We start from the raw sequence: 53,441 nt of genomic DNA, 5'->3' as shown, positions 1-53,441 counted from the left end.
AATAAGTATAAGGTGCGCTGCCTCCGGCCACAGAAACATCAATGCTCCCATCAGAACCACCATAGCAGCTTACCTGAGAAAGCGTATAGCCCAAACTGAGGGCCATTGGTTGCTGAATGCTGAAGCTTTGAGTAACCGAACAACCACGAGCATCTGAGACGGTAACCGAATAACTGCCGGGAGTTAGATTGGAAAGGTCTTCTGCAGTTGCCCCATTGCTCCAGGCGAAGGAGTAGGGAGCTTGCCCTCCTCCCACAGTTATATCTATAGCCCCATTGGCTGCACCATTACAGTCAATATCGGTAACCACGCCCGATAAGCTGAGTACCGGTGGGTCGGTAATGGTAAATGTCTCGGTATAGGTACATCCTAAATTATCGGTAACTAATACCGTATAATTACCAGCAGGCAGACTGCTTAAATCTTCGGTGGTGGCTCCATTAGACCAGTTGAAACTATACGGTGCAGTACCTCCACTCACTGTCAGGTTAATGGCTCCATCGGCTGCTCCGTTGCAAGTTATTTGGCCTACAGTACTACCCACCGTCAGTGGGGCCGAAGGTTGAGTGATGGTAAAAGACCGAGACTCAGTGCACCCATTGGCATCGGTAATAACCACCGAATAACTGCCTGCTCCAATATTGGTGAGATCTTCAGTTAGTGTACCGTTGGACCAGGAAAAAGTATACGGGGTCGTTCCTCCGCTTATCGAAAGATCGATTGACCCCGTACTTTCACCAAAACAACTAACATTCAGCTGTGTTGCCGTTGAACTGAGCATTGCCGGTTCTGATATTGTAAAGGACTCTACCAGTGTACATCCGCTGGCATCGGTAATGGTGAGGGTATATAACCCCGGACCAAGTCCTGTTCTGTCTTTTGTTGTTATACTGCCATCATCGGCCCAAGCGTATGTGTAAGGACCTGTTCCTCCGGAAACATTCATAGCCACCGATCCATCGGAAGCTCCATGACACGAAATCTGATTTACCGTTTCGCTGGCTGCCAACGGGCTTGGCTCAGCAATGGTAAAGCCTATAGACTTAATACAGCCAACGGCATCCTGAACCGTCACTGAGTAATTTCCCGGAGCCAAATTGGTAATGTCTTCTGTTGTAGCTCCGGTATTCCAGCTGTAGGTATAGGGGGCCGATCCTCCGGTTATGGTTAGGTCAATGCTTCCATTATCAGACCCGGCACAGGTGGCGTCTGTGGTAGCACCTGACAGGGTCATAACGGTGGCCGGTTCGGTGAGTGTAACAGTTAAGCCCAAAGAGCAGTTAGAAGCATCTTTGATGGTGACAGTATATGTTCCTGCCACTACGTTGTTAAGGTCTTCGGTTGTGCTGCCATTAGACCAGAGATAAGTATATGGGGCTGTTCCGCCTGCCGGGGTAATGTCTATGGCTCCGGTGCTGGCTCCCTTACACAAAATATCTTGTTGTGTGTAGCTTACCGACATCACTGCCGGGTCTATGATGGTATAATTTTCGGTAAGCGCACAACCGTTGGCATCAGTAATCGTCACCGAGTAATTACCAGGGTTAAGGCCGGTTATATTGTTACCGGTTGCTCCGTTACTCCAGGCATAAGTATATGGCCCAGTTCCTCCGGTTACGGAAAGGAAGATACTACCATCGGCTGCTCCATTGCAAGACACATCATTTACGGTAGCATTGTCTGCCAGTGGGGCGGGTTCTCCCAAAGTAATGGTTTCCACTACTGTGCAACCGGCCCCACCATTATCAGTTACGGTTACGGTATATGTACCTGCTGTCAATCCGCTAATAGTTTGACCCGAAGCACCTGTATTCCAATTGTACACATATGGAGCGGTACCATTCGATGCCACCACTGTAATGGAACCATCGGCAGCACCATTGCACGATGGTAGGGTCAGGGAGGGAGATACGGCAATTGAAGGAGGGTCTGAAAGGGTAAACGTTTCGGTATAAATACACCCATTGGCATCGGTTACAGTTACGGTATGATTACCTGCTGTAAGGTTACTGACCGTGGATGACGTGCTGCCGTTAGACCAGGTGTAGGAGTAGGGCGCAGTGCCGCCCTGCATGGTAATACTTATTGAACCATCATTGCCTCCGGCACAAGAGGGATCTGTGAGGCTTTGGTTTTGCTTACTCAATGCAGCAGCAGGCTCTGTAACGGTAATATTATTTTGGGTCACAGAGCAGCCATTGGCATCGGTTACAGTTAAGTCATAAGTTCCGGCAGTCAAACCAGAAATATCAGCGGAGGTGGCCCCTGTAGACCAGACATAAGAATAGGGTGCCGTACCTCCACTGACGTTACTCTCTATCACACCCGTAGCGTCTCCAAAGCAGGCAACTTGGGTAACACTGGTATTAATGGCCAAACTGGCCGGTTCGCCAAGGGTGAAAGAACTACTGATTGCACAGCCTGCATTGTCCGTAATAGTAACGGTATAAGTTCCGGCCGCCAGGCCGGAAATATCCTGGGTGGTTGCTCCATTAGACCAGCTATAGTTATAGGGGGTCACTCCTCCGGAAACCGAAAGATCAATTGCCCCATTAGAAGACCCGTTGCAAAGGGCATCGGTAAGTGAAGCACTGGCCACAATCTCGGGCGGAGAACTGATGGTTTGTATGGGAGTAGAAATGGTACACCCTGTTCCGTTCCTATCGGTAATTACCAGTCGGTAGTCTCCCGGAGCCAGCCCTGTAACGGTGGCAGAATTACCCACTACAACACCATCAGACACCCTAAGCCATTGATATACATAATTGCCCCATCCGCCTGTACCCGTAGCCGAAAGTGTACCATCGGCTGAATTGTAGCAGGTGGCATCGGTCGATGCTCCCAGCGAGTAGCCTAAAAAATCGGCTGGTTCTGTAATGGTAAACGTAATATCTCCCGTACACCCGTTGGCATCGGTTACGGTAAGGGTGTAGTTTCCAATTCCCAAACCATTGAGGTTTATGACATTGGAAAAGGGCGCTGCCGAACCGGTTCGGATAGACGCCCCGCCTCCATTGAACAGCTCCCAATCATAAGTCGGGTTTCCATTCGACATGGTTACAACCACCTGAGCATCCGAATCGCCACGGCAGGTCACATCATTGACCGAAACGGAGCCCACCAGATTGGGCGGATTGGTTACGGTATATGTTGCCGTCACCACATCGCCATCATTATCCGTTACGGTTACGGTATAATCATCAGGGGCAAGGCCACTGGCAATGAAAGAATTTCCTACAGTGCCACCACCGCTGTCCACCCAGTTGTAAGTAAAGGGGCCATCGCCTGTTACACTAATAGTAATCACCCCTTCACAACTGTTAATGTTCACGTTGGTAATCACCGGGCACTGGTTGGTACACTGTGCCTGTAAACGGGGCATTGCCATCGCCATGAATATGACGAGCAGCAAAATAATCCTACTATGCAACTGTTTAGGTGATGTCATCGACAAAATAGCAGCTATAAAGTTTTATTCATTTATAGCTTATATTAGATGAATATCAGCCATTTATAAACACATAGCAACATCGATCCGGCAGACCATTAACTTAGAATAGTTCAATTTAATAAATATGCACAGTATGACTACCCGGGCCAGATTACGAGTATCGTAGAGTGCCCAACAGAAATTAAAATGTGAACGACAAAAGCCTTACCACTTGAGGCCTTGCATTAATTTTGGAAGTAGCAGAACGATTTTAATCTTTTGCCTGAAAATTTTTTTCAACTTTTTTACCTTGTTAATTCTTGTTAAATGCTTCTGAATCAGCCGCACTAACTTTCAATTTCCCACATATTTGCCCTGCTTTACCTCCTGCACACCAACATTTATCGCTCATATAAAGTATAGTGTAGGTGGTTCATTGTATTTCTTTATTTTAGCGCGCATTAAGTATTAATATCATGGAAGAGGTTGTATCGAACGATTTAAAAAAAGAGCATCAGGAAAAAATAAAACGTGTTGCCTCTGAAGTAGGCAAAATAGTGGTGGGCCAGGAGTACATGGTAAACCGTCTCATGGTTGGGCTTTTTACCAACGGACACGTTTTGCTAGAGGGTGTTCCCGGTATAGCCAAAACCCTTACAGTTAATACGCTAGCCGATGTTCTGCACCTGGACTTTCAGCGGATTCAGTTTACACCTGACTTGTTGCCGGCCGATCTGATTGGTACCATGATATACAACCAAAAAAAGGCTGAGTTTGAAGTAAAGAAAGGACCCATCTTTGCCAACGTAATTCTGGCCGATGAGGTAAACCGTGCTCCCGCCAAGGTACAGTCGGCACTGCTTGAGGCCATGCAGGAAAAAACGGTAACCATTGGCGAGAGTAGTTATAAGCTCGATCGCCCGTTCCTTGTATTGGCTACTCAGAACCCGGTAGACCAAGAGGGAACATACAGCTTACCGGAAGCACAGATTGACCGATTTATGCTGAAAGTGAAGGTTGACTACCCTTCTAAAGATGAAGAGTTGGAAGTAATGAGACGTATGTCTAACATGCGTTTTCAACCACAGCTGGAAACACTACTTACGAAAGAAGATATTTTCTCCATTCGAGACGAAGTTAACCAGGTCTCTATCTCCGAGTCGCTCGAACGTTATATTATAGAGTTGGTATTTGCTACCAGAAAGCCAAAAGACTACGGCCTGAATGATGAGGCCTACTACATGCAGTTTGGTGCATCGCCCAGAGCGAGTATAAACTTGAACCTTGCAGCCAAAGCCATTGCCTTCTTTGACCAACGCGACTATGTGTTGCCAGAAGATATTAAGGAAATAGCCAGCGATGTTCTGAACCACAGAATTATACTGAACTATGAGGCCGAAGCAGACGGAATAACCACGGAGCAAATCATCCAAAAACTGCTTACCAAGATTCCTATCAACCATTAATTCTTAGGTTAACATTCCGTTAATACAATTAACCTATTCATAAACGGAATGACAACTATTCTTAACAAAGGCGTAAACGCTTTGTAAAAGCGATAGAGTTTTTTTGTGTCAAAATTTTAAACCTAATCAAAGACATGAAAGACTCTGTTAAACTTTTAAACCTACTATTAGCCTTTGTGCTCGTTCTGGGTATCTCTTCTTGTGGAGACGATGAACCGGAAATTGATGGCCCTAGCGTAACACAGCCTGATGCTGTTAGCGTGACTGAAGGTGAAAGTACTACCATTACTTTCTCGGCTACAATTGCAGCTGGCTACGCCAGCAACTCAGTTACTGCCACAGGTGGAACTGCCGAAGTAACTGAAGCACCAGAAGCTGGTGCCACGACAGGAACTTTTACCATTAGCTTTCAGGCCACCACCGCAGGAGCAGGCTCTGTAACTCTTACTGTTGTAGATGCCAATGGCAAATCAGGCAATAACACCGCTGTTATTACTATTGAACAAGAGCCTACTACCATCACTGTTTCTGATAATATTTCGGGTACAGAAACCTGGGAAACAGGAAAAACTTACATTCTTGGTGGCAGAATTACTGTACTATCTGGCGCAACACTTAACATTCAGCCTGGAGTAGTTGTAAAAGGTCAGGCCGGAACGGGTGCCAACGCTACCGCTCTTTTGGTAGCGAGAGGTGGTAAACTGAACGCTGCAGGAACCGCTTCAATGCCAATCATTTTCACTTCTATTGCAGATGAAATTACTCCGGAAGACGTGGCTGCCGGAAACTTTGCCAGCCCTAACCTGACTGCCGATGTAAGCGGCCTTTGGGGTGGTGTTATCATTCTTGGAAAAGCCAAAATTTCGGCTTCTAATAAAACTTCAGGATCTGACGTGAGCGAAGTACAAATTGAAGGTATCCCAACCTCTGACTCTAACGGTCTTTATGGTGGTAATGATGACGATGATAACTCAGGAACCATCACTTACATCTCTATTCGCCATGGTGGATCTAACATCGGTAACGGTAACGAAATCAACGGATTAACCCTTGGTGGTGTTGGTAGAGGTACTACCATCAACCATGTAGAAGTTGTGGCCAACCAAGACGATGGTATCGAATTCTTTGGCGGTACTGTAAACGTAAACAATGCAGTGGTTTGGAACATCAACGATGACGGTATAGACACTGACCAGTCTTGGGCCGGCAAGTTGGAGAACTTTGTAGTAATTGCTCCTAATACCTCTGAGGCACACTGCTTTGAGCTAGATGGTCCTGAAGGTACTTATGAGGCCGGACATACCATTAAAAATGGTACAGTGGTAGCCAGTGCAGGCGACAGAAAAGCTACAGATTTGATCAACGTAGACGACAACTCTATTGTGGCTCTTGAAAACATCTTTATCACGGGCCTCAAAACAGGTCAGGATATCAACAGAACTACAGCCAGTGGTGTGACTTTCACAAAAATTGAATTGAACGTTCCTTCTGGTTCTACTTTACAAGACTTTGTAACTGGTACTATTCCATCGGGTGTTACTGCTGCTGCTACACCAAGTGCAGGAGTTGGTGCAGACCTGTCAGTATTTGCCTGGACTTGGGCTTCTACTGCCACTGAATGGCCTGGTAACTAATTCATACAAAATCAAAAAGGCTTGATCACTTTCAGGTGATCAAGCTTTTTTATTAAGCCAACAAGCCAAATAGCACCAAAAAGAATAAACCCACACACGAGCAAGAACATTACTAATTGATAAACTATATGAACAAGTTTTACTTAAAACTTCTACTTTTTCTAACCGCCTTTTCGAGTACGGCTTTTGCCCAGCAGGGTATTATTAGAGGAACTGTATACGATGAAGGTTCTGGAGAAACGCTCATTGGTGTAACGGTGTTGGCAAAAGGCACCAATTACGGAGCCATTACCGACTTTGATGGTAAGTTTGAAATCAAAGCTCCGGTTGGTACTTACGACATTCAGTTTTCATTTATTTCTTTCGAAACCATTGTAATTAGTGGAGTTGAAGTAACAGCCGACAAGCCTGTGATCTTCAACAACATTCGAATGAAAGAAGCCATCTCTGAGCTTGGCGAAGTGGTGGTTACTGCTGAAGCCGTAAGAAACTCAGAAGCTATAGTAGCCATTACTAAAAAGAAGGCCATTAACCTACTGGATGGTATGTCGGCTGCCAGCTTTAGTAAAATTGGAGACTCTGACGCCTCAGAGGCAGTAAAAAGAATTACCGGAGTTTCGGTAGAAGGAGGCAAGTACGTGTACGTTCGTGGCCTTGGCGACCGATACACCAAAACTACTCTGAACAATGTAGACATCCCCGGGCTGGATCCTGACAGAAACAGCTTGCAAATGGATATTTTCCCTACCAACCTCATCGACAACATGATGGTGTACAAAACGGCCATTGCAGAACTATCGGCCGACTTCACCGGAGGTGTGGTAAATATTGAGACCAAAGATCTTCCGGACGAAAAAATTCTGGATGTATCGCTAAGTGTAAGTTACAATCCTAACATGCACTTTAACAGAGACTTTATTATGGGCAATACAGGCTCTACCGACTTCCTTGGTTTTGACGATGGTACCCGAGCTCTGCCGGATCAGGCTCGCCAGGAGCGCATTCCAAGCCCTATTAACAGAAATAGCGGACAAGAGATATACAACTTCTTAAAGCAGTTTGACCCTACTTTGGGTGCTACTCAACAAACCAGCTTTATGGACTACAGCCTTTCGTTTACCTCTGCCAATCAATACGATATCTGGGGTTCTCATAAGCTAGGCTACATATTTTCAGCCAGCTACAAGAGCAACACCGTTTTCTACGATGATGTGATTTACGGAGAGTATCAGCGCTATGTAGACCCTAATAATACCAACCTGCGCTATGCCACCATTCAAAATGGTGTGAAAGCAGAACGAAACGTGCTTGGCGGAATTTTGGCCGGACTGGCCTATAAGACCGATATGTCTAAATTTAAATTCACCGCTCTTCACCTTCAGAACGGCATTAACACTGCTGGTCAGTTTTATATAGACAACGATGGTGAAGCCATTGGCCAATCGGGCTACAAAGCTTACTCTAACAACCTGGAGTACAATCAGCGAGGCCTTACCAACTTCTTGTTGAACGGTGAACACCACCTGGGTGACGGCAAATGGGATATTGACTGGAGAGTATCGCCTACGTTCTCAAACATTCAAGACCCCGATGTAAGAAAAACCGCCTTTACCTACAGCAATACAGATACTACTTTCTCGGCTGGTGCAGGAGGTAACCCAAGCCGAATTTGGAGAGAGCTGGAAGAAGTAAACTGGGTAGCCAAATTTGATATTACCCGAAACAGCCAGGCCTTTGGCAGAGATGCTAAATACAAGTTTGGCTCAAGCTACATTTACAAAGAAAGAGACTACGAAATTCTGAGCTACGATCTTCAGTTCTTTGGAGCTCAACCCGACTTCGGTATCGACCCTAATGCAGTGTGGCAAGACCAATATCTGTATCCTAACGGAACCATATACCTGAACTCAGGAAACAACACCCCTAACCCTAATGCCTACAACTCCAATAGCAAAAACTATGGGGTATATGTTTCTACAGAGTTGAACCCAACCGCTAAATTAAAGGCCGTTCTTGGCCTTAGAGGTGAGAAGTTTATTCAGAGACACACCGGGCGCGATGTAGAATATGCCAACTTGGGTAGTGGTAACAATCTGGAAAACGAAGTGGTGATTGATGACTTCGATCTTTTCCCTAGTGTAAACCTTGTGTATGCGGTTAATGACGATCAGAATGTAAGGCTTTCATACTCCAAAACTATTGCCAGACCGTCATTCAAAGAGTTGTCGTTTGCTCAGATCATTGACCCACTAACCAACCGTATTTTTAACGGAGGTTTATTCCAGTACAGCGACTGGGACGGTCAGCTGGGTGTAACCCGAATAAATAACTTTGACCTGAGATGGGAGATCTTCTTCCCCGGAACCGAAATACTTTCAGTAAGTGCTTTCTACAAAACTTTTGACGACCCAATAGAGTTGGTACGAATTCCTGAGCAACAAACCAGTACAGAGTATCAGCCAAGAAACGTAGGAGATGGCCGCGTATTAGGAGGCGAAGTAGAGTTTAAGAAAGACCTTTCGTTCCTTACTCCGGCACTTAGCAACTTCTACATTGGCACCAACGTAACCGTTGTGAACTCAGAAATTACCATGACCGACAGAGAATACAACGCTCGTTTGCAGTATGAGAAAAATGGTGAGAATGTGAAAAACACAAGAAACATGGCCGGACAAGCGCCATTCATCATCAATACAAGCATTGGCTACGAAAACTTTGACAATGGCCTAGATGCCGGTCTATTCTACAACGTAAAGGGCTCTACCCTGTACATTGTAGGTGGTGGTTTGTTCCCCGATGTATATACCGAGCCTTTCAACAGTCTGAACTTTAACCTGAACAAGACTTTTGGTAAAGAAAGAAACATGTCGTTCAACTTTAGTATATCCAACATTCTGAACGATCAGAGAGAAGAAGTTTACAGAGGGTACCAGGCCGATGATCAGCCGTTTACCTTCTTTAGCCCCGGCCGTTCATTTGGTCTTGGCCTAAAGTATTCTTTCTAAAAAGACAGTTTATTCAATTAGATAACCCTGGTTCCTGCTCACGGAATCGGGGTTTTTTTATGCCTTTTTCCTTTCCTCAGGCCTATTCGGCTGGTGCTACCATAAATTGTTTTATTTTTATTGCTAATCCATCTAAAGACACTCTAATGAAACGGCTCATTTTCTTCGTCTTATTTTTAGGGTTGGCCTCATATATTACGGTTCAATACCTCAAGGACCGCAGGTTCAACCCCCCTGCGGCTTACGACTATGAAATATCTGATGCCATTGACACTGAATTTTACGACTCAACCGTAATACAGCAATATTATAAGCTCGCTCTCGATGCAGGCAGCTATGCCCGTTCACTATGGAACAACGATGGCATAGACGTGCGGTACATGGATCGAGAAGATTTTGAGTCTACTCAAGCCACAGACTATTACAATACCTTATTGCAAACCGTCATTTGGCTGGAAAAGAAACTGGAAAGATCGAAACGGCTAAGAGACCAGGGCTACAGCACGGACGAAATAAGACTGATGATGGAATACAACTTAAGTCCTGAAGACATTGCGCTAAGCCGCAACCAGTCGTTGGTAGGGCTCAAAATTGGTGATACCGGAGCAGACGTGTGGGAACTGCAAAGGCTTATTAATAGCAAAGCCGATAGTATTCCACAAGATGGTATTTTTAGCACCATTACCCGAAACAGACTTCGCGAGTTTCAGAAAAACAACAACCTTTACCCCTCTGGCGAGGTAGATGAAAAGACCTTAAAAACTTTACTGAAATAATACTATGGCAAAGAAAGAAGAAGCCCCTAAAGCACCTGCCAACCCGGCAAGTGATCCGAAAATAGAAGCTGTAAAGCAGCTCATTTTTGGAGAGAACATGCAACAGTACGACAACGAGTTCAATGAGATTAAAAACCTCATTAAGAAAACCCGTACCGAAATAGAAAGCGAGCTCAACGAAACACGCGATGCGCTCAACAAACTCATTAATCAAACCAAAGACGCCCTTACCAACGAAATTCAGGACCTAAGAAGCGATATGAATAAGAAGGTAACGCAGCTCAGAGCCGACATGGACGAAACTGTGGCCGACCTGGAAGACCGCAAACTTAACCGTAAACTTCTGGGTACTCTGTTACAGGAAATGGGCAAACAGATTGCAGAATAACACCATTCTATGAGTCGGGGACCGGGCTTTGAGCAACTTCGAAAAATTCTCCTGGAGCAAGACTGGGAAGAACGGGAAGAGCTTGCCCATAAGCTGGAAGACCTCACCGACCAACTCAATAACCGGGAGCGGCTCGAAGAAAAAATTCAGCCCATACTTAAAGATGAAGCCGACCGGTTTTACCAACAGTTTCCGGTGGTTTATGGCCCGGAAATTACCAAATCCATTAAACAACAAATACAAGAGTCGCAAGATGAGGTGGTAGAGGCACTCTATCCCATCATTGGCCGAATGATTAAAAAGTACATTGCCAGTGAAATTCAGAAGCTCTCTGATAAAATAGATGCCCAAATGGAATTGGCCTTCTCTTGGGAAGGTTGGAAGATGCGCATTAAGGCGTGGTTTTCGGGCACCTCACAAAAAGACGTTATTCTATCTAAAGTGATTGAGCCGAAAATCGATGAAATACACGTTATCGAAAAAAATTCAGGCCTGTTGCTCGGTAGCTACTCAAAAAAGCCAAACCTAGATCGCGACATGGTTGCCGGAATGCTCACCGCCATTAAATCGTTTGTAGAAGACGCCTTCCAGTCTGACTCTCAGGAGCTTGAAAGTATAGATTATCAAAACCATAAGATCATAATCAAAAGCTTTAAATCGTTCTTTATTGCCGTAGTATGCACCGGCACCATTAGCAGTGCCTTTAAAGATAAGGTAGACGATGAGCTTCTGGGCTTCTCCGAAAAAGTGCTTAAAAAAGCCCGAAAAGGATCCGAAGAGCCCGTAAAACCGGAAATGATTGAGAAGGGACTGGAAGAACACTTCCAGGATTTTGAAGAACTGAATGAATAAGAAAGTAATACTTGTTGGCCATTTTGGAGTAGGGAAAACCTCCCTGGTCAGGCGCTTTGTACACAGTCAGTTTTCGGAAGAATACATTACCACTATTGGTGTAAAAATAGATAAGAAGACCGTCACTCTCAATGGCCGAATGGTAACGCTGCTTATCTGGGATATTGCCGGAGAAGATGCTCAGCATAAAGTACCACAAAGCTACAGACTGGGAGCTCACGGAGTGTTGTACGTGATAGATGTAAGCCGGCCCTCGTCTTATCAAGACCTAATTACCGAGCTTACAGCCATTCAGGAATTATTGCCCGGTGTTCCCGTAGAAATACTGGCCAACAAACGAGATCTGGTATCTGAAGAAGAGTGGCTGCATGTACAAGAGCAAATCCTCCCCTTTAAGGCTATTGCTACTAGCGCCAAAACGGGAGAGTACGTAGAAGAAGCATTTATTAGGCTTACTGAACGTATGGTGGTATGAGCGAGCGGCTAGACTCCATTAAGCTAGAGCAACTTGGGCCAAAGTGCCAGGTAGTGCTCTTCGATGAGCAGGGGCTGGTAAGCGAAAGCTGCAATACCCTACTCACCATAAACAAATCCGTTCCTCTGTTCGAACAGTTCGACTTCCTATTGAGCCTGCAAGACGTTTTAAAAAGTCTCCAATCCGAACCATTGGTATTCGATCTGGTAGAGTGGCACGAACAGAAAGAAGCCCTTTTCTCCATTACCTTTCAGAGAAAATCGGCTAAGCAATGGTTGTGGTTCATAGTAGACCGAAGCCACGAACGAGAACAAATTCTCACCGTTCAGCAATCGCGCAACAACGCGGCCATCAATGAAGAAGTGTTGGCCATACAACAGAAGTACCTGGAAGCAGAAAAGAAGCTACTAGCCTACCGAAACGATGAATTGCTGCGGATTCAAAAATTTAAGCAGCGATTCTTCGCTGAGGTTAGCCACGAAATGCGCACCCCACTACACAGCATTACCGGTTTGGTAAAGCTATTGGAAACCACCAAGAGTCAGGATGTGCCCAGCCTGCTTCATGCATTAAAGGCCACATCGCAACACCTCAACCATGTAATCAATGATGTACTCGATCTTTCTAAAATTGAAGAGGGCAAGCTACAGCTCGAAGAACTCGCTTTTGAACTAAAAGACATTCTCGACTCTATTGTAAGAGGCTTTACACTGAGTACTCAGGAAAAAGGAATAGTTCTTGAAACCACCATTGCCCCAGGAGTGCCGCAAATTATTGTTTCCGACCCCATCAGACTCTCCCAGGTACTGTACAATCTCATTGGCAATGCCATAAAGTTTACCCATTCGGGGAGCGTTACCCTTGCCGTAGAACCGGTGAGCCAAAAGGCCAAGTCGCTTCGCCTCAAATTTTCTGTACACGATACGGGTGTGGGTATGAGCGAGGAAAGTATTGCTAAAATTCTGGAACCCTTTACTCAGGTAGAAGGACAAAGCTTTTATGAATATGGTGGCACCGGGCTGGGTATGGGTATTGCCCAGGGAATTATTGAAACAATGGGGGGGCACCTGAAAATTAAGAGCCAATTGGGCAAAGGCACCTCCATGTGGTTCTCTATTGACTGTAAGCCGGGAGAGGTTACTCAGTATACCACCCGCGACTATCTGGAAGAACCCTCGGCTGCCTCTCTGCAAAACCTAAGGGTACTTTTTGCAGAAGATGACGCCATGAGCACCATGATGCTCAAGCAATATGCCGATAACTGGGGGCTATCGGCCCGCTTTGTAGAAACGCTGCCCGATCTGAAAGCCCTGCTTTGGTCTGAAAGCTACGACTTGCTTGTGTGCGACCTCCATCTTGGCGATGATCACTCGGCAGGCCTCATTGAAGAATTGCGGACAACGGCAGGGCCCAACCGCCAAGTCCCCATCATATTTTTATCGGGCGATGCTCAAAATAAGCACCCGGAACTTTCAAGCATATCGCAATGGGCCTATTTGGTGAAACCAGCCAACCCCAAAACCCTGGCTCTTAAAATAAGAGACATGGCCAAACCTAAACACAACACAATGAACGAATCGGTAGACTTAACACACTTAAAGAATTCGGCTCAGGGCAACTTGGCTTTCCTTATAGACCTGATTGAAACCATAATGGAAAACTTGCCCAAAGACTTACAGAAGCTCAAAGAAGCTCTGGACCAGCCCGATTATGAAACCTGCCGAAAAATGCTCCACAAAGTAAAACCGAGCATCGGCTATCTGGGAATACCCGATTTGCTGGAAGAACGCAACAGGCTTTATGACCTTGTTGCCGAACAACGGTTAAGCAAAGAGGAAGTTTTGCGCTTTGCAAACCGAATAGAGGCCGCACTCAGCGACCTGAAAAGACAGAAAGAAGAATTACAGTAGTCTTATTCCAAAACCTTAAGCTGCCCGGACTGCCTCACTCGGGCTTAGAATCACCGGCCATATTACAAACAAAACGGCTGCCCCACATCTGTCTAAAATGCTGAGGCAGCCGCCAAAGTTTTACGAATTATATCTTACTGGCCAACAAAGAACATGGCATTCACCATGAACAGCTTACCATTTTCCCAGAAAGCTCTGAAGAGTGGATTATCGGCCATATATACCACAGCACCACGGCCCACATTCTCCACACCAAATACCATGGACTTGGCCAGGGTCTTCTTGGCTTCTTCGCCAGCTACTCCGCTCACATACGCTGCCTCCGAATCAATGATGCCCACATTCCAGCCATTTGGCAGATAGGCATATCGGCTACCGTTATTTTTCAGTGTAAAGTAGTAATCAGGGTATCCGTAGCCCAATGGGTGGGTATTGTCTACCTTTAGCTTAAAGATAGCCCCGGGAAGCCTGAAGCTTTCAAACCTTGAACCTCTCTCAGCATAAGGGGTAAGAGCAATAGCCTCTTTCTCCTCATCCGATTGTCTGGAAGCTTCTTTTTGCTCAGCATCAGAAGCATAACGGCTCAGGTTAAAGCCTCCTTTACCCATAAAAGTATTCATAGCTCTTTCAATGGCTATTACACTGCCGCCTCCACGAATCCAGGCTGTAAACTCTTCCATTCGGCTCTCACTTAACATTCGACCATAAGAACCAGACGGCATTACTATTACATCGTAGTCATCCAGATTTACACGGCCAAAATCATCCGTATTCACCATGGTAATTGGGTAGTTCAACTCTTGTTCCATGAAATACCAGAACTCTCCAAAACCGAGCGAAGAAACCCCCTCGCCTCTAAGTGCCAAAATAGTAGGAGCCTTAATGAAAGGCACGTTGTTAGAGCCAAAGTCTTTTCCCGTATCTACAAAAGTGGTGGGTGTTGAGTAAAGCGATCGGCCAAACTTCTGCGCAGCTGCTTTTACCGCTTCATCGAAACGGCTACCCATGTGCGTGTTTCCTTTTCTGGTAATAATGAGTGTTCCTGCCGCATATTCTTTCCCGTTCACACTAAAGGGGCTTGTTGCCAAACGTAGCTTAATTCCGGCTTTCATAATTTCGGCCAAAAACTTAGCGTCTTCCAGTGTTTCCCACTTAGCCAAATAGGCAGCAGGAGTAGTTCCCAGCTGCATTTCCGGAGCCGCATACATTGGTTTGCCTTCAGAAACAGACAGCCTTTCGGTGGTGGCAAAAGCCTCCAGGTCCATCATATAAGGAACAGCCCATGCGGTAATGTCATAAGTATCTGTAATACTGGCGTAAGTATCTGGCTCAAAAAAGGCCTGCACCAACACGGCCTTGGGCTGGTAGGTAGAAATCACGATATCTCCATCCTGAACCGAAACGTTTTGGTTCTTTCCTGTTCTGTAAGCAAAGGCCGAAACCGGCTTTTTAGTACTGGAAACCCCATACCGAATCTGATGCCTGTTTAGGAAAGCCTCCAGGGCTTTGAGCTTATCGGGGTGATTGTTTCCCTTTATAATGTAGGTTTTATACTTGGCCTTAGGGTCGGTTGTGGCTTTCTCAAAGTAGGCCGCAAACTCATCTACCATACGTTCGTTGTACTGAGCAGCAATTTCTACGGTAGACATTCCGGTTGTAAAATGGTGGGCAATGGCATCGGAAAGCTTAAGGGTATCTCCCTCATCGGTAAGAATGGCCAGGTCGCTGCTGGCTTGCTCGTAAGTCATCCCTATGGCACCATTATACATTGGGTAAGAGTCGCCATAGCTTGGATAGAGTATATCAAAGTTTTCTTTGGTAAAGAACAACCAGCCGTTGGCATCGAAATATTTGGCGTGGTTTTTACCAATGATCTCCTGAAACTGACGCTGCCAGGGGGTTACTTGTTCGTGAACAGGCTCGGCAGCCGGAGCAAAATAGTAGGGGCTGTTACTTCCCTGCTCATGGAAATCTACATGTATGTGGGGTAAAATGGTGTTATAGAGCTTCATGCGCTGCTGAGACTCTATTTGCTTTTGCCAGGCCCAATCGCGGTTCAAATCAAAGAGGTAGTGGTTGGGTCTTCCTCCGGGCCATGGCTCGCTATGTTCAGCCGCCTCGGGACGAGGGTTAGGGGTGGTGCCTGCTACCTGGTTGATCCAGTTAGAGTAGCGGTCGCGGCCATCTGGGTTAATGCACGGATCCATGATAACCACCGTGTTTTTCAACCACTCTTTAGACTTGGCGTTGTCTGGTCGAGCCAGTTCATAGAGGGTTTTCATTGCGGTTTCGGTAGAGTTGGCCTCATTGCCGTGCACATTGTAGCTCAACCAAACAATACCCACTTTTTTACCGGAAGGCTCACCATCCATCAACTTGGCTCGCTTCAGGTTGTCTGTTCTTATCTGTTCCCAGTTGTCAATGTTTTCCTGAGCCGATAGGTATGCCACAATGAGTGGCCTCAACTCGTTGGTTTCTCCATACTTTTGGAGCTTTACGTTAGACAATTGAGAAGCCACGTGCTCATAGTAGTCTACGACCTTATAGTTGGGGGTAAAACGTGTACCTAGCTCGTAGCCTAAAAACTCACTAGGGCTCTTTATACCCTGCCCAAAAAGTGATGCGGAGAGTAAAAATAGTAGCGTGAAAATTGCAGATTTCTTCATTTCAGATTTGTTAAAGGCTTGGAATTTACTCTAAAAAGTAATGCTCACAAAACTGAAATGGGCAACTGGTCGGATTGATTATACCGAACGCTCCAAATCTTTAAGGAGAAGAGGGTTCAAAAACTATGGCTTTGGAGTAACGACCATTCTCACCAGAGGCGAAAAACACCTTGTTTTCTGAAAGTTCCACCAGCTCCATTACAAAAAAGTGTGAATAGAAAAAGCCTCCGTTTTGCTCTGCCCTTCCATGCTCAAGAAATACCCGCCCGCTTTGCTCGTCATACGTATAGTTTACAGTGGCCGATTCCGCAGTAGCGTCAGGCCAAAAGCATCGTACACTTCCAAGGCTCACTTCCACCGCAGTGGTATCGCTGCTAAACGTGTAGAGGTCGTCTTTGTAGCAATTATTAAAGCGGCTAAACTCGGTTTGGCTGTAGTTTTCATAAACCACCGATACCTTCCAGGTGCGGCCACTTTCTCCATGTAACGTTTGTAGTTGGTCTTTGGTAAATTTGAGCTCAGCCACAGGGGCATCGTCTGACTGGCAGGCTACGAGAAAAAGAAAAAATACAAGAGTGCCTGCAATACAAAAAGCCTTCAACATATAGGGAAATTTACCAAACGCCTGTAGTCAAATTACATGCCAACAATGGCCTTACATCTGGTATCAGGCAACTTCTTATGTACAATACGTTCTGAAATGTAATAAAACGTTCGGGTTTTATAACTTCGTTGTTGAAGAGTGAGCTTCAGCAAAAAACCATTAAGTCATTCCCGGAATTGAAAGCAGGCGAGTACCGATATTTTCTGGCCATAATACCTCCCCTAGAGTTATGCGATAAAATAGATAGCATTAAGCAAGAGTTTGCCGATGCTTACGGTTGCAAGGCTGCATTTCGCTCTCCTCCACATATTACATTGCACATGCCTTTTCAGTGGCGCGAAGCCAAAGAGGCCAGGTTGTTTGAAGCCCTCCGCTCGGCCGGTCAGTTTGAGCCTTTTACTATTAAGCTCAATGGTTTTGGGGCTTTTGAGCCTCGCACCATTTTTATCGAGCCGGAGCCTTGCCCTCCTTTAATGAAAATGAACGAGAGCTTACTGCAAGCCACAAAAAGAAAACTGCACCTGTTTCATGCAGTTCATGCCGGGGGTTTTCATCCACACATTACGGTGGCTTTTCGCGATCTCAAAAAAGCTCACTTTACAGAAGCCTGGCCCGTCTATGCATCGCGAGTCTTTAAGGATGAGTTTGATGTAAAAAGTTTTTGGCTGCTAAAACACAATGGCAGTCGATGGCTGCCCTATGAGGAGTTTAGTTTCTGAGTTTTATGGAAACTCTAACTTCATCGCCTAAAATCAGATGGTTGCGCCCCACCCCAAAGTCGCGCCTGTTCAGCACAAACGAAACCGAAAATTCTTTCTGTCCTCCATCTCCATGGCTTATCAACAAAGGGGTGGTTATTGGCCGTATGGTGTTTTTTATATTAAGCTCACCCTCCAGTACATAATCAGCGCCTTGCTTGTACACTTTGGTAGACTTAAAAGTCATTTTCGGGTAGTTCCCGGCATCAAAATACTTGGGCTTGAGCAAGTGCCTGTCGCGGGCTTTTATGCCGGTATCTATGGATGCAACATCTACCTCTGCTCTAAAAAAGGCGCTTTCAGGCTGCTGTCTATCAAACATATACTGAATGGATGAGCTGCGAAAAGTGCCCTCTACTGGAATACCGGCATTGTTTATGGCAAAGCGTACCTCAAGCTCCTGTGCCTGAAGAGAAGCGCAGGCCATATATAGCAGGAAAAGGCTAATTCTTATACCCATCAATTACACTGCCGTCTGCTATAAGGTCTACAAAATCTGTCAGTTTTAACTCCAGCTCGGTAGGTCCTACAGAATATGGGGCTATTTCGTAGGGATTGAAATAAAAAACGAGGCTCTTGTTAATGATCGCAAAGTTTTCATTGAGGCTAAACTGCCCCTCATCGAACCAAAATCCCCCTTCCTGAAGGCTCATTTCAGGAGGTATTTCGCGGGTCATGCGAAACTCAATTTCGGCTGCCGGATAGAGTTTGGCCTCGTAGTTTTCTACCAGTAGCTGATCGAGGGTAATGGGGTCTCCGGTGCGCAAATCGTAGCTTCTATACACCTGGCCAGAGTTGGGGTGAGCTCCTCCTGTGTAGGAATATACCGTGGTGGCTACACTAATGAACAGACTGTCTTGGTAAAGAATATCGCTATTCACCTCAAAAACCCAGGCGTTATTATAATCAGGGAAATCGCTGATCATGCTTGTATAGTCTGCATTGAGCTCTTCTTTGAGTTCTTTAAAGCTGCCCGGTTTGTTGCTAATAAATGACGAAGAGAGAATGTCTTTCTCTATATGGTAATTGAGCTTCTCCGCCACAGACTGAGGCACAAGACCGGTAATTACCGGAAACTCTACCTGAAAAATAAGGCATTGCCTTTGAGCACTGTCACTTTTGCAAGGGCCCATCATCTCTGTAAAGGATGAAATCTCGTAGTTCACAAACTTGCGAATAGCCTTCGGCTCAAGCGAGGTGTTTTCCGGGGCTTTCTTTTCGAAGGAACACGCAGCCACTAAGACCGCCAATACGAAAAAGCAGAATACTCTCTTCACTGATTAAATTTAAAGGTTTTGATGTTTCTGTTTTTATCGAGACGATAGCTGTAAACTTTGCCCCTCACTTTAAAATGAACAATGTTCTGCTGATCGTCAAACACATCCATTAGTGCAAGGTTAGACAGCTCCACTTCTTTCAGAGCTTCAACACCTTTTATCTCGTAATAGCACCAGCGGGCATCGCCCTCCAGTTCCGAGCCCACATAATGAATGCTCTTTTCTTTTCCATTCACCACAAAGAAAACCTTTTGTTTTAGGTAGCTGCCAATAAGGCTATCTAGCCGTGCCCCATCTTGCGGATCTACGGTATCAACCGACTCAAGTCCGTGAAAATCAGCCAGTGCGTCTTCCAGATCGTCTGAAAATATACGCTGGCTTACCTGTATAGATTTTGCCTGCGCATTGTACTCGACATCTACCACACTCACATGAAAAGGATGAAACCCACTGAATATCAACAAAAACACCAAATGTGTAAGCTTCAATTGCATGAACAATACTTTTTTATGCCCATTCAAAATTAAGCTTTATTATTGCATTCCTAGGAAGTTGTTGGACACATTGATATGAAAATATGAGCCAGTTTGGCACTTATCTCGAGGTAGGCTATAGACACATCATAGACCAGAACGCATATGACCATATTCTTTTTGTCATTGCATTGTGTGCTATTTACGTTGTTCAGGATTGGAAAAAAGTACTTATTCTGGTAACGGCCTTTACCATTGGCCACTCCATTACTCTAGCCCTGAGTACGCTCAACATTGTTAACTTCAGAACCGACATTATTGAGTTTCTTATTCCGGTAACCATTTTTATTACTGCCGTTTCCAACCTGTTTAAAAAACATGGTTCTGCCCCTTCTAAATTCAATAGCAACTATTTCTATGCGCTATTTTTTGGCCTCATTCATGGCTTAGGGTTCAGCAATTATCTCAAAAGCCTTTTGGGCAGGGAAGAAAACATATTTACACCGCTTTTGGCATTTAATGTAGGCCTCGAATTGGGGCAAATTTTAATAGTGGTGTTCTTTATAATCACCTCATTTGTTTTTGTGGGGTTGTTTAACGTGGCTAGACGCGACTGGAACATGATTGTATCATCGGCAGTGGCCGGGATAGCCATCATTTTAATGATCGAAACTAAATTTTGGTAAACTAAACTAACATGAAGAGAATCATCTATTCTTTGGTGGCTTTCTGTATACTGGGAGGCAGTGCTTTTGCCCAGATTGTAAACAGTAACCACGGAAAAAGATTTGAGCAGCTAGAACGAATGCTGCGGGACCCCAGCATGTACAGAAGTGCTTCCGGAGCTCCGGGGCCCAAGTACTGGCAACAAAGGGCCGACTACAAAATTGAAGCGACCCTGAATGATGAAAATCAACGACTGGATGGCTACGAAACCATTACTTACTTTAACAATTCGCCAGATCCGCTGACCTACCTGTGGTTGGCATTGGACGAAAACGTAAGACATCCGGACAACGATTCATACAAGTTTGACGAAAGCAGCATCAGACCCAGAATGACCTATGACCAAATTGACGCTCTTGATGGGCACGACAACGACTGGGGATTTCATATTACAGAGGTTACTGATGCCAAAGGCAGCCAGTTGCCTTACACCATCAACCAAACCATGATGCGAATAGACTTGCCTCAGGTACTTAAACCGGGCGAGAAAATATCGTTCAACATTCGCTGGTGGTACAACACCACCCCTAGAAACGAATCGGGAGCACGTGGTGGTCATGAGTATTTTCCGGAAGACGGCAACTATATTTATACCATTACGGGATGGTTTCCACGCATGGCGGTTTACTCCGACTTTCAGGGCTGGAACAACAAACAGTTTACCGGCCGTGGTGAGTTTGCCCTCACCTTTGGAAACTACGATGTGAAAATGACAGTACCGTCTGACCACATTGTTGGCTCAACCGGCTGGTTGCAAAACCCTAAAGAAGTGCTCAACGCAGAGCAACAGAAGCGATGGGCTCAGGCTCAAAAAACCTTCGATGAACCGGTGAAAATTGTAACTCTCGAAGAAGCCAAAGCCAATGAAAAGGAAAAAGCTTCAGGCACTAAAACCTGGCACTACAAGGCAGAAAATGTGAGGGACTTTGCTTGGACATCTTCCAGAAAGTTTGTTTGGGATGCCATGGCTGTAGACATTGAAGGCAGCGAAAAGCACCCAATGGCTATGTCTTACTACGCCAAAGAAGCCTATGGTATTTATGAGCGTTACTCTACCAAAGTAGTAGCTCACACGCTCAAAACTTATTCTAAATACACCATTCCTTATCCTTATCCTGTGGCAATTTCTGTAGAGGCTTCGAACGGAATGGAGTATCCAATGATTTGCTTTAACTATGGTAGAACTTTGCCTGACGGTACCTACTCAGAGTCTACCAAATGGGGTGCTATTGGTGTAATTATTCACGAGGTAGGGCATAACTTCTTCCCTATGATTGTGAATTCTGACGAACGCCAGTGGACCTGGATGGATGAGGGGCTTAACACTTTTGTTCAGTATTTGACAGAGCAGGAGTTTGACAACAACTACCCTCACCGAAGAGGACCTGCCTATAAAATTGCGCCTTACATGGCTCTGCCCAAAGACCAGTTGGAACCCATTATGACCAACTCAGAAAACATAATAGGTTTTGGCAACAATGCCTACGCCAAGGCAGCCACTGGTCTCAATATTCTGCGCGAAACCATTATGGGTCGCGAACTGTTCGACTTCGCCTTTAAGCAATATGCACAGCGTTGGGCCTTCAAGCACCCAACTCCTGACGACTTGTTCAGAACACTGGAAGACGCTTCTGCGGTAGATATCGATTGGTTCATAAGAGGTTGGTACTTCACCATAGACCATGTAGACATTGCCATTGAAAACGTGAGATGGTATAAGCTAGACACCAAAAACCCGGAAATAGAGTATCCCATTGCTGCTGCCGAAGACGCTTTGGAAAATACCGATATAGCCGATAGTCGAAACCGCGAGGAAGGAATGAAGTTCTTAGTGGAGGAAGACCCCAAGCTTCAGGACTTCTACCATACTTACGATGAGTTTGAAGTAACCGAAGAGGCGAAAAGAGCTTATCAGAGATTTACAGCCTCCCTTTCGGCAGAAGAGAGAGCACTGTTGGGCGATAATAAAAACTTCTACGAAATTGAGTTTACCAACAAAGGCGGACTGGTAATGCCGCTAATCATTGAGTGGACTTATGTGGATGGTACTAAGGAAGTGGAGCGAATTCCGGCCTATATATGGAGAAAGAACGAAGAGCACATTACCAAAGCCTTTATGAAAGATAAAGAGGTGGTGCAAATTAGACTGGATCCTTACAGAGAAACGGCCGATACGGATGAAGACAATAACTACTTCCCGAGAGTAAGCAAGCCTTCTCGATTTGAGCTGTTCCGCTGGGGCGGTGGTGGAGCCAGAGGACAGTCTACTGGTTCTAACCCTATGCAAAGAGCCAACGGAGGCAACTAAAAACACCTAAACCGATATTGAGCGGGGGTGTCTTAAAAACCTTCAAAGCTCGTCATTCTGAATTTATTTCAGAATCTATGAGTTGGATTATCAGCGATATAAAGACCCTGAAACCTGCCTTTGCCGCGGGCAGGCAAGTTCAGGGTGACGCTAAGTTGGTTTTTTAAGACACCCTCGTTTTTTTATTCTGTAACTCTCCCAATTCATTGAAATAACTCCAGGGAAGCCTCTGAAAACTATTGGGAGAAATTGAATGGAAACATAGGATAGTTTCCTCTCCTGTATAGCGCCATGCCTCTATACAACCGGAGCTCACCCGGTAATAGAAAAATTAAGCAATGAGCTTTCTTTTCAAAGAAGGTCTTCTACGGTAGGCATAGTAGGCCATTACGTACTCAATAGCTTTTCGAATGGCCTCATTGATTGGGTAGCGGTGTGTGCCTAAGTCTGGGTCTATGGAACGGATTCTAAAATAATAGTCGCTCATCATTGGCACTTCGTTGCCCTGAATGCTCAAGGCCTGCGCATGAGCCACCTTTTCCGGCTGGGACTCCTTAATAATCTTACACGTAACGTACTTAGGCTCTCCGTTTTTTCCTTTCATGGCCGAATAGCCAAAAAGCCTGCAAATTAGCCCCCTGTGTACATACTGGCTGCAACTGCCTTTGTCCAGGCTGAGCGGCTTAGGTGCAAACAGAAGACAATACGACTGCGCATTGGCCAACTGGGCATAGGCTTCATCAATGCGTCTGGTCAAAAATAAGTCGAAAGCCAAAGGAAGAAACTCCAGAGGGGTAGCCTCAATATCAGGCTTAAAGCAACATTTGCCGCAGCCTGCCAGGCAGTTGATTTGGGTAGTCTTCTGAAAGGACCTGATCTCGATATCGAGTGCAGCAAAAACCCGTTCTACTGCCCTCACCTTGCGAACAACCGACATAAAAAGCGCGCAAATATATTGGCTTTTTCAATAGACCAATTGAATACGCAAGAGAATTGTTTGAGGAACCTAAAGCTTAAAGGCTTTTTCTATTTCAACCGAAAATTCAGCCGCCTGGCTTTTGGGCGTGTAAAATCGTCTACCACCGGATAAAACAAGCCCACATAGCGCTTGCGCTTTTCCTGAAACAGGTAAATGATGCCTAACTCTACTTTACCATGGGCTTTATCTATTGCATACTCAACCACTTGCAGCGGCTCCAGAGTTGTTAAAAAAAGCTCTTGTCCCGGAGTGGCCGTGTTCACCGCGTAAACTGTATCTTTTTGAAACAACCACCGCTGTCCATCAAACACATGTTCATCGATCGAGAGCTCTAGTTGAGCTTTTGCAGGCAGAGTAGTTAGGCTCAAACCACTTTCTACTTTGAGAAAAGTGTATTCTGTAGGCACAGCGTCTATAGTAGAGCTAAGCACTATTTCATCTGTACTTAACCGACCATACAGGGTATCTCTCTGTCCAAACATCAGCAGACTATCCTGAATTATCCGCCATCGCCAGTTTTCGTTGCCGTCCCAGGAGTAGCTTTTAGCTGTTCGGGCATCTCCAAACTGCAGTACCATCAGGCCGGGAGTATACACCTCAGAAGAGTCGAAAGGAGTGCCTTTGTCAAAAACAAGTTCGCCTTGTTCCATAGTGGCCGAAAGTACCGGTTGGCGGGCTTTGCTGTAGGCCATCACCCACGTGCCAGAGGGCTGTTGGCGGGCTATAAGAATGGATGAGAATAAGAGTAAAGAGAGAACCAAGCCTATACGCATACACGAAAATAGAGCTTATCGTCTACCGATCAAGCCACTTTTTAAAATCCTGCACCCTTTCGCGGCTCACAATGGCATCCATGTCGTCTGCCTGCCTCAACATAATGCGCAAGCGGCTGTTAGAGTAGGTAATAATGTCTTTTATGGCTCGCATTGAGACAAGGTATTTACGGCTGATCCGAAAAAACTCATCCGGATCTACCAGACCCTCCACTTCTTCCAGAGTAAAGTCAATGATGTATCGTTTGCCGCCTTCCGTTACCAAATAGGTGGCTTTTTCCTGACTGAAAAAATAGGCTGTGTCTTTTACAGCAAGGGTATGAATATGCTCCCCTACTTTCACCACAAAGCGCTCTTTATATTGCCTGGAGAGCATTTTCATAGCTTCCTGGAGCATATGCATATTGGGAACAACTGGGCTTTTGTCTTCAAAGTTTTTATGAAACTTGGCCAATGCCATTTCCAGTTCTTTGGGGTCTATGGGCTTGAGCAGATAGTCTATGCTGTTGACCTTAAACGCCCTGATGGCGTACTCATCGAAAGCTGTGGTAAATATGATGGGTGCTTTAACGCTTACCTGATTCAGTATCTCGAAACTTAAGCCATCGGCCAGCTGAATATCGAAGAACAACAGATCCGCTTCATTGACTTTAAGCCATTTTACGGCTGTTTTAACGGAGTCTAGTTGATCAAGTATTTCAACTGTCGGCTCCATCTTCTTCAACAGGGCTGACAGCCGCTTGGCGGCCATAGACTCATCTTCTACAATTAAAACCTTCATTCTGAAATGCTTAAAAGTGGAAGTTTAACCCTAAAATAACTTTCTGTTTTCTCTACCACCACGGGCTTGTCGCTCAAAAACTCGTAGCGGGCCTTAATATTGGCCAAGCCCATTCCTGAGCTTTCTTCAGTAGGAATATTCTTAATCTGCAGATTGTTCTCCACCACCAGCATGTCTTCTTCTACTCTAATGGAGATGGTGAGCGGTTCATCTTTAGCTATGGTATTGTGCTTAATGGCATTTTCGAGCAGCATTTGCAAAGCAAGAGGCGGTAGCATCCGGTTTTCAAAACCGCTCACGCTGGCTTCAACCCTTAGCTTGTCATCGAAGCGTATATGCTGCAGAAAGAGATAAGATTCTACAAATTTCATTTCTGTTTCAAGGCTCACTACCTCCTTAGATCGTGTTTCCAGCACATAGCGATATACTTTGGACAACTGCCGGATAAAGTCGGCTGCCAAGTCCTGATCTTCATAAACCAGATTGGTAAGTGCGTTGAGTGAATTGAACAGAAAGTGTGGGTTTACCTGATTTTTAAGTGACTCGTACCGGGTAGCCATTTGCTCTTTCTTTAGCCTTTCGGCATCGAGCGCGGTTTGTTTCCAGTTGCGTAAAAACTCCGCAGCATTGAGAAAAAAGCTAATGACAAACGTAATTCCGATAGAAATAAGGGCTATTGTCCCTACGTTGTCAACCTTAATGTTCAAGGTCCACAATGCCATAAGGTACAGAAAGTATACCGCAGCAGGAGAGTAAACCAGTACTCCCACAATGCCCCAGATAAACCGTTTGAGTGGGTTTTCGAGCCAGGAGATTTTAGAACTCAGGTAATCGGACAGGTGGCCGTTTCCCTGCCACAAGAACACCCACATGAGCCCGGTAAAGGTCATAGAGAAAATTTCTTTTTCTATTTCCCATATACAACTGAAACACCACAGAAATGAGGTAAATGAGCCGAAGAAGAAAATAAGAAAGGTGTTTCTAAGTTCGGTCTTCCAGTTCAGGTTTTGTAGGTAGCCCATCAGATAAATCTAACTAAAAATCAATTGTTGCCAACGGCATATTTGCCGACTCTAAATTTCTTTCGATACTTATTGGCCCAGTAAGACACTAAGGGCAACCCCACCATAGCAGGAAACACCCAGGGCACCCAGCTCATAGATGACGGCAGGTCGAAGGCTCTTCCGTTCTGAACCAAAAAAGCTGTAATGCTGGCTATAAGCGCCCCACACATGGAGTTCATATGGGCAAACCACCACCACATTTTTTCTGCCTTATGCACAGTTCTGAATCCGTTAAAGTTGAGCCAACCGGTTTGCATGGTAAAGAAGCCAAAAAACAGGCACAAATAGCCCAATACCGAAGCCCATTCATACTGCCACTGGTAGTAAAGGCCCAACCCCATACTAAACAGACCAAAGGCCATGGTAAGGCATGCGGCCAGCCAATCTATAAAAAGAGGCTGAAGCGTCTTTCTCAACGTCAGCACGCGAACTCCGGAAAAAGTCATATACCAACTAAATACGGCTATCACCATTAGAAAGGCGCTGAACCGCACAAAAGAAATGAGCAGTATTGCACTAATGAACACCCAGAACATAGACCAGTAAAATACCCGGCCTGACAAGCGGTGCCACCAGCCACCTTTCTTTCCCAAAAAGGCAGCCAGCAAGCCCGAAAGAAGGGAGGCACTACCGGCCACCACATGTGATATTATTAAGGCCTTTTCCATGGGTTCAAAAATCTATTTGCCACACTGGCTCACTATTTCTTCGGCCACTTCTTTCCCCCATGCAGGATCAAACGACTGTGCTGAACCAGAGCTCTCAAAGAGTTTAAGTGCCTGGCTGGCCTGGCCACAGGCCTTTTCTGTAGAAGAACCAAAAAATTGAGCCATGCCCATTTCCATTTGGGCCAGAAAGATATTGGCCCTTGGGTTTTTGGGGTCTATCTGCAAAGCTTTACCAAAATATCGCATGGCTTTTTGTGATAATGACTGTCCTCGATTGGCAGGGTCGGCCGAAAGCTCTATCATGTATTTATAGCCTTGCAGGGCCACTACTTCCGAGTTATCCGGAGAAGCCTTATCGGCCGCATCTATAAAGGCCTGGGCCTTTTGGGTATACTTGTCTTTTTCAGCCACTCCTTCAACCCTAAACGAAGCATTGATGTTGGCCAGGGCGGCATAGTAATGCGGGTGCCACTGGTCTGGCATGGCCGCAGCTATGCGCTCAAAATGAGCGGCAACTGCCTGCAGTTCTTCCAGGGTTTGAGCGGTTGCCAGTTGACCCAGACCCTTGCCCATAGCCTGCTGGTATGCTTGTTGGTTTTGAGCTTTGAGAGCCACTGTGGCTACAACAAGCCCGATAATGAGTATAATCTTTTTCATGTTGTTTTTATTATGAGTCTAAACTAATGAGGTATAAAAGGCTGATAAAAAGAAGGCTACTGAACTGTTGATTTTTACTGACCAACTGTAGAGTAACCTCAGGTTTACCGAAGCAGGTAAATCAGGTCTATGGACTGAACCGTATTTTGCGTGAGCTTAAAAGATGCCTCACCAAAACTGGGCGGTCCCATTTCTCCTTCGGCATTGAGCGAAAAGCCATAGCCCTCTTTGGGCATTCCGTTTTGCGCATAGTCCATTTCCTCATTGCCGTTTTCATCGTGCATTACAGCAATAGCATACTCTCCTTCTTTGAGTCCCTTAAATACAACTTCTACACTAGACCCTTTTACTTCTACATATTTGGACTGAAGTCCATCGCCTTCGGGAAAATCGCCATGGCGGTCGAAGAGTCCTATGGCAATATATCCGTTGCGGTTTCTGATGCCCTCTACCTGCACCGTGAGTTCATAGCCATTGTCTTGTGTGGGGGTAGTAGGCAAAGCAAGCATAATGCTTAATAGAATGGTGAATACTGTTTTCATAATTTTTGACTTAAAGGTTATCTAACTGATTGTTTTTCTGATCTTTAGTGAGTGTAATAAATAGGCCTACAAAGAGAAACCGTTTGGCGCCCTGCCCTATTGGGCGGCCCTCGTATACGCCTTGGCCGTTAGGTTGGCTGGCATATTCATAACCAAATATGTTTTCGCGCCCCAGCAGGTTAGAGGAAGAGCAGTAGAGAATAATGTTCTGCTTAATAAGTACTGCAGCATTCACACTAATGTCTTGAAAGCTGGGTGTTTGACTATTCTGAAAGCCGGGCTTGTTAGGGTTGGTATAGGCCCTTGGCGAAGCATAGTTGAATGTGGCCCCCACCTGAGTGCGAAGGGGGTCTATCATGTGCTTAATAACCACCGATAGGTTATGAGACGAAATGAATGATGGGGTTGCCTTTTGCTGAAAGTTCTTATAGTTGCGTTCGGCATCCACATAAGAATAAGACACCCAGTAGTCTGTATTCTTTAGGGTTTCATTGTCTCTCCAAAACACATCAAACCCTCTTGCAGAACCTTCGCCCATATTGTTGTAGTTGTTTGGGTTAGTATCGCGTTCGGTGCCAAATTTCACCAGGTTGTCATAGTTCTTCAGGTAGGTTTCTATTCTGAAAATTCTGTTGTTACGAATGTGTTGATAGTTGAGAATATAGTGTGTAGCCTGTTCGGGTCTTAAAGCCGGTTGAATAGCGCTGTAGTCGTTTTGGGGAGCTTGTACAAAACGGCCATAAGCCAAAGAGAATTGACCCTCCTGATTGAGCTTATACGACATGGCCACCCGTGGGCTCAGAAAGTTCTGATGGGTAAGGCTGGTATACTCATTTCTAAGTCCAACTCTTACCACAAACCGGTTGGAAGCAAAGTAATCGGCCTCTACAAAATTGGCTAGCAGGTTTTCTTTGAAGCTTGTTTTAGAAGCACCCTCACCCACGGGTTTTACCCTTCTCAGGTATTCACGGCTAAACCAATCGGAGCCCATGTTGATGGAAAGCTTTTCGGCAGCCTCCCACTGAAGAGTTATTTTGGAATGCATACCCAGCTCCTCGCCTGCCAGCTGATGGCTGTTAAAAGCCAGAAAGTCTTTGTTGCTCGTGAGCGACACTCCACTCTTCAGTGACCACCTGCTGCTGAGTACATCGCGGTAGCTCGCGTTTAGGTATAGGTACTTGTTTTCAAGGTCTAGCGTATCTTTTCGGTTCGGGCTGTCTAAATTGGTCTGGCGAATAATGAAGTCTGACTGATCGGTATTGAAATACACTTTAAGCAGGCCTGTTTGGCTTACCTTATGCCTAAATACCAACTCCGTAACGGTGGCGTTTGGAGCTTCTTCCCAATCAAAGTTCTGTTTTACCAAATCCTGATAAGGCCTTAGGTCTGTCACCTGTACTTTGGCAGAAAGGCTGGTGTTCTCCCAACGCTTGGTGTAGGCAGCATCGGCTCCTACCGACATCAGTGATATATCGGCCTGAGATTCATCGGGTAAATCGTTGGAGTTAAGGGCCAATACGGAGGAGAGGGCTTGTCCGAATTCGGCCGAATAGCCGCCCGTGCTAAAAGTTGTTCCTTTGAACAAAAACGGGCTAAACCTTCCTCGTGTAGGCACATTGGGCACGGTGGCTCCAAAGGCATTTCTAACCTCCAAACCATCAATAAACACCTTGGTTTCGTAGCCTTCGCCTCCTCTTACAAAGAGTCGCCCCGACTCGCCTACAGTGGCTGTTCCCGGTAAGGTATTTATAGCTCCCATAATGTCGCCAGCAGCACTGGCGGTAGTCACTATATCGAGAGGTTTTAGTACTGTTACCTTTTTAACATCGCTGGCCTCATAAGCTCCGGCCGTAATGGTTACGCCATCAAGCTTATTAATAACTTCTTCCAGCACAAGCTCTACTTGCACCGGGTTACCATTCAATTCTACATCCAGTTCAAGGGTTTTGTAGCCTACAAAACTGGCCACCAGAACGTGTTTACCTTCGAGAGTGCTGCTAAAAGAAAACTGACCATCGCTTTTACTTACGGCACCATCGAAACTATTCTTAATGTAAACATTAGCTCCGGGTATTGTCTGTTGCATTTTGTCTAAAACCCTCCCTTCTATGGTAGTTTGTGCGTAGGCTGTTCCTACCAATAGAAAGAAGAGCAGTGTTGTGAGTTTTTTCATAACCGTTGGGCTTTTGATAAACCAAAGGTGGTTTAAGCCTTGGGGTCAGGGAAAAATCTCTTACTGAACCGTAGTATTAGGAGGATGAGTTGTAAAAGTGGGGCTGTTGGGAAGGTAAATTAATTATACGCGTTGTCAGTAACTCATACAGAGTTTTAGCTTTTCTATATGTGTTCAATACCTCAGTACCTCTTTTAAGCGACTGTGCCCGCTTCTACTCACTGGTAGTTGCTGGCCATTTTTGAGGTAGAGTATATAGGAGTCTTTCTCGTATAGCTCCAGTTTCTCTATGTGCTTTACATTGACTATGTGGGAGCGGTGTATACGCACAAAGTCATCGGTAGGTAATCCGTTTTCCAGGGCTTTCATGCGCATTAGTTTGAGAAATTTACCCTGATCGGAATGAATGGCCACGTAATCGTCTTGTGCTTCGAAATGATGTATTTGTTTGAGCGAGAGAATTTGAATTTTGTTGCCTGTTTTCACCACCATCCGATCGAGCGTATCCTGCTCAGCCCGGCTTTCTTGCAGTTTATCGAGCTTTTGTTTTTGCTCCGACTGCTGACCTACTCTGGCAATGGCTTTTTTAACAGCTTCTTCAAAGCGCGATTCGGAATAGGGTTTAAGCAAATAATCTACTGCACTCAGCTCAAAAGCCTTTATGGCATACTGGTCAAACGCGGTACTAAAAATAACCACAGGCGGATTATCTATAAGCTCCAGCATTTCAAAGCCCGTAATCTTGGGCATTTGAACGTCCAGAAAAATAAGGTCGGGGCCATGCTGCTGAATGGCCTTAAGTCCCTCAAACCCATCGGCACACTCCGCTATCACTTCTATCTGATCAAACTTTTTGAGATAGGCCTTAATGAGCTCTCTGGCCAGGCTTTCGTCATCTATAATTATTGCCTTCATGAATCCGCTGTTGTTTGAGGAATGTCTAAACGTACCGTGAAAATACCATCTGTTTTGCTAACCTCCACCAACTGGCTCACTCCGTAAATAAGTGCCAACCGTTCTCTCACGTTCTTCAAACCTATTCCTTTTCCTTTTCTTGACACGGCTTCGGGGTCATACTCATTGCTCACCTGAATTTTGAGCAGGCTGCCCTCTCTCCAGGCCTTCAGTTGAATGGTAATTTCTCCAAGGCTCTCATATATGCCGTGCTTTATGGCATTTTCAAAGAGTGGCTGAAGGATGAGGTTAGGCAGTTTGTTGTGCTTTACCTCATCAGACAGTTCCTTTTCTACCCTTAGTCGCTCGCCAAACCGTACTCGCTCAATGTCCAGATACAGCATGATATTGTTGATTTCATCTTCAACGGTGTTCATCTGGTCATTCTCTTTACCCAGAGAGTAGCGAAGAAAGTCCGAAAGTTTTATCACCATTTCCCGGGCTCTATCGGGGGCAATAAGAGTGAGTGAGGAAATGGAATTGAGGCTATTGAATATGAAGTGGGGGTTTATCTGCGACTTGAGCATTTCCAGCTCCGAGCTTTTGAGCATAGTCTCTAGCTGTGCCTGTTGTTTAGATCGCGTGTTAAGATCGTCATAGTAAAGTATGAGATAGTAAATAAGCACCACAATGGCATAGTATAACACTCCCAGTGCCCCTCTCAACGGCACAGAAGAGGTAAGGAACTCTTCATAGAACTCATCGTGAATAAGAGAAAGTATAATAAACTTAAACACTACCACACCAACTACTATGGAAATAGCTGCAGCTGCTAAGTGACTCACCAATTGGTTTACCAGTTGAGATTTATCGAAAGTGCTATAGCGCACATTGAACCAGTAAGCCAGCCCAAGCCCCATAAAAAGAGCATTGAATACCAATGAGTCTAACAATGCGGTTTGCCAGTCGAGCCCGTAGAAATTATACAGGGCAAAACCAAAAACAAAGGCCACAAGCAACCAGGTGCCCAAATAGGGAATGAAGTTTCTGTTTTTTAAAAAGGGATGCTGCATAAAAAAACCGCCCGAAAGCGGAATTTAGTAAAATTTAGAAACCTGTTTTAATCAAGAAGCTCTTTCAAACGATTCAGCCCGGTGTGCCGAACTTGCTTTAGCACCTTCCAAAAAAGCCCCTTAAACGAGCCCGCCTGTTGGCAGATTAGCTCAGAGAAGGATAAATAAAAGAGCCTCTTCAATCAAAGAGGCCCCTAAATCACTTTACGCTACCACCTCCAAAGAGAACCAGCCCCTGAACGATGAGCTCTTTTCCTTCGTTGGCTTCATTCTCGGCAATCATTTTTCGTTCATCAGAAAATCCACCGAAAATGGCCGTAACCTTAACCTTCACATTCATGTCAGCAGGTACACGAATATCGCAACCGCCAAATAATATAAATACATCCAAAACATTCGTGCCGTGGCTTAGGTCTGCGTTAATGAGATTTAAATCTGTTCCTCCAAAAATAGAGGTGAGTTTTCCGCCTTTAAACTCTTTTGAGGTAACCATTCGTTCGGCTCCTCCAAAGACGGCCAGTTCATCAACGAAGTCGAGGTCTCCGCTAATATTTTTTTTTTCGTAATCGCGGTGCTGTGCCTTTTTAAAGATGAGTGAGGCTCCTATAGCTACAAAAACGAGCGGCCACAATCTGAAAATATCTCCGATTTCAAAGTCCCACCAGTAGTAGTCGGCCATATCGCCCAGCAGAAAGACACCTCCTACTATAATGAGCGTTACACCAAAGCCTACCTTTTCTCTTACGGTAGCCATAAAAATACCTATGACAACCAGAAAAGTGTGCCACCGGTACAGGTACCCGGGCAAGTCGATATCGAATATATCCAGGTTGTCCAGCGTGAGTACTGCTCCTATAACCAGAAACAAAGTACCAATTAATACGCGTCTATCCATTTTCGTTTCCATTTGATTAGTGTTGCTGTTTTTATTTTGAGTTTGCCTTTGGGCTCTTAAGGCGACCAACCTTAATCCAAAGAGTTGTTTGTTGTTTTTGACTGTTCAAATGTACGCTGAACCTGAAGCTTGAAGATGATGGAATTCGGTAAACAGACGCCTGGCATCGGTAAACTTCAGAACGACTCGACAAAAAAATATTTACGAGACGCCCCATCGGTAAAATGCAACTCCTCAGCCACTAAAAGGCAGCCCACCTGTCCACCTCAAGTTCCTGGTAAAATCATTTCAATTCCATGCTTTCTATAGCTAATTTTGGCCTCCTCTGAAAAAAGCAAACACTATGGAATACAGAATAGAAAAAGACACCATGGGCGAGGTTCAGGTACCTGCCGATAAATACTGGGGAGCTCAAACCGAGCGCTCAAGAAATAACTTTAAAATTGGCCCGGAAGCCAGCATGCCCTTAGAGGTGGTCTATGGCTTTGCCTACTTGAAGAAAGCCGCAGCCCATGCCAACTGTGAGCTAGGCGTTCTTTCTGAAGAGAAAAGAGATCTGATTTCTAAGGTTTGTGATGAGATTCTTGAGGGCAAGCACGATGATCAATTTCCGCTGGTAGTTTGGCAGACAGGATCTGGTACGCAATCGAACATGAACGTGAATGAAGTGGTTTCTAACCGTTCGCATGTATTGGCCGGTAATAAACTGGGCGAAGGCAAACCGTTGGTTCACCCGAATGACGATGTGAACAAATCGCAATCGTCTAACGACACCTTCCCTACAGGCATGCACATTGCCTGCTATAAAATGATTGTAGAAACCACTATTCCCGGAGTCGAAAAACTCAGAGATACGCTAAAGGCCAAATCAGATGCCTTTATGAAAGTGGTGAAAATTGGCCGTACTCACCTAATGGATGCCACTCCTCTTACCCTTGGGCAAGAGTTTTCAGGCTATGTATCGCAGCTTAACCATGGACTTAAAGCCTTGCGCAATACGCTCGATCACCTTTCTGAACTTGCATTGGGGGGCACAGCCGTAGGCACCGGAATAAACACCCCGGAGGGTTACGCTGATCTGGTAGCCAAAAAAATAGCCCAGTTTACCGGACTTCCCTTTGTTTCGGCAGAAAATAAATTCGAGGCACTGGCCGCTCACGATGCCCTGGTAGAAACGCATGGTGCACTCAAACAACTCGCAGTATCGCTTAATAAGATTGCCAACGACATCCGAATGCTGGCTTCCGGCCCGCGGTCAGGCATTGGCGAAATCATTATTCCTTCAAACGAACCCGGTTCCTCAATTATGCCCGGCAAAGTAAATCCCACACAGTGCGAGGCCATGACCATGGTTTGCGCGCAGGTAATGGGCAACGATGTGGCTGTAACGGTTGGTGGCACCCAGGGACACTACGAACTAAACGTGTTTAAGCCCGTAATGGCATACAACGTACTGCAATCGGCTCGTTTACTAGGCGATGCCTGTGTGTCTTTCGAAGCCAATTGTGCCATAGGTATAGAGCCCAACTACAAAAACATTCAGCAGCACCTGAATAACAGCCTAATGCTGGTAACCGCTCTGAATACAAAAATAGGCTATGAGAAGGCGGCCAAAATTGCCAAAACAGCCCATGAAAACGGAACCACACTAAAAGAAGAGGCCGTGAATCTTGGCTACCTGACAGCCGAAGAGTTTGACGAGTGGGTGAGACCGGAAGACATGATCGGCAGTTTGAAAAGCTGATAAGATTCCGCTAATTTGTCATATATTGAACTTGAAAAACCGACTCTCATGAAAGCGCAAAAGGCAATATTAACTCTTCTGTTGGGTGTAATGGTAGCGGGGCTCACTGTAGCCCAAACCTCAGACACCCGTCCACTAACCAAGAAAGAACTTAAAGAGTGGAAGAAAAAGAAGAAGAAAATGTCTCCTGAAGACTTCCGTATTCTCTATGAAGAGAACACCAGCAACAAGGCTAAAATAGCCAGTATGGAAAGCGAAATCAGCTCATTGGAGGCTCAGGTTTCTTCAAAAGACGAGAAAATCAGTGATTTGCAAAAACAGGTTACCCGTATGCAGGCGGCTTACCAGGCGGCTCAAAACGAAATTGAAAACCTCAAAGCAAAACCACAACAACCCGCCTATAATCCAGACATTATTAATGGAGAAGACTTCTCCAAAGGTGTGGTATTCAAAGTACAGGTAGGTGCTTTCCGAAAAATAGATCTTCAGAAATATGCCGGGACCTCCAAAGAATTTGCCGAGGAGGGAGCAGACGACCTTCGAAAGTATGTGATCGGAAACTTCCGAAACTATGAAGATGCCAATGTGCTTAAAAGATATCTGAGAGAGATGGGAGTAGAAGATGCCTGGATTGTTCCTTACAGAGACGGGCAGCGAGTTCCATTGAAAGATGTAATTAAAGAACCGGCCGGTTCTAACTAATAACGAAATAGCCAATCTGAAAAGCAGTGTCATCAGATGGCACTGCTTTTTTTGTACTGATAGCCTATTATCCCTTAATTTTAACGAATGCAGAAACGGTGGATTATTCAGGAAGATTTTGATGGTGAAGCCGTGCATACCCTTCAGCAGGAGCTGGGCGTGAGCGAAACCCTGGCCAAACTAATTCAACTCAAAGGCATAAACACCTTTGAAGAAGCCAGGGATTACTTTAGACCCAGCCTGGAGCAGCTTCACGACCCATTTCTCATGAAAGACATGGATCGGGCTGTAAACCGGCTCACCGAGGCCATTGGTAATGAGGAGGGCATTCTGATATATGGTGATTATGATGTGGATGGGACTACTGCCGTAGCCACCTTTTACGGCTTTCTCTCCAGATTTTACAATAAACTGGAATACTATATTCCCGACCGCTACAAAGAAGGCTACGGGGTTTCCGAAGCAGGTATTCGCTATGCGGCCCAAAATAACTATTCGCTGATTGTAACACTGGATTGTGGCATTAAAGCCTACGAAAAAATTCAGCTCGCCAAAGAATTGGGCATCGATGTAATAGTATGCGACCACCATACTCCTGGCGATGAGCTACCCCCTGCCTATGCTGTTTTAGATCCAAAAAGAAACGACTGTCCTTACCCCTACAAAGAACTATCAGGCTGCGGAGTTGGCTTTAAGCTGTTGCAAGGGTTTAGTCTGCAAAGTGGTATCGATATGAAAGAGCTTTGGGCCTACTTAGACTTGCTGGCCGTTTCTATAGCCTCAGATATAGTACCAATTACTGGCGAAAACCGAATACTGGCTCACTTTGGGCTTAAAAAGCTTAACCAATCGCCCAGACCCGGACTCAAGTCGCTAATAGACCTTTGCAAAACCAACAAAGATCTTACAATCTCCGGAATAGTATTTGGCATAGGGCCCCGTATCAATGCGGCCGGCAGAATGGATCATGCCGGATCGGCCGTAGCACTATTACTGGCTAACAACGAAGAAGAAGCCAACTTGCTGGCCGAAATGGTTAATAATAAGAACGATGCCAGAAGGGACTTTGACAGCACCATTACCGAAGAGGCTATTCAAATGATCAGTACCAACGAGGAGTTTGCCAATGCCAAAGCTACTGTGCTTTTTAAAGAAGACTGGCACAAAGGGGTAATTGGAATAGTAGCTTCCCGCTGCATCGAAAAGTTTTACAGACCAACGGTGATTCTCACCGAATCCAATGAAAAGGTCACCGGTTCCGCTCGATCAGTAGACGGCTTCGATATTTATGCGGCCATCAGCGAGTGTTCCGACTTGCTCGACCAATACGGAGGGCATATGTATGCGGCCGGTGTAACCATGTCGATCGAAAATGTAGAGGCATTTCGCAAAAAGTTCGAAGCAGTAGTAGCCAAGCACATTACCCCGGAGCAACTCATTCCTTCAATTCACATAGATTCAATTATAAAGCTGAACGAAATAGACCGGAAGTTCTTCAATATAATTTCACAAATGGCGCCATTTGGCCCTCAAAACATGCAGCCCGTGTTTGTGGTAGAGCATGTACAGGCCACAAATGTTAAACTTTTAAAAGAACAGCATTTAAAATTCACGGTAAAACAACCGGGCACCAATGTTGCTTTCGATGCCATTGGTTTTGGCCTTGGTGATTATTATGACCTGGTGAATTGCGGGCTCAAGTTTCACATGGCCTTTACTGTAGAAGAAAATGAATTCAGAGGACTAAAAAGCCTCCAACTCTTTGTCAAAGACATTAAGTTTGACGATTAACCCAACAGGAAAATGAAGCTAAGTGCTGACAACCTCATTAAGACCTACAAGAAAAGAAAAGTAGTAAACAATATCTCTGTAGAAGTAAATCAAGGAGAAATTGTTGGTTTACTTGGCCCCAATGGTGCCGGAAAAACCACCACTTTTTACATGATTGTCGGGCTTATAAAACCCAATGAGGGAGCCATTTACCTGGACAAAGAAGACATTACTCCGCTACCCATGTTTAAGAGAGCACAACTGGGTATTGGTTATCTGGCCCAGGAACCTTCTGTTTTCCGCAAGCTCACCGTAGAGCAAAACATAATGGCTGTGCTCGAAATGACAAAGCTCAGCAAAGCAGAACAAAAAGATAAAATGGAGTTTCTGCTGGAAGAGTTTAGCCTAACCCATGTTCGCAAAAACCTGGGGCGCGTTCTTTCCGGGGGAGAAAGAAGAAGAACAGAGATTGCGCGAGCCCTCTCGGTAGACCCAAAGTTTGTGCTGCTCGATGAACCCTTTGCCGGAGTAGACCCTATTGCCGTTGAGGAGATACAGAGCATTGTTGCCCAGCTAAAGAACAGAAATATTGGTATCCTCATAACAGATCATAATGTGCAGGAAACTCTTTCCATTACAGACAGAGCCTATTTAATGTTTGAGGGTAAGCTACTGAAGGCCGGTACAGCCGAAGAGCTGGCAGCCGATGAACAGGTAAGAAAAGTGTATCTTGGACAACACTTTGAACTGAAAAGGAAAATCTAATGGCCATCATCAACTCCATCCTAACCTGGGTGATGAAAAAGCGAATGCATCAAATTGAGCTTTTCATCAAATACCCTCTGGAAGTGCAGGAAGAGTTGTTTAAACGACTAATAACCACCGCACGCAACACCGAATTTGGACGTACACACGGCTTTGCCGATGTACACACCCCTGAGCAATTCAGAAAGCTAATTCCTCTTTTCTCTTATGAGGAAATAAGCCCTTACATCGAACGCAACATGGCAGGAGAACAAAACCTGTTGTGGCCTTCCGATGTCAAATGGTTTGCCAAATCTTCTGGCACTACCAACGCCCGAAGCAAGTTCATTCCCGTTTCTTATGAAGCCCTGGAGGAGTGTCACTTTAAAGGAGGCAAAGACATGCTGTCCATTTATTGCAATCACTTTCCGGATACACGGCTCTTTGACGGAAAAGGCTTAACCATTGGAGGCAGCCAGCAAGTAAATCAACACGACAGCAACAGCGAGTCGTTTTATGGAGACGTATCGGCCGTAATTATGTCTAACCTGCCTTACTGGACACGCTTCGTACGAACCCCCACTCTCGACATTGCTCTGATGGACGAATGGGAGGCCAAAATTCAGAAGATGGCCGAAGTAACCATGGATGAAAATGTGACCAGCATTTCTGGTGTTCCTACCTGGACCATAGTGCTGTTGCAAAAGATTCTTGAACTAAAAGGAGCCAAAGACATAACTGAGGTTTGGCCAAACCTGGAAGTTTTCTTTCATGGAGCGGTAGCTTTTGGCCCTTACCGAAGCATTTTCCAGCACCTCATCCCCTCAGAAAAAATGAGGTATATGGAAACCTACAACGCCTCAGAGGGTTTTTTCGGAATACAGTATGAGCCGGGCTCAGACGATATGCTGCTTATGCTGGATTATGGTATTTACTACGAGTTTATTCCTTATGCAGAGATTCATAAGGAGGAACCAAAAGTGATTGGCCTGGGCGATGTAAAGGTAGGAGAACACTATGCCTTGCTCATATCGACCAACGCGGGGCTCTGGCGATATAAGATTGGAGATACCGTTGTGTTTACATCCACCAGCCCTTATAAGATTAAAATATCGGGTAGAACCAAACACTTTATTAATGCCTTTGGAGAAGAAGTGGTGGTTGAAAATGCCGAAAAGGCCATAGAGGTAGCTTGTGAGCAAACAGGAGCACAAATAAACAACTTTACGGCAGCGCCAAAGTACTTTGGCGAAAATGAAAATGCGGCCCATGAATGGATTGTTGAATTCGAAAAATCACCTTCCGATTTAGAAACTTTTACCCGCGTGCTCGATGCCACCCTAAGGCGTATAAACTCCGACTACGATGCCAAGCGACATAAAAGTATTGCTCTTAGCCTACCCATTGTACACCAGGCCCAACCAGGCACCTTTTATGAATGGATGAAAAGAAGGGGTAAGCTGGGGGGTCAGCACAAGGTGCCAAGGCTATCGAACACCCGGGAATACCTGGACGATATTCTGGAGCTCATCAATTCTTCTGAGTTCAGCCAATAGCAAAGGGCACCTCAAAAACTTGTTTCGGAATACGTTTTTGAAATGCCCCCTTATGCAATGAGTTGTGGAACTACTCGCCCCACTTAATGGTGCAGCCAATAGCTTTGGTGGTTGTAATAGGCACATCTCCACCACCAATCAGGTTGTCCAGAGCTTCCTCTACATAACGTTTGCTGGCCGCCTCGGCATTACGGCTATTGTTATCAATGGCTCCTATGTATTCTATCTTAAAGTCGCCACCGGTGGTTTTGTTAAGCACATATACATGAGGGGTATTTGTAGCTCCATAAGTTTTGGTTACCTCCTGGGTTTCGTCCATCACATAGGGAAAAGGAAATCCCTTTTCTTTGGCTCTCACTTGCATGTTCTCAAAAGAATCGCCCGGAGATTTTTGTGGGTCATTGGGTTGAATAGCCAAAACCGGATATCCCTGCTCAGCATATTTTTTGTGTAAAGCAATAATACGGTCTTCGTACATCACTGAATACGGGCAGGTATTACAGGTAAATACAAGAATATAGCCTTTGGCATTCTTGTTGGTTTTGAGAGAAATCATCTTCCCGTCTACATTCTTCAGGTTAAAGTCGACAGCCTTGTCGCCAACCTGTAGCCCTTCCATACGTTCGCCTGTGGTAGCAAACACCAGCGTAAGGGCCAAAACAACTGTTTTTAGAAACTGCATGTTGATATGGTTTAATTTGTTAATTCTGAGATTATTGACTCAAGTTCTTCTTTAGTAAGTTCTTTTTCAACAAACCGTCTTTTATTGGTACGGTGATTAATCAATAAAGTAGCAGGAATGGCTCCACTCCACGATGGGTCTACCCGGTCTATCCAGGCATTGTAATCAATTTCGTCAAGCAGGAGCACATCGGCACTAAGCCCTCTTGAGTCAACAAATGGCACCACTTTCTTTTCGAATTCATCGGCAAAATCTAATGATACCAGTGTGACATGTACCGATTCATTTTCTGAGTGTAGTTCTTCAAAGTAAGGTAATTCCTTAATACAGGGCTTGCACCAAGTTGCCCAAAAGTTAATCACCTCCAGTTGCTCCGAATCTCTATTAATCAGTTCATCAAGAGCATCGAACTTTACCACCTCAAGCCGCTGCTCGCCCTGAGGAGAACAGGCCAATGCAGACCAAAGCAATAGAGCCCAGGCCAGGGTTAGGGGGTATGCACTACTTCTCGATTTCATAGACAGAAAGGTCATAAGCCCATTCGATCTCAACAACAAGTTTTACACGAGCGAAAGGGCTTCAGGGTTGGAAACTTAGAAAATATGGATGTACCTACGCACAAACTCCAATTTTTGGAATTGTACTTTTTTAATAGACACTTCCATGAAAGACAGGCCGGGAAAAACGCCACTCAAAAATTTTATTCAATGCTTTACCATTGTAACATTTTAAGTTAATGTTGTCTTAACATAGACAACTTTTGGTTCTGCTCTCTCCATTCTCAATAGAGCCTTGTTTATAGAAATGAACATGAAAATTCCTGTTGAATGAATGGGCTGATTCGTTAAACAAAAAAACATTGTTCAGGGAGGCTTTGAGCGAATGGGTTTTAGACAAAAAAAGAATCAAAAAAAATAGCCTATTTTTTTCCACATTTTGACTCAGTTATCCACAGTTTTCCACAGACCCCATATAAGCGGCTGTTTTTCAGAAACTTACATAGCTTCCGTTCATTCTAATTCTTGTTGATAACTTTCATGAATTTTTTGAATTATGCAGCGAAGAGCCCTTAAAAACACTCTGTAAACGAACAGGTTAGTACGCATCACTGAACCTACTCCTTGTGTTGTCTGCGCAGCTTGGTACGATACGCATTAAAGATTCTGGACTTGGAGACTATTCCCACATACTGGCCGTGGTCTATCACAGGAAGGTTCCAGGCTCCTGTCTTCTCAAACTTTGCCATTACCTCTTCCATTTTCTCATCGGACTGTACGGTTTCGGGCGGCCTGTGCATAAGGGACTGTGCAATTACACTTTTTTGAGATTGTGGATCGAACATAATTTCGCGCACATCATCGAGCGTAATAATGCCCTTGAGCTCACTCTTTTCGTTGACCACAGGAAAAATATTTCTTCTGGACTTTTTAATTAAACCAACCAGCTCTTCCAGAGTTTGCTCCGGATGAATAGTGAGCAAATCCTTCTCGATCATTTTTTCAATGCTAATCAGGCTTAACACCTGCTTGTCTTTATCATACGGTATAAAGTCGCCCGACTTGACCAGCTTGGAGGTATAGAATGAGTACTTTTCGAAATAGCTATTGGTACTATAGGCCACAGCCGAAACCAACATTAATGGCAAAAACAAGGTATAGCCACTGGTAATTTCGGCTATAAGAAATATAGCTGTAAGAGGAGCATGCAGTACCCCGCTCATTACTCCACACATGCCTACCAGTGTAAAATTTGAAATGGATATACTGTGCCCGGTATTGAGCAAGTTGTTTACCTGAGAAAAGATAAAACCTGTAATACCGCCAATAAATAAAGAAGGCGCAAAGATTCCACCATTTCCTCCCGCACCAATGGTTAACCCGGTGGCCACAGGTTTAAGCAACAGAATGGCCAAGCCGAATATGACAATGAACCAGGGATCAGAAAATTGAGAAAAAAGAGCGCTCGAAGCCACAATCTCCTGAGCACGCCCCTGCAATATGAGCTTTATAGAATCATAGCCTTCGCCATAGAGAGGTGCCAGCACAAAAATAATAACCGTGAGTGCCAGACCTCCGAGCAATGCCCGCGGAAACACCTGCTTAACCCTCGAAATTGCCTTTTCGGTCCACAATGTGGTACGGGTAAAGTACACAGACACCAAACCGCAAATAGCCCCTAACAATAGAAAGAAAACAAAGTCTGAAGCCAGAAAAGGGTCTGTAAGCTCAAATGAAAAAAGCACATCATCGCCTAAAAGCAACATGGAAACCATAGAGCCAAGTACCGAAGCAATAAGCAGGGGAATAAAGGTACCGATGGTGATGTCTGTAAGAATAACCTCTATGCTGAATATCACCCCGGCCACAGGAGAGTTAAATATGCCGGAAATGGCAGCTGCAGCTCCACAGCCAATCATTAGCGTGCGCTGTTTGTAGTTGAGGTGCATCAGGCGGGCAATGTTAGAGCCAATGGCCGAGCCCGTAACCACAATAGGCGCCTCCAAACCCACCGAACCACCACAGCCCACTGTAATACCCGAGGTAATCATTCGGCTAAACATCTTGTTCCGGTGAATAATGCTCGATTTTTTGGAGATGTAGAATAAAATAGTGGTAATACCATGACCCAACTGCTCTTTGAGTAAATACTTGGCCAGAAGGGCGGTAATAACAATACCCAATACAGGAAAGAACAAGTAGGAATAATCTATATTGGTATGCTTTATCAGCTCTTGAATAAAGTGAACTGCGCTTTTTAACGAAACGGCCGCCACTCCACCAACTATACCCACCAATCCGCCAACAATGATCACAAAGTTTCTTGTGCTCAAGTGGCGAATACGCCAAATCAAAAATTTAGCTAGTAGTTGCTTAAAGCTCATTTCAACTGTTTGGCTTTTTCCCAATACTCATCCATTTCGGCCAAAGTCATCTCACCGATATCTTTACCATCTTTTTTAGACTCCTCCTCCAAAAACCGGAATCGCTTGATGAATTTAATATTGGTTCTTTCCAGGGCCTCCTCGGGGTCTATGTCTATAAACCTGGCGTAATTAACCAGAGAAAAAAGCAAGTCGCCAAACTCCAATGTTGCCCGCTCCTTATCAATCTCGCCCTCCTCAGAATTGAATTCTTCTTTGAACTCCTGCATTTCTTCCTCTACCTTTTCCCAAACCTGCTCCTTTTTTTCCCAATCGAACCCTACGCCACGAGCCTTATCCTGAATTCTCACGGCCTTAACCAATGCCGGCAACGATTGAGGAACCCCGCCCAATACCGATTGATTACCCTTTTCTTTAAGTTTTATTTTCTCCCAGTTCGCTTTTACTGCCTCCTCATCATTGGCCTCCACATCACCATAAATATGCGGATGTCTGTTCACCAGCTTATCGCAAATCGCATTCAATGCGTCTGCCACATCGAAAGCCCCTTGTTCATCGGCAATTCGAGAGTAAAAAACCATGTGTAACATCAGATCACCTATTTCTTTCTTTACCTCATCCAGATTCTGGTTCAGGATTGCATCAGAGAGCTCATAGGTTTCTTCTATAGTAAGGTGCCTGATGGATTCGAGGGTCTGTTTTTTATCCCACGGACAATTAAGCCTAAGTTCGTCCATTATAGTAAGCAGCCGGTCAAAAGCCGCCAGCTTTTCTTTTCTGCGTAAATCTTTAGGAGGTTCAATCATTGGTCCGGAAAATGGAGTCGAAACTTATGTCGCAAAGGTAGTGTTATGCAGCCAGTAATGTTAAATTTGCATCAAATTAGTCGATAATGACAACATTAATTCTCACGCTGGTATTAGTCGCACTGTTTTTTGTTGGAATGTCCGTTAGATTGCTCCTGCTCAAAAACGGAGAGTTTAAAGGCACCTGTGCATCGCAAAGTCCCTTCCTGAACAAAGAAGGAGTAAAATGCGGCTTTTGTGGTAAAGATGTAAAAGCCGGAGAAGCCTGTGGCAATCCTGACAATGAAGTAGACAAAGTACTGGCCAAATTCAAATAAATACCCCACTGTACATCTCTTGGCAAAAGGCCCTATTGTTAGGTGCTTTTTACTAATTTTGACGCTGCTTAAAACGATAGGACTTTGACACTCATAAAATCTATTTCTGGAATACGAGGAACCATCGGAGGTAAAGTAGGTGAGGGCCTCACTCCGGTTGACGCTGTAAAATTTGCTGCCGCTTTTGGATCTTGGGTAGTAGAAAAAACCGGAAAAAGAAAAATCGTTATTGGTAGAGATGCACGCCCTTCCGGCCAAATGATTTCCGATCTGGTATCGGCTACACTCGTTGGCCTGGGTATTGATGTGGTAGACCTCGGGCTGTCTACTACTCCGACCGTTGAAATAGCTGTGCCTATTGAAGAAGCAGGCGGTGGAATTATACTCACGGCCAGCCACAACCCGGTGCAATGGAATGCCCTCAAACTACTCAACGACAAGGGAGAGTTTATCAGTGGCGAAGACGGAAAAGAAGTACTGGAGCTCGCAGAAAAGGATAATTTCCGATTTGCCGAAGTAAAAAAGCTGGGTAAGGTAACCACCAACGACAGCTACATACAAAAACACATAGAAATGGTTTTAGCTCTACCCCTGGTAGACGTGGAAGCCATACGAAAGGCCAACTTTAAAATAGTGGTAGATGCCGTAAACTCTACAGGAGGTATTTCTGTATTGCCTCTGCTTAAAGCGCTTGGGGTAGAACATGTTGAAGCACTTTACTGCGAACCCAATGGGCATTTTCCACACAACCCGGAGCCCTTACCTGAGCACCTGGGTCAAATAAGCTCAGTGCTGGAAAGCGGTAAGTACGATTTGGGCATAGTGGTAGATCCTGATGTAGATCGCCTGGCCTTTGTCGATGAAACAGGTACCGTATTCGGAGAAGAATACACTCTGGTTGCCGTGGCCGATTATGTATTGAGCCAAACTAAAGGAAACACCGTGTCTAACTTATCTTCGACACGAGCACTACGCGATGTTACCGAAAAACACGGAGGTCAATATGAGCCATCGGCCGTGGGAGAGGTAAATGTGGTGCAAAAAATGAAAGAAATTAATGCTGTAATTGGAGGTGAAGGCAACGGAGGCATTATCTATCCGGAACTACACTACGGGCGCGATGCCCTAGTGGGTATAGCCCTATTTCTTACCCACCTGGCCAAGTTTGGAAAACGAATTTCCATATTGAGAGCCAAATACCCCAATTACCACATTTCTAAAAATAAAATCGACCTCTCTCCTGAAATCGATGTAGACAAAGTGTTGGTGAGAATTCGTGAGCAGTATAAAAAGCAACCCATCAACACCATTGATGGAGTAAAAATAGAGTTCGATAAAGAATGGGTTCATTTGAGAAAGTCGAACACTGAGCCCATTATAAGGATATATGCAGAATCAGAATCGGCTGCAACTGCAGAGCATCTGGCACAAAAAATTATGTCAGACATACGCGAAATTGTAGCCAACTAATTTTTTGAGCCATGAAAGTATACTTCGACAATGCCGCTACAACTCCATTAGACCCGGACGTTTTTGAAGAAATGAAGCCCCTCATGCTCGACATGTACGGCAACCCTTCTTCTACCCACGCTCATGGGCGAGAGGTTCGAACAAAAATAGAATACGCCCGCAGAAAAGTGGCCGAATTACTCAATACGGTTCCGGCCGAGATCTTCTTTACCTCAGGAGGCACCGAAGCAGACAACACAGCTATTCGTTGTACGGTCGAAGCATACGATATTAAACATATCATTACCACATCGATAGAACACCATGCGGTTGGCCATACGGTAGAGCGATTAGTAGCGCAGGGAAAAGTAAAAGCCAGCTATGTGGAGCTCGATGGTCAAGGCCATGTAAACATGGATCATCTTGAGCAGTTGTTAAAAAACAATCCCAATTCTTTAGTTAGCATAATGCACGCCAACAATGAAATTGGCACCATCAATGATATTGAGCAGATTGGAGACCTGGCCAAAGAATATGGAGCCACCTTCCATTCAGACACCGTGCAAACCATGGGGCATTATGTGCACGACCTAAAAAAACTGAATTGCCAGTTTATAGTAGGAGCTGCACACAAATTCCATGGCCCGAAAGGCGTTGGTTTCTTGCGCGTGTGCAAGAGCAGAACTATCGGTAGGTTTATTGAAGGTGGCGGACAGGAAAGAAACCACAGAGGCGGTACGGAAAACGTATATGGTATTGTGGGCCTGGCCAAAGCACTGGAAATTGCTTATGCTGAAATGGAATCCCATCAAAAACATGTTCAATCGTTGAAAACCCGAATGATTGAGAAGCTACGCGAAAACATACCGGGGGTAGAATTCAATGGAGACATTAGCCCGGAAGGTAGCTTGTATACCGTTCTCAATGTGAGCTTTCCTCCTCATGAAAACAACGGTATGCTGCTCTTTAGTCTCGATATCAACGGTATTTCGGCTTCTGGTGGAAGCGCCTGTTCCAGCGGAGCCAACAAGGGCTCACATGTACTCAATGGCATTAAAGCCGACCCAAACAGGCAAGGCATACGCTTTTCATTTAGCAAGTACAACACAATAGAAGAGGTAGACTATACCGTTAATAAGCTGGTAGAAATTCTTGTTCCGGAAGCCGTGTCATGAAAACCAAACTAGCCGTTGTTCTAGCCCTGCTGGGCTGTTTCATTTGCGCCTGCTCTAACAGCGAAATTGACATTGTTGAGCTGCAGGGAACTATCGTAGATGTGAGAGACATACCGGCTATGGCCGAATGCGAGTGGGTTTTGGATGTAAACGGACGTCTTTATAAGCCCACATACCTTCCCAGCAATTATCGCGAAGACGGACTGGAAGTAATCGTGAAAGCAGAACTTTATAATCGGCAAGCCTCCTGTGCCTTTCTTAATAACAGTATAGAAACACTGCGAATAGAGCAGATCTATCGGATAGACTAAGCCTTTTTTACCAGATCTTCAAGGCACTCCACCCAAAGAGGCGAATCGTTTAAGCTCGGCACAAGATCCCATACCTGGCCTCCGGCCTCCAAAAACTCTTCTTTGAACTCCTCTCCAACCTCCAGGGTTGTTTCCAGACAATCGGCAATAAATGCCGGAGAAAAAGCCAGCACCCTCTTTTTACCCATAGAGGGCAACGTTTTCAAAAACTCATCAGTGTAAGGCTGAATCCACGGGTCTTTGCCCAACCTAGACTGGAAGGTGGTTGTATACTCATCTTCCTTGAGCCCAAGCGCTTTGGCCAGTAGGCGAGAGGTATAAAAACACTGTGCTCTATAGCAATACCTATTCCGGTCGTGGAAGGCATTGCAGCAAGTGCCTAACTGGCACTGGTTGCCGACAGAACCCTTTTTGATATGGCGTTCCGGCACCCCATGATAACTAAACACCACATGGTCGTAGTCATTCCTGGCCATCATAGACCTTCCATTGGCTGCAAAAGCCTCAATGAACTTAGGGTGATCCATGAATTGATTAATATGCGCAATAGACGGAATAATTTGCCATTGGTTTACAATGGAATTCACCTTTTGAGAAACAGATCCCGTAGTAGCCGAAGCATATTGAGGAAACAGGGGCACCACAACAATGCGGCTCACATTTGCAGCCCTCAGTTCCTCTAAAGCACTCTCAATGCCGGGGCTCTGATAACGCATGCCCAGAGCCACCTTATAGCCTGCCCCCAGTTTTTCCTGAAGCATATCACGCACGTCCAGGCCATAAAACTTAAGTGGGCTGCCCCTGTCTTCCCAAAGCTTGGCATACTCCTTTGCACTTTTGGGAGCCCTAAAAGGGGCAATGATACCGTTCACAAGCATGGCTCGCAGCAGGTACGGAATATCAATAACGCGACCATCCATTAGAAACTCGCGCAAATACTTTCTCACATGGGGGGTAGAAGGGCTGTCTGGTGTACCCAGGTTTACTAACAAGACTCCCGTAATGTTCTTTGCCATAGCATTTATCTCTTTTGGAGAAACAGGCCGTAAAGATATTTGTTTTAATGCTGGGTAGAAAAGAAAGAAGCTGCCAGTTCAGACAGCTCCAGATATATCACACTCTATATAATTAGGCTTAATCAGTAATCTCCTCCTATAACTGAGTTTTGACCTTCCCAGAGTGCTTCTAATAAGGTAGTTGCATTGAAAACAATGAAGATGGACAATACCCTTACTCCCACATGGTTCGGATTAGAGCAAGAAACTTTTCCTTATGCTATTCTATTAAATTGAAGAAGCAAATCAATCGCAAACATGAAAACCATCAAACTCAAATTTCCCAACAAAGAAGGAGAACAGTTGGCCGCCAGGCTGGAAATGCCGGTAGATAAGCGCGTATATGCCTATGCCCTGTTTGCACATTGCTTTACCTGCTCAAAGAACCTGATGGCTGTAACCCACATCAGCCGTGCTTTAACCGCCAGAGGAATTGCCGTTTTGCGATTTGATTTTACAGGCTTAGGCGAGAGTGAAGGAGACTTTGAAGACACTAACTTTTCCAGCAATGTCAGCGATCTGATAGCTGCAGCCAATTATCTGGAAGAACACTACCAGCAAGCACAAATCATTATTGGTCACTCCCTGGGTGGAGCGGCTGTGCTCATGGCTGCCGCACAGCTCAAATATATAAAAGCGATAGCCACCATTGGTGCCCCAGCCGACCCAACGCACGTCACCCACCTGTTTCAAAACTCCATTGAGCAGATTGAATCGACCGGCAAAGCAGAGGTTTCATTAGGCGGAAGGCCCTTTACCATAAAAAAACAGTTTGTAAATGATTTGGCCGAATACGAAAAATCGGGAGTGATTAAAGAACTCAGAAGGCCTCTGCTCATTATGCACTCTCCTCAAGACGATGTGGTTGATATTAAAAATGCCGAAAAAATTTATGTTTCTGCCATGCACCCTAAAAGCTACGTTTCGCTCGATGGGGCCGATCATTTGCTCACCAACAAGGGAGATGCGGCCTACGTGGGGCAAGTAATAGCCGCATGGGCATCGCGCTATGTAGATTTTGAAAAGCAAACAGACCTAAATACCAATGAACAGGTAGTGGTAAGAAACGAAGCCGACCGGGGGCTGCAAACAGAAATAATGGCCAGCGGACACTTCCTGTTGACCGATGAGCCCGAAGAAGTAGGAGGAACAAACCTCGGGGCTACACCCTATGACCTGCTCGTTGCCGCACTCGGGGCCTGCACCGCCATGACCATCAGGCTCTATGCCAACCACAAAAAATGGCCTCTGGAAGAGGTAAAAGTACACCTCACTCGTGAAAAACGCCATGCAAATGATGCTCGTGATTTGAGTGAAAAAAGTAAAATAGAGTTTATTGACCGCTATCTGGAGCTCTCCGGCAACCTGACCGATGAGCAGCGCAAACGCATAACAGAAATAGCCGACAAATGCCCCGTTCATAAAACTTTGACCAATGGTTTGCAGGTAAATACTACCTTAAAGGACTAACCAAATCAGAGTTATGAAAAGATTTATTGGCTTTCTCAGCTTATTACTCTTTTTAACGCAGTCTTCGCTAGTAGCCCAAAACCTCTACATTACTGGAGGTTACTACTTTCACACGCCTTCAGGGCAAATGAAGGCCAACAAAGGCATGGTCATAAGAAGTGGAAAATTAGTTGCCATTGGAGATCCACTTGAGAACACCCGTGAGTACGAGACTCTTGAGCTAAGTGATAACCAATACATTTTGCCGGGCATATTTGACCTTCACGCCCACTACCGGGTAACTTTCGATGGCGTGCGGAGAGATGAAGTAGTGGCCAACCCCGTTATCTTTCTGGCCAATGGAGTCACCTCTACCTTTCCGGGAGGAGAAATTCAGCCGGAAGTAATGTTAGAAGCCCGAAGAGCTATTGACAGGGGAGAAAAAATAGGCCCTCGAATTCATAGCTCAGGCCCCTACTTCGGAACGGCCTTTCCCGCTTGGGACAGACGCACTACGGTAGAAGATGTCTATGCCACCGTAGACCACTGGGCTGAACAGGGAGTTGCAGGCTTTAAGGCCAAGGGCATAAGCCCGGTACTATTACAGGCGCTTATAGAACGAGCCCACTTGCACGGCCTTACCGTTACAGCACATCTGGGTTCCGGCTATCGAAACACCGTTAACCCAAAAGAAGCCATACGCATGGGCATTGACAGGATAGAGCATTTTTTAGGAGGCGATGCCATACCTGATTCCGCATCGGCCTATGCCACCCTTCAGAATCTGGATTTAAACGACCCACAAACAGCCTCACAAATCGATGCACAGATTGACTGGTTCATTGCCAACAACGTATATTTCGATGCCACGCTGACGGCCTATGGATACTATGGGCACCGCAAAGCTTTCTATGATTATTGGCACAACGAAAGACAGTATCTCACTCCCTATGCTTTTGAAATTACCAAAGACACCCGGCAAGAGCTGGCCATGTTCCAAAAGATATTTGATGTAAAGAAAAAGACTGTGAAACGGTATTACGATAAAGGCGGCAAAATAACCCTCGGAACTGACCACCCCTCTGTGGGGGAGTTTATTCCCGGATTTAGCGCCCATCGTGAAATGGAAGCCTTAAACGCCATTGGCATTCCCAATGCCGATGTACTGCGCATTGCCACAATCAATGGAGCAGAAGCCCTACGGATGAGCGATAAGCTGGGCAGTATAACCGTGGGTAAACTAGCCGATTTATTTGTGGTAACGGGCAACCCCTTAAATGACATAACCCACACCCGAAACGTTCAGTGGGTGGTTAAAGGAGGTATTAAATACAACAGTAAGGAACTACTGAATAGTGTAAAAGGCACCATGGGACCCAAAAATGAAAACGATTGGAAATAGCAAAGAGGCTGTCTCAAAAGCTTAGTATCATTCCCCCACACAAATGGGAGATCTCTTAAAATGAGGTATAAATCCAGGTTAAGTCTCCCGATCAAACAGAGGATGACGAATTAGTTGGCTTTTGAGGCAGCCTCTCTTTTCTAACAACTGCTGAAATTTCTGAGGTTTTTTAGGCCCGCGCTGACCTTTTCAAAAACACCCTTCTCACAAGCAGCCGCTAGCGGCCACCATCCTTTCGCACGCTCTTTCTCAATTCCATTCTTCGTTTGAGCATGTGCCGCTTAAACCTCATAGGCTGTCGTGGGCCATCGAAATGGCGTCCCCTGTCCTCTCTCTGCATGCGCTGTATTGCTTCGCCTCGTCTGCCTTTCAACTCTTCCAGTTTTGCCAACTGTTCCGGTGTAAGCAAAGCCTTCATTCGTTCACGTTGCTCCTGTCTTTCCACAAAAGCATCGCGCCTCAATTCTTCACGCATTGTTCTGAATTGTTCCATACGCTGCTTGCGAGCCTCTTGGGCAGCTTTCAATTCCTTATCCAGTTCAGCCTTTTGCTCCGCATTGAGCCCTAGCCTTGCCGCCAATTGTTCCGTTTTCAAGAGTGTTTTATCACTGGTTTGAGCAAACATTTGCTGGCTTACCACGACCATAATGGCAAACACCATAAATTGAATAGATTTTGTCATAATGTTGTTGTTTGCCTTTTGGATGGGCAAAACTGCAGAAGGTTTAATTACTGTACCCTAAAGGGCACCGTAACCTTGGTGTCGTCCCAAGCCATGGTGAGGCGAGGCTGACCATTTTCTTCTGTAAAGTCTATGGTAAAAACCTCTACGGGTTGGGGAAGCCGCTCTACCTGCCCAGGTACACGTAGTACGTCAAACTCGGGGAAATACTCGGTTCCCCAATCAGGAATTTTGCTATTGAATATCACTTCCCATTCGTTGGGTTTCGGAATGGTTACCAGTGAATACTTGCCTGCCGGCAGTTGGGCACCATTATCAAACTCAATGTCTCGGCTCAGCTCTATATGAGTTGGTTCATTGGCCCCTGTGCGCCACCAACGACCATAAGGTACTAAATCGCCAAAAATGGTTCTGCCTTTTCTCGAAGGACGATTGTAAAACACCTTCACAGAAATATCGGAGGTTATATACTCTGCGCTAGCCTCGGGGCTAAACTGTTTGGTGTAGTAAAGCATGTATTGGTTTATGCCCACATAGGCCAAAACCACAAACAGCACGGCACCCACAATGTATACAATCCGTCTCTTCATGTCCTGTAAATATATCCAATTCGAAAAAGTCGCCACCAGAAACGGGCCAAATAATGGTCAAATATGGGTTTATTCATGTTTTTCATTTTTGAATTCCCATTGGTTTAGTTGAAAGTGATTTCCATATCTTTGCGGCATGGCACAGAATGACGATAATCTGCTCAAGAAAATAACAAGTCACGCAAAGGAATATGGCTTTATATTCCCCTCCAGCGAGATATACGATGGTTTGGCTGCGGCCTATGACTATGGCCAGAATGGTGTTGAGCTAAAGAACAACATAAAGGAGTATTGGTGGAAAGCCATGGTGCAAATGAATGAAAACATTGTCGGTATTGATGCCGCCATTTTCATGCACCCAACTACCTGGAAAGCGTCTGGTCACGTAGATGCCTTCAACGATCCATTGATTGACAACAAAGATTCCAAGAAGCGGTATCGTGCCGATGTGCTGATTGAAGAAGTAGTGGCTAAGTACGAGGCTAAAATTGCCAAGGAGGTTGAAAAAGCTAAAAAGCGATTTGGCGATGCCTTTGATGAAGCACAGTTTCTGGCCACCAACCCAAATGTACTGAGAAGCCAGACCAAGATTGATGAGATTGAGCAGAGGTTAGGTTCTAGCATGGAAAAAGGCGATCTGGCCGATATAAAAGCTTTAATCGAAGAGCTTGAAATTGCCTGCCCGGTTTCCGGTTCTAAGAACTGGACGGATGTGCGTCAGTTCAACCTGATGTTCTCTACCGAACTGGGTTCTGTAGCAGAAGGTGCCAATAAAATTTACCTGAGACCGGAAACGGCCCAGGGTATCTTTGTAAACTACTTAAATGTGCAAAAAACCGGCAGAATGAAGATCCCTTTCGGTATTGCACAAATTGGTAA

46 protein-coding genes and 1 pseudogene are annotated in these 53,441 nt (G+C 45.2%); 23 read left to right on the top strand and 24 right to left on the bottom strand.

Going from position 1 to position 53,441, the window contains the following annotated elements; genetic code table 11:
- Positions 1–3,382 (bottom strand): beta strand repeat-containing protein (locus B3763_RS14250; RefSeq protein ID WP_286747437.1); only part of this gene is annotated, 3,382 nt, incomplete at its 3' end.
- Positions 3,383–3,906: 524 nt separating this feature from the next.
- On the opposite strand from B3763_RS14250, the gene B3763_RS14245 reads away from it, so the two are divergent.
- The 8 genes from B3763_RS14245 (at position 3,907) to B3763_RS14210 (ending at position 13,936) form a co-directional block, all read left to right on the top strand.
- Positions 3,907–4,896, top strand: a complete 990-nt coding sequence (locus B3763_RS14245) for an AAA family ATPase (protein ID WP_189628890.1) — start codon at positions 3,907–3,909, stop codon at positions 4,894–4,896.
- 134 nt (positions 4,897–5,030) lie between these two features.
- Positions 5,031–6,530: a hypothetical protein gene (locus B3763_RS14240; RefSeq protein ID WP_286747436.1), complete on the top strand. Its 1,500-nt coding sequence runs from the start codon at positions 5,031–5,033 to the stop codon at positions 6,528–6,530.
- A 128-nt stretch (positions 6,531–6,658) separates the two neighbouring features.
- The gene (locus B3763_RS14235; protein WP_189628888.1) at positions 6,659–9,535 is read left to right on the top strand and encodes a TonB-dependent receptor; all 2,877 of its coding nucleotides are present in this window, start codon (positions 6,659–6,661) and stop codon (positions 9,533–9,535) included.
- A 146-nt stretch (positions 9,536–9,681) separates the two neighbouring features.
- Positions 9,682–10,311 (top strand): peptidoglycan-binding domain-containing protein, encoded by a 630-nt coding sequence (locus B3763_RS14230; RefSeq protein WP_189628887.1) that lies wholly within the window; start codon positions 9,682–9,684, stop codon positions 10,309–10,311.
- 4 nt (positions 10,312–10,315) lie between these two features.
- Positions 10,316–10,699 (top strand): hypothetical protein, encoded by a 384-nt coding sequence (locus B3763_RS14225; protein WP_189628886.1) that lies wholly within the window; start codon positions 10,316–10,318, stop codon positions 10,697–10,699.
- Positions 10,700–10,708: 9 nt separating this feature from the next.
- On the top strand, positions 10,709–11,551 hold the full coding sequence (locus B3763_RS14220; protein WP_286747435.1) for a hypothetical protein: 843 nt from the start codon (positions 10,709–10,711) through the stop codon (positions 11,549–11,551).
- Complete coding sequence (locus B3763_RS14215) at positions 11,544–12,026, top strand: Rab family GTPase (protein WP_286747434.1); 483 nt, start codon at positions 11,544–11,546, stop codon at positions 12,024–12,026. Before B3763_RS14220 ends, B3763_RS14215 begins: the two co-directional genes overlap by 8 nt.
- On the top strand, positions 12,023–13,936 hold the full coding sequence (locus B3763_RS14210; protein ID WP_189628883.1) for a hybrid sensor histidine kinase/response regulator: 1,914 nt from the start codon (positions 12,023–12,025) through the stop codon (positions 13,934–13,936). The genes B3763_RS14215 and B3763_RS14210 overlap by 4 nt, the downstream gene beginning before the upstream one ends.
- Before the next feature lie 134 nt (positions 13,937–14,070).
- Here B3763_RS14210 and B3763_RS14205 read toward each other — a convergent pair whose 3' ends face one another.
- Entirely contained in the window at positions 14,071–16,602 is a 2,532-nt protein-coding gene (locus B3763_RS14205) for a M14 family metallopeptidase (RefSeq protein ID WP_286747433.1), read from the bottom strand.
- Positions 16,603–16,702: 100 nt separating this feature from the next.
- The gene (locus tag B3763_RS14200) at positions 16,703–17,206 is read right to left on the bottom strand and encodes a hypothetical protein (RefSeq protein ID WP_286747432.1); all 504 of its coding nucleotides are present in this window, start codon (positions 17,204–17,206) and stop codon (positions 16,703–16,705) included.
- A 131-nt stretch (positions 17,207–17,337) separates the two neighbouring features.
- Between B3763_RS14200 and B3763_RS14195 the strand changes: the two genes are divergently transcribed.
- Positions 17,338–17,925, top strand: coding sequence for a 2'-5' RNA ligase family protein (locus B3763_RS14195; RefSeq protein WP_286747431.1), 588 nt, complete (start codon positions 17,338–17,340; stop codon positions 17,923–17,925).
- Here the strand turns inward: B3763_RS14195 and B3763_RS14190 are convergent.
- From B3763_RS14190 to B3763_RS14180, 3 genes are read right to left on the bottom strand one after another with little or no spacing between them, the layout of a single operon-like run.
- Complete coding sequence (locus B3763_RS14190) at positions 17,915–18,424, bottom strand: YceI family protein (protein WP_286747430.1); 510 nt, start codon at positions 18,422–18,424, stop codon at positions 17,915–17,917. The genes B3763_RS14195 and B3763_RS14190 overlap by 11 nt on opposite strands.
- Positions 18,408–19,241 (bottom strand): DUF3298 and DUF4163 domain-containing protein, encoded by an 834-nt coding sequence (locus tag B3763_RS14185; RefSeq protein ID WP_286747428.1) that lies wholly within the window; start codon positions 19,239–19,241, stop codon positions 18,408–18,410. Before B3763_RS14185 ends, B3763_RS14190 begins: the two co-directional genes overlap by 17 nt.
- Positions 19,238–19,735: a DUF6702 family protein gene (locus B3763_RS14180; RefSeq protein ID WP_189628877.1), complete on the bottom strand. Its 498-nt coding sequence runs from the start codon at positions 19,733–19,735 to the stop codon at positions 19,238–19,240. The genes B3763_RS14185 and B3763_RS14180 overlap by 4 nt, the downstream gene beginning before the upstream one ends.
- An 83-nt stretch (positions 19,736–19,818) precedes the next feature.
- Between B3763_RS14180 and B3763_RS14175 the strand changes: the two genes are divergently transcribed.
- Complete coding sequence (locus B3763_RS14175; RefSeq protein ID WP_189628876.1) at positions 19,819–20,400, top strand: HupE/UreJ family protein; 582 nt, start codon at positions 19,819–19,821, stop codon at positions 20,398–20,400.
- 11 nt (positions 20,401–20,411) lie between these two features.
- On the top strand, positions 20,412–22,748 hold the full coding sequence (locus tag B3763_RS14170; protein ID WP_189628875.1) for a M1 family metallopeptidase: 2,337 nt from the start codon (positions 20,412–20,414) through the stop codon (positions 22,746–22,748).
- A gap of 331 nt (positions 22,749–23,079) precedes the next feature.
- Here the strand turns inward: B3763_RS14170 and B3763_RS14165 are convergent, their stop codons facing one another.
- The 11 genes from B3763_RS14165 to B3763_RS14115 form a co-directional block, all read right to left on the bottom strand.
- Positions 23,080–23,685 (bottom strand): YkgJ family cysteine cluster protein, encoded by a 606-nt coding sequence (locus tag B3763_RS14165; RefSeq protein ID WP_286747424.1) that lies wholly within the window; start codon positions 23,683–23,685, stop codon positions 23,080–23,082.
- Positions 23,686–23,774: 89 nt separating this feature from the next.
- The gene (locus B3763_RS14160) at positions 23,775–24,419 is read right to left on the bottom strand and encodes a hypothetical protein (RefSeq protein WP_286747422.1); all 645 of its coding nucleotides are present in this window, start codon (positions 24,417–24,419) and stop codon (positions 23,775–23,777) included.
- A 103-nt stretch (positions 24,420–24,522) separates the two neighbouring features.
- Positions 24,523–25,281: a LytR/AlgR family response regulator transcription factor gene (locus tag B3763_RS14155; RefSeq protein WP_189628872.1), complete on the bottom strand. Its 759-nt coding sequence runs from the start codon at positions 25,279–25,281 to the stop codon at positions 24,523–24,525.
- Positions 25,278–26,303: a sensor histidine kinase gene (locus B3763_RS14150; RefSeq protein WP_286747419.1), complete on the bottom strand. Its 1,026-nt coding sequence runs from the start codon at positions 26,301–26,303 to the stop codon at positions 25,278–25,280. Before B3763_RS14150 ends, B3763_RS14155 begins: the two co-directional genes overlap by 4 nt.
- Positions 26,304–26,323: 20 nt before the next feature.
- On the bottom strand, positions 26,324–27,013 hold the full coding sequence (locus tag B3763_RS14145) for a hypothetical protein (RefSeq protein ID WP_286747417.1): 690 nt from the start codon (positions 27,011–27,013) through the stop codon (positions 26,324–26,326).
- A 12-nt stretch (positions 27,014–27,025) separates the two neighbouring features.
- Positions 27,026–27,670, bottom strand: coding sequence for a hypothetical protein (locus B3763_RS14140; RefSeq protein WP_286747415.1), 645 nt, complete (start codon positions 27,668–27,670; stop codon positions 27,026–27,028).
- 104 nt (positions 27,671–27,774) lie between these two features.
- Positions 27,775–28,212 (bottom strand): DUF2141 domain-containing protein, encoded by a 438-nt coding sequence (locus B3763_RS14135; RefSeq protein ID WP_286747413.1) that lies wholly within the window; start codon positions 28,210–28,212, stop codon positions 27,775–27,777.
- A gap of 10 nt (positions 28,213–28,222) precedes the next feature.
- The gene (locus tag B3763_RS14130) at positions 28,223–30,385 is read right to left on the bottom strand and encodes a TonB-dependent receptor (protein ID WP_286747411.1); all 2,163 of its coding nucleotides are present in this window, start codon (positions 30,383–30,385) and stop codon (positions 28,223–28,225) included.
- Positions 30,386–30,559: 174 nt separating this feature from the next.
- Positions 30,560–31,300 (bottom strand): LytR/AlgR family response regulator transcription factor, encoded by a 741-nt coding sequence (locus B3763_RS14125; protein WP_189628867.1) that lies wholly within the window; start codon positions 31,298–31,300, stop codon positions 30,560–30,562.
- Positions 31,297–32,352, bottom strand: a complete 1,056-nt coding sequence (locus B3763_RS14120; protein WP_286747409.1) for a sensor histidine kinase — start codon at positions 32,350–32,352, stop codon at positions 31,297–31,299. The genes B3763_RS14125 and B3763_RS14120 overlap by 4 nt, the downstream gene beginning before the upstream one ends.
- 199 nt (positions 32,353–32,551) lie before the next feature.
- On the bottom strand, positions 32,552–33,247 hold the full coding sequence (locus tag B3763_RS14115; RefSeq protein WP_286747407.1) for a LiaF transmembrane domain-containing protein: 696 nt from the start codon (positions 33,245–33,247) through the stop codon (positions 32,552–32,554).
- A gap of 343 nt (positions 33,248–33,590) precedes the next feature.
- Here B3763_RS14115 and fumC point away from each other — a divergent pair, with 343 nt between their 5' ends.
- The 5 genes from fumC (at position 33,591) to B3763_RS14090 (ending at position 39,763) form a co-directional block, all read left to right on the top strand.
- Complete coding sequence (gene fumC, locus B3763_RS14110) at positions 33,591–34,991, top strand: class II fumarate hydratase (protein ID WP_189628864.1); 1,401 nt, start codon at positions 33,591–33,593, stop codon at positions 34,989–34,991.
- A 48-nt stretch (positions 34,992–35,039) separates the two neighbouring features.
- A complete protein-coding gene (locus B3763_RS14105; protein WP_189628863.1) occupies positions 35,040–35,693 on the top strand; it encodes an Ezrin/radixin/moesin family protein in 654 nt (217 codons plus the stop codon).
- Positions 35,694–35,780: 87 nt separating this feature from the next.
- Positions 35,781–37,484: a single-stranded-DNA-specific exonuclease RecJ gene (recJ, locus tag B3763_RS14100; RefSeq protein WP_286747404.1), complete on the top strand. Its 1,704-nt coding sequence runs from the start codon at positions 35,781–35,783 to the stop codon at positions 37,482–37,484.
- A 12-nt stretch (positions 37,485–37,496) separates the two neighbouring features.
- The gene (gene lptB, locus B3763_RS14095; protein WP_189628861.1) at positions 37,497–38,228 is read left to right on the top strand and encodes an LPS export ABC transporter ATP-binding protein; all 732 of its coding nucleotides are present in this window, start codon (positions 37,497–37,499) and stop codon (positions 38,226–38,228) included.
- On the top strand, positions 38,228–39,763 hold the full coding sequence (locus tag B3763_RS14090; protein WP_189628860.1) for a GH3 auxin-responsive promoter family protein: 1,536 nt from the start codon (positions 38,228–38,230) through the stop codon (positions 39,761–39,763). The genes lptB and B3763_RS14090 overlap by 1 nt, the downstream gene beginning before the upstream one ends.
- Positions 39,764–39,833: 70 nt before the next feature.
- Here the strand turns inward: B3763_RS14090 and B3763_RS14085 are convergent, their stop codons facing one another.
- The 4 genes from B3763_RS14085 to mazG all read right to left on the bottom strand — a co-directional run bounded on the left by B3763_RS14085 (position 39,834) and on the right by mazG (position 44,132).
- Positions 39,834–40,445 carry a thioredoxin family protein gene (locus tag B3763_RS14085; RefSeq protein WP_189628859.1) on the bottom strand — a complete coding sequence of 204 codons (612 nt, stop codon included), beginning with the start codon at positions 40,443–40,445 and terminating at the stop codon, positions 39,834–39,836.
- A gap of 11 nt (positions 40,446–40,456) precedes the next feature.
- Complete coding sequence (locus B3763_RS14080) at positions 40,457–40,963, bottom strand: TlpA disulfide reductase family protein (RefSeq protein ID WP_189628858.1); 507 nt, start codon at positions 40,961–40,963, stop codon at positions 40,457–40,459.
- A 596-nt stretch (positions 40,964–41,559) separates the two neighbouring features.
- Positions 41,560–43,326 (bottom strand): chloride channel protein, encoded by a 1,767-nt coding sequence (locus B3763_RS14075; RefSeq protein WP_286747397.1) that lies wholly within the window; start codon positions 43,324–43,326, stop codon positions 41,560–41,562.
- Positions 43,323–44,132, bottom strand: coding sequence for a nucleoside triphosphate pyrophosphohydrolase (gene mazG / locus B3763_RS14070; RefSeq protein ID WP_286747395.1), 810 nt, complete (start codon positions 44,130–44,132; stop codon positions 43,323–43,325). Before mazG ends, B3763_RS14075 begins: the two co-directional genes overlap by 4 nt.
- 86 nt (positions 44,133–44,218) lie before the next feature.
- Between mazG and B3763_RS14065 the strand changes: the two genes are divergently transcribed.
- From B3763_RS14065 to B3763_RS14050, 4 genes are all read left to right on the top strand, one after another.
- Positions 44,219–44,449 (top strand): hypothetical protein, encoded by a 231-nt coding sequence (locus B3763_RS14065; RefSeq protein ID WP_189628855.1) that lies wholly within the window; start codon positions 44,219–44,221, stop codon positions 44,447–44,449.
- Between the two features lie 84 nt (positions 44,450–44,533).
- Positions 44,534–45,919: a phosphoglucosamine mutase gene (gene glmM / locus B3763_RS14060; protein WP_189628854.1), complete on the top strand. Its 1,386-nt coding sequence runs from the start codon at positions 44,534–44,536 to the stop codon at positions 45,917–45,919.
- Between the two features lie 11 nt (positions 45,920–45,930).
- Complete coding sequence (locus B3763_RS14055) at positions 45,931–47,073, top strand: cysteine desulfurase family protein (protein WP_286747392.1); 1,143 nt, start codon at positions 45,931–45,933, stop codon at positions 47,071–47,073.
- The gene (locus tag B3763_RS14050) at positions 47,070–47,384 is read left to right on the top strand and encodes a hypothetical protein (RefSeq protein WP_286747390.1); all 315 of its coding nucleotides are present in this window, start codon (positions 47,070–47,072) and stop codon (positions 47,382–47,384) included. The genes B3763_RS14055 and B3763_RS14050 overlap by 4 nt, the downstream gene beginning before the upstream one ends.
- Here B3763_RS14050 and hemH read toward each other — a convergent pair.
- Positions 47,381–48,400, bottom strand: coding sequence for a ferrochelatase (hemH, locus tag B3763_RS14045; RefSeq protein ID WP_189628851.1), 1,020 nt, complete (start codon positions 48,398–48,400; stop codon positions 47,381–47,383). The two genes, B3763_RS14050 and hemH, sit on opposite strands and share 4 nt — an antisense overlap.
- Positions 48,401–48,697: 297 nt before the next feature.
- On the opposite strand from hemH, the gene B3763_RS14040 reads away from it, so the two are divergent.
- Entirely contained in the window at positions 48,698–49,909 is a 1,212-nt protein-coding gene (locus B3763_RS14040; RefSeq protein ID WP_286747387.1) for a bifunctional alpha/beta hydrolase/OsmC family protein, read from the top strand.
- Positions 49,910–49,922: 13 nt separating this feature from the next.
- Entirely contained in the window at positions 49,923–51,290 is a 1,368-nt protein-coding gene (locus tag B3763_RS14035; protein ID WP_286747385.1) for an amidohydrolase family protein, read from the top strand.
- Between the two features lie 217 nt (positions 51,291–51,507).
- On the opposite strand, the gene B3763_RS14030 is transcribed toward B3763_RS14035, so the two are convergent.
- Positions 51,508–51,972: a hypothetical protein gene (locus B3763_RS14030; protein ID WP_286747383.1), complete on the bottom strand. Its 465-nt coding sequence runs from the start codon at positions 51,970–51,972 to the stop codon at positions 51,508–51,510.
- 47 nt (positions 51,973–52,019) lie between these two features.
- Positions 52,020–52,562, bottom strand: a complete 543-nt coding sequence (locus B3763_RS14025; RefSeq protein WP_189628847.1) for a DUF2911 domain-containing protein — start codon at positions 52,560–52,562, stop codon at positions 52,020–52,022.
- A gap of 136 nt (positions 52,563–52,698) precedes the next feature.
- On the opposite strand from B3763_RS14025, the pseudogene B3763_RS14020 reads away from it, so the two are divergent.
- Positions 52,699–53,441, top strand: a pseudogene (locus B3763_RS14020) (glycine--tRNA ligase); the annotation flags it as partial.

The sequence above is a fragment of the Roseivirga sp. UBA1976 genome (genome assembly GCF_002336325.1).
In the GTDB taxonomy this organism is placed as follows: Bacteria; Bacteroidota; Bacteroidia; order Cytophagales; family Cyclobacteriaceae; genus Roseivirga; species Roseivirga thermotolerans.
This window is presented reverse-complemented; position numbering and strand designations above follow the sequence as displayed.

Excerpts from the sequence above, each read along its gene's own strand:
- B3763_RS14245 (WP_189628890.1), top strand. The coding sequence starts at position 3,907 with ATGGAAGAGGTTGTATCGAACGATTTAAAAAAAGAGCATCAGGAAAAA.
- B3763_RS14240 (WP_286747436.1), top strand. The coding sequence starts at position 5,031 with ATGAAAGACTCTGTTAAACTTTTAAACCTACTATTAGCCTTTGTGCTC.
- B3763_RS14235 (WP_189628888.1), top strand. The coding sequence starts at position 6,659 with ATGAACAAGTTTTACTTAAAACTTCTACTTTTTCTAACCGCCTTTTCG.
- B3763_RS14230 (WP_189628887.1), top strand. The coding sequence starts at position 9,682 with ATGAAACGGCTCATTTTCTTCGTCTTATTTTTAGGGTTGGCCTCATAT.
- B3763_RS14225 (WP_189628886.1), top strand. The coding sequence starts at position 10,316 with ATGGCAAAGAAAGAAGAAGCCCCTAAAGCACCTGCCAACCCGGCAAGT.
- B3763_RS14220 (WP_286747435.1), top strand. The coding sequence starts at position 10,709 with ATGAGTCGGGGACCGGGCTTTGAGCAACTTCGAAAAATTCTCCTGGAG.
- B3763_RS14215 (WP_286747434.1), top strand. The coding sequence starts at position 11,544 with ATGAATAAGAAAGTAATACTTGTTGGCCATTTTGGAGTAGGGAAAACC.
- B3763_RS14210 (WP_189628883.1), top strand. The coding sequence starts at position 12,023 with ATGAGCGAGCGGCTAGACTCCATTAAGCTAGAGCAACTTGGGCCAAAG.
- B3763_RS14205 (WP_286747433.1), bottom strand. The coding sequence starts at position 16,602 with ATGAAGAAATCTGCAATTTTCACGCTACTATTTTTACTCTCCGCATCA.
- B3763_RS14200 (WP_286747432.1), bottom strand. The coding sequence starts at position 17,206 with ATGTTGAAGGCTTTTTGTATTGCAGGCACTCTTGTATTTTTTCTTTTT.
- B3763_RS14190 (WP_286747430.1), bottom strand. The coding sequence starts at position 18,424 with ATGGGTATAAGAATTAGCCTTTTCCTGCTATATATGGCCTGCGCTTCT.
- B3763_RS14180 (WP_189628877.1), bottom strand. The coding sequence starts at position 19,735 with ATGCAATTGAAGCTTACACATTTGGTGTTTTTGTTGATATTCAGTGGG.
- B3763_RS14175 (WP_189628876.1), top strand. The coding sequence starts at position 19,819 with ATGAGCCAGTTTGGCACTTATCTCGAGGTAGGCTATAGACACATCATA.
- B3763_RS14170 (WP_189628875.1), top strand. The coding sequence starts at position 20,412 with ATGAAGAGAATCATCTATTCTTTGGTGGCTTTCTGTATACTGGGAGGC.
- B3763_RS14165 (WP_286747424.1), bottom strand. The coding sequence starts at position 23,685 with ATGTCGGTTGTTCGCAAGGTGAGGGCAGTAGAACGGGTTTTTGCTGCA.
- B3763_RS14160 (WP_286747422.1), bottom strand. The coding sequence starts at position 24,419 with ATGGCCTACAGCAAAGCCCGCCAACCGGTACTTTCGGCCACTATGGAA.
- B3763_RS14155 (WP_189628872.1), bottom strand. The coding sequence starts at position 25,281 with ATGAAGGTTTTAATTGTAGAAGATGAGTCTATGGCCGCCAAGCGGCTG.
- B3763_RS14150 (WP_286747419.1), bottom strand. The coding sequence starts at position 26,303 with ATGGGCTACCTACAAAACCTGAACTGGAAGACCGAACTTAGAAACACC.
- B3763_RS14145 (WP_286747417.1), bottom strand. The coding sequence starts at position 27,013 with ATGGAAAAGGCCTTAATAATATCACATGTGGTGGCCGGTAGTGCCTCC.
- B3763_RS14140 (WP_286747415.1), bottom strand. The coding sequence starts at position 27,670 with ATGAAAAAGATTATACTCATTATCGGGCTTGTTGTAGCCACAGTGGCT.
- B3763_RS14135 (WP_286747413.1), bottom strand. The coding sequence starts at position 28,212 with ATGAAAACAGTATTCACCATTCTATTAAGCATTATGCTTGCTTTGCCT.
- B3763_RS14130 (WP_286747411.1), bottom strand. The coding sequence starts at position 30,385 with ATGAAAAAACTCACAACACTGCTCTTCTTTCTATTGGTAGGAACAGCC.
- B3763_RS14125 (WP_189628867.1), bottom strand. The coding sequence starts at position 31,300 with ATGAAGGCAATAATTATAGATGACGAAAGCCTGGCCAGAGAGCTCATT.
- B3763_RS14120 (WP_286747409.1), bottom strand. The coding sequence starts at position 32,352 with ATGCAGCATCCCTTTTTAAAAAACAGAAACTTCATTCCCTATTTGGGC.
- B3763_RS14115 (WP_286747407.1), bottom strand. The coding sequence starts at position 33,247 with ATGGATAGACGCGTATTAATTGGTACTTTGTTTCTGGTTATAGGAGCA.
- fumC (WP_189628864.1), top strand. The coding sequence starts at position 33,591 with ATGGAATACAGAATAGAAAAAGACACCATGGGCGAGGTTCAGGTACCT.
- B3763_RS14105 (WP_189628863.1), top strand. The coding sequence starts at position 35,040 with ATGAAAGCGCAAAAGGCAATATTAACTCTTCTGTTGGGTGTAATGGTA.
- recJ (WP_286747404.1), top strand. The coding sequence starts at position 35,781 with ATGCAGAAACGGTGGATTATTCAGGAAGATTTTGATGGTGAAGCCGTG.
- lptB (WP_189628861.1), top strand. The coding sequence starts at position 37,497 with ATGAAGCTAAGTGCTGACAACCTCATTAAGACCTACAAGAAAAGAAAA.
- B3763_RS14090 (WP_189628860.1), top strand. The coding sequence starts at position 38,228 with ATGGCCATCATCAACTCCATCCTAACCTGGGTGATGAAAAAGCGAATG.
- B3763_RS14085 (WP_189628859.1), bottom strand. The coding sequence starts at position 40,445 with ATGCAGTTTCTAAAAACAGTTGTTTTGGCCCTTACGCTGGTGTTTGCT.
- B3763_RS14080 (WP_189628858.1), bottom strand. The coding sequence starts at position 40,963 with ATGAAATCGAGAAGTAGTGCATACCCCCTAACCCTGGCCTGGGCTCTA.
- B3763_RS14075 (WP_286747397.1), bottom strand. The coding sequence starts at position 43,326 with ATGAGCTTTAAGCAACTACTAGCTAAATTTTTGATTTGGCGTATTCGC.
- mazG (WP_286747395.1), bottom strand. The coding sequence starts at position 44,132 with ATGATTGAACCTCCTAAAGATTTACGCAGAAAAGAAAAGCTGGCGGCT.
- B3763_RS14065 (WP_189628855.1), top strand. The coding sequence starts at position 44,219 with ATGACAACATTAATTCTCACGCTGGTATTAGTCGCACTGTTTTTTGTT.
- B3763_RS14055 (WP_286747392.1), top strand. The coding sequence starts at position 45,931 with ATGAAAGTATACTTCGACAATGCCGCTACAACTCCATTAGACCCGGAC.
- B3763_RS14050 (WP_286747390.1), top strand. The coding sequence starts at position 47,070 with ATGAAAACCAAACTAGCCGTTGTTCTAGCCCTGCTGGGCTGTTTCATT.
- hemH (WP_189628851.1), bottom strand. The coding sequence starts at position 48,400 with ATGGCAAAGAACATTACGGGAGTCTTGTTAGTAAACCTGGGTACACCA.
- B3763_RS14040 (WP_286747387.1), top strand. The coding sequence starts at position 48,698 with ATGAAAACCATCAAACTCAAATTTCCCAACAAAGAAGGAGAACAGTTG.
- B3763_RS14035 (WP_286747385.1), top strand. The coding sequence starts at position 49,923 with ATGAAAAGATTTATTGGCTTTCTCAGCTTATTACTCTTTTTAACGCAG.
- B3763_RS14030 (WP_286747383.1), bottom strand. The coding sequence starts at position 51,972 with ATGACAAAATCTATTCAATTTATGGTGTTTGCCATTATGGTCGTGGTA.
- B3763_RS14025 (WP_189628847.1), bottom strand. The coding sequence starts at position 52,562 with ATGAAGAGACGGATTGTATACATTGTGGGTGCCGTGCTGTTTGTGGTT.